We start from the raw sequence: 56,901 nt of genomic DNA on the forward strand, positions 1-56,901 counted from the left end.
AGGGTTTCAAGCTCTACACCGAGCTGTCCAAGGAGCAGGTCAAGGGCCTCGCGGACGCGGTCAACGGCGTCGGCGAGCCGGTCAGCAAGGTCGCGGCGCTCGTCGCCTCGAAGTAGCCCGACTCCAGGAAGGACGAGGCAGATGAGCGTTTCCCGTCGCAAGGTCCTCGGTGCCGCAGGGATCGGCGCCGCCGGAGTGGCCGCGATCAGCGTCGGCGCGCTGGCGCTGTCCGACGACTCCGCCGAGGCGGCCCCGTCGGTGACCCAGCCGGTCGCGTTCCACGGCGAGCACCAGGCCGGGATCGTCACCCCGGCCCCGGACCGGCTGCACTTCGCGTCGTTCGACGTGATCACGAAGAACCGCGCCGACCTGGTGGACATGCTCAAGGCGTGGACGAAGGCGGCCCGGCGGATGACGGCTGGCCAGGACGCCGGCCCGCTCGGCGCGGTCGCCGGCCCCGGGGCCGCCCCGCCGGACGACACCGGCGAGGCCATCGGCCTGCCGGCCGCCGGGCTGACCCTGACGATCGGGTTCGGTGCGACGCTGTTCCGGACCGCCGAGGGCACCGACCGGTTCGGGCTGGCCGACAAGAAGCCGGCCGGGCTCGCGGACCTCCCGCACTTCCCGCGCGACGACATCGACGCGGCCATCTCCGGCGGGGACATCTGCGTGCAGGCCTGCTCGTACGACCCGCAGGTCGCGGTGCACGCCATCCGCAACCTGGTCCGGATCGGCTTCGGCGTGGTCACCGTGCGCTGGTCGCAGCTCGGCTACGGCCGGACCTCCTCCACGAGCACGGCCCAGGCCACGCCCCGCAACATGCTCGGCTTCAAGGACGGCACCCGCAACATGAAGGCCGAGGACGGCCCGAAGGTGCTCAAGGAGCAGCTCTGGGTGCAGCCCGGCGACGGGCCGGACTGGATGACCGGCGGCAGCTACCTCGTCACCCGCAAGATCCGGAACCACATCGAGATCTGGGACCGCACGTCGCTCGACGAGCAGGAGCAGATCATCGGGCGGCACAAGGGCACCGGCGCGCCGATCGGCGAGGCCAAGGAGTTCGACGAGCCGAAGCTCGGCGAGAAGAAGATCGCCGACGACGCGCACATCCGGCTCGCGCACCCGAGCACCCACGGCGGCGCGCACCTGCTCCGCCGGGGCTACAACTTCGTGGATGGCTCCGACGGGCTCGGCAGGCTCAACGCCGGCCTGTTCTTCATGGCCTACCAGCGTGACGCGCACAAGCAGTTCGTGCCGATCCAGCGGATGCTGGCGCAGAAGGACCCGCTGAACGAGTACATCAAGCACACGTCGAGCGGGCTGTTCGCGATCCCGGCCGGCGTGCGCGACGACAACGACTACTGGGGTTCCGCGCTCTTCGGGTAAGGCTCTGGGGTGTCGCCGTTCCCCGACGGCGACACCCCAAAATCATCAGACGGTTACGAGTGGGGCCCGACCAGACAGCGTCGGCTCACCTGCGAGGGCTGAGCCGCGCGGCGGCGAGGAAAGTACGCCAGTCGCCAGTCGCCAGTCGGCAGTCGGCAGTCGGCAGTCGGCACGGCGAGCACCGACCCGGCCGGGTCCTTGCTGTCCCGGACGCCGACCACCCCGTCGGAGACAAAGTCGAAGGTGCACTCGAGTCCCGGCGGGGGCCGGTGACCTGGTAGATGTCGAGGAGGAGTTCGGCGTCCTCCACGGTGATCCCGCACAGGCCCGTCTCGATCCGGCTCACCTTCGAGCCCGAGCAGCTCAGGCGGCGGCCGACCGCGCCGATCGTCAGCCCCGACTCGTCCCGGAGCAACCGCAGGTGCCGGGCGAGCCGGCTACGGAGCGGATACGGCGCGCTACGCCCGTCGCTGACCATGACCGCATTGTCCGCCGTGGATGGTCGGCGCATCCGCCCGCCGCCGCCGCGTGCAAATGTGCAGGCGTCGCGACCCGGGCTCCAGGCTCCTGGCAGGCACCGGGCGCGCGGTGTCCACGGCCCCCACCGGATCGCCGCACGTCACTAGAATCCGGTCCTGTGACCCTCTTCCGGAGCGCCGGCCGCCTCGCAGTCCCCGCCACCCTTGTGCTGCTGGCCGTCGCGCTGCTGCTGGACGCGGCGGCGGCCGTGTTCGCGATGCCGATCACGAAGCACCACCCCGGCTGGGACGGGGACAGCGTCCTGCCGGTCCGGCCGGAGATGTACGAGACGGCGCTGGTCCTGATCGGCCTCGCCGTCATGCTGCTCGGCCTGGCCGTGCCGGTCGCCCGGGGCAGCCGGCTCGCCGGGGCCGGGATATTTCCCGTGCTCGGCCTCTGGGTGCTGTGGTCGATCATCGACTGGACCTCGCCGTGGGCGGCGCGGGGCCGGTGGTCGGACGGCCCGGGAGGTCAGTTCGACTGGAGCGGGGTCGAGGCTGCGACGCGGCACTGGTACCCGCCGGTCAGCCACCTGCTGTTCGGCCTCGAAGTGGCGGCGGCGGTCGCGGCCGTGCTCCTGCTCCTGGCGCGGCTGGGCCGTCGGGCTCCCGCGACCGCCGCCTCCTGAGCGGGGCTCTCAGGTCGAGGGCGCGTACTCCTCGCGGGCGTCCCCGCTGACGTCACCCGTCTCGCCCCGGGCGGCGGCGCGGGAGCCGAGTGCGAACACGTACCCCAGAAAGCTCAGCCAGATCGTCGCGCCGATCGCGATCCGGGCGACGGTCGGCAGCCCCGACGGGGTCACGAACGCCTCGACCCCCGCGCTGACCAGCAGCACGACCACCAGGCCCATCGCGACCGTCATCCCGGCCCTCGCGGTCTGCGCCAGCGACCGGGACCGGGTCAGCCCCGGCCCGGGCGCGATCCACGACCAGCCGATCCGCAGGCCCACCCCGGCGGCCACGAACACGGCGGTCAGCTCCAGGAGGCCGTGCGGGGCGAGGAGGCCGAAGTACAGCTCGCCCCGGTCGTGGCTGACCATCACGCCGCCCACGACGGCCAGGTTCAGCAGGTTCGTCCACAGAACATAGAAGACGGGTACGACCAGCACCCCGGCAGCCAGGCACACCGCGGCGATCCACGCGTTGTTCGTCCACACCTTGAACGCGAAGTCCTGCGCGGCGTGCTCGGAGTAGTAGGACTCGAAGTCGTGGTCGACGAGCTGGCTCATCTTGTCCTCGGACATCAGGGCGCGCTGGGTCTCCGGATGCCCGGCCACGTACGCCGTCAGCAGCAGCCACAGGGCCGTGAACCCCGCCCCGACGCTGATCCACCAGGCCCGGGCCCGGTAGACGGTCACAGGGAACGACACGGTGAAGAACCGGCCCACCTCGGCCCACCGGAACCGGCCGGAGCCCGTGATCGCGGCCCGCGAGGCCAGCACCAGCTGGGACAGCCGGGCGAGCAGCACCGGGTCGGGCGCCCGGCTGCGGACGACCGACAGGTGTGTCGTGGTGCGCTGGTACAGCGCGATCAGCTCGTCCGCCTCCTCGGCGGTCAGCCGGCGCCGCCGGGTCAGGTGCTCCAGCCGCTGCCACTGGCCACGGTGTTCGGCCACGTAGGCATCGAGATCCACCGCGACAGGGTAGCGTGCACCCCGTGCCGGAGAATGCCCATCGCCTCGTCAGCGGCGAGGCCGTGGAGCTTGATGTCCGGATTGCTCGGATTGGTTCGCGGGCGCTGGCGCTGCTGATCGACGTGCTCGTCCAGGCCGCCGCGGCGGGCGTGCTCGCGCTGTTCCTGCTGCCAGCGGCCACGGGTGGCGACGCGGTGCTGGCCGGGGCGTACATCATCGGTCTGGTGCTGGTGCTCGTCGTGCTGCCGGTCGCGATCTCCGGGGCGACCCAGGGCCGGTCCGTCGGCAAACTGGCCCTCGGGCTGCGGGTGGTCCGTGACGACGGCGGCCCGATCACCTTCCGGCACGCGCTGACCCGCACCCTGGTCGCCGTCGCCGCCGAGTGGCCCGGGCTCGCCCTGCCGCCCCTGACCTGGCTGGCCAGCCTGTGGATGATGCTCGTGCACCCGCACGGCAAGCGGATCGGCGACCTGACCGCCGGCACCATCGTCATCCACGACCGGGCCCCGGCCCAGTGGGGCTGGATCCCGGTGCCGCCGGCCGTCCCCGGCCTCGCGGAATGGGCCCGCAACCTGGACCTGTCCGGGCTGCCCGACGACCTGGCGCTCGCGGTGCGGCACTACCTGGCCCGGAACCGGAGCCTGCGGCCCGAGGCGCGGCAACGGCTGGGCTACGCCCTCGCCGCCGAGGTGATGGCGTGTACGACGCCGCCGGCACCGCCGAACACGCCCGGCTGGGCGTACCTGGCCGCCGTGCTCGCCGAACGCAACCGGCGGGCGGCGGGGCGGCTGAGGGCCGCCCGGGCGGCGTCCGCGCAGGTGTGGCCGGATCTGGAGAAGCACATGGCGGTGCCCCGACAGGCGCGGCGTCCGGTGCCGCCGCCCGTGCCCCGGGAGGGGCAGCTGCTGCGGCCGGGAGCACCGCCCGCTTGAGGCCCCACCGGAGTGCCGCCGCGCGCCGGGTGGGGGACGCGGCGTAACCGTCTGAGATGGGGTTGATCGTCGGGTTAAAGCCTGCCCTGGGCCTTCAGGGTCAGGTAGAGATCCGCCACGGCCGGCGCGTACCGGTCCGCCGGCGCGTCCACCACGTGCACCCCGTGCCTGCGGAGCACCGCCACCACCCGCCGCCGCTCGGCCAGCGTCTTCTCGGCGGCGGCCGCCGCGTACAGCGCCTCGGCCGAACCGCGCCCTGCGGCCATCTCGTCCACGACCGGGTCGTGCACGGCCGCCAGGACGACGGTGTGCCGGGCGGTGAGCCGGGACAGCACGGGCATCAGGCCCTCGCCGAGCGCGCCCGGTTCCAGGGCGGTGAACAGCACGACGAGGGCGCGTTTGCGTTCCCGGCGCAGGATCTCGGCGACGACGAGGCCGAAGTCCGTCTCCACCAGCGCCGGCTCGAGCGGGGCCATGGCCTGCACCATCTTGGTCAGCAGGGTGGCCTTGTTGGCGCCCTCGACGGCGGCCCGGACGGCGGTGTCGACGGCGAGCAGGTCGACCCGGTCGTCGGCCCGGGAGGCGAGCGCCGCGAGCAGCAGGCACGCGTCGAGGGCCGCGTCGAGGCGGGGCGCGTCGCCGATCCGGGCGGCGGAGGTGCGTCCGGTGTCCAGCACGCACAGCACCCGCCGGTCGCGCTCGGGCCGCCAGGTGCGGACCACGACGCTCTCCCGACGTGCGGTGGCCCGCCAGTCGATGGACCGGACGTCGTCGCCCACGACGTACTCCCGCAGCGCGTCGAACTCCGTGCCCTGGCCCCGGCCCCGGGTGACCACGTTGCCGTCGAACACCCGGAGCCGGGCGAGGCGTTCGGGCAGGTGGCGGCGGGACGTGAACGGCGGGAGCACCCGCACCGTCCACGGCGCGGCCAGCTTCCTGGACTGCAGGTACGCGAACCGCAGCGGCCCGTAGGAGCGCAGGGTCACCGTGTCGGCCGACCGGTCGCCGCGCCGGGTGGGCCGCAGGTCGAGGTCGATCCGGCAGTGTTCGCCGGGCGGGAGCACGAACTCGTACGGCCGGTCCGGGGTGGCCCCCGCCGACGGCGGCCAGGCGTCGCGGAGTTCGGCGCGCAGGTCGGTGACCCCGTGGTTGGTGACGGTCAGGGTCACCGCGCCGGACTCGCCGAGCCGGAGCTGTCGGACGCCGTCGCGCTCCAGGGCGACCCGGGACAGCCGGACCGCGCCGAACAGGTCGAGGCCGGCGAGGGCGAGGACCGCCACGGTGTACACGGCGAGGCCGAGCCACGGCGCGGGCCACAGCGGCAGGGACAGGGTGGCCAGCGCCAGCAGGGCTGCCGGACGCCAGGTGATCATCGGGGGGTGGGGACCGTGGCCAGCACCGCGTCGAGCACGCCGTCGGGGGTGACGCCCTCGAGCTCGACCTCGGGGCGGACCCGGATCCGGTGCCGCAGGGTCGGTCGGGCCAGCGTCTTGACGTCGTCGGGGGTCACGTAGTCGCGGCCGGACAGCCAGGCCCACGCCTTGGACGTGTTGAGCAGGGCCGTGCTGCCCCGGGGAGACGCGCCCAGCTCCAGGGACGGGGACTGCCGGGTGGCCCGGCACAGGTCCAGGATGTAGCCGAGCACCCCGTCGGCGACCTGGACCTCGCGGACCGCCTGCCGGGCGGCGGCCAGGTCGGCGATCGTGGCCACGGTCTGCACGGAGGACAGGTCGCGCGGGTCGAAGCCCTGGTGGTGGGCCCGCAGGACGGCGAGCTCCGCCTCGCGGCCCGGCAGGGCGACGTTGAGCTTGAGCAGGAACCGGTCGAGCTGAGCCTCGGGGAGGGGGTAGGTGCCCTCGTACTCGATGGGGTTCTGGGTCGCGCAGACCACGAACGGGTCCGGCAGCGCGCGGGGGGACCCGTCCACGGAGACCTGGCGCTCCTCCATGGCCTCCAGCAGCGAGGACTGGGTCTTCGGCGGGGTCCGGTTGATCTCGTCGGCGAGCATCAGGTTCGTGAAGACCGGCCCCTCGCGGAACTCGAACTTCGAGCTCTGCGCGTCGTAGATCAGGGAGCCGGTGACGTCGCCGGGCATCAGGTCGGCGGTGAACTGGACCCGCTTGGTGTCGATGGCCATCGCGGCGGCCAGGGTGCGGACCATCAGGGTCTTCGCGACGCCGGGCACGCCCTCGAGCAGCACGTGTCCCCGGCAGAGCAGGGCGATGAGCAGCCCGGTGACGACGGCGTCCTGGCCGTGGACGACCTTGCCGACCTCGGCCTGGAGGTTGGCGAGCGCCTGGCGGGCGGTCGGCGCCTCCGGGGCCTGGAGCCCCTCGCCGGCCGTCGGCATCTCCGGGGCCTCGAGCGCCTCGCCGGCCTGCTGGTGGTCAGTCACTGCGTGTCTCCCTGGTGGTGTCTTCCACGAGCCGGTCGATGGCGTCGGCCATGCTGGTCAGCTCGGCGTCGGTTTCGGGGATCACCCCGTAGAGCAGTTCCTGCACGGCGTCCTCTGTCCGTCCGGTCCGTGCGGCCACCGCCGCGACGATCTCGCCGGACATCGCTGTGGGACCGAGGGCGAGGGCCGCGACCAGCCGACGCCGGGCCCCGGCGCGGACCGCGTCGAGGGCCGGGAGCCGGGCATGGGCGCGGGCGTAGAGCCGGCCGCGGCCGGTGATGGTCTCCGTGGACCGCACGACGACGGGCAGCCTTTCGGCGACGGGCTGGCCGAGGCGGCGGGCGCGGGCGAGGACGAGCAGCAGCGCCGCGATGGCCAGTCCGACGAGTGCCGCCCAGAACCAGGGCGGGAACGCCGCCCAGAGCGGGTTCGGAGGCTTCTCGCTGCCCTCGTCCGGGTTCGGGTTGGGCTGCCGCTCCGAGCCGCCGCCCCCGCCGCCCCCGCCCCCGCCCCCGGTCCCGCCTCCGCCGTGCCCGGCGATGTAGCAGGTGTACGTGGGCTGCGGCGTCGACGTCGGGCTCGGCACCGTGCACCGGGCCGTCGGCCGGGGCGACTCCGGCGGCAGGGTGACGCACACGACCCCCGGGGCGGCCGGCGTGCCGCACACCTCGGGCACGTGCGGCAGGGTCGGGGTCGGGCTGGGCGACGGCACGACGAGGCTGTGCTGGTCGAGCCACGCGATGTTCGGGTACCGGCCGAGCAGCGCCACCGCGAGCCGCGCGTTGTCGTGCTCGCCGATCCGCTCGTCGCTGAACGGGTCCGCGGCCCCGACGATGACGAAGTTGTCGCTGAGCAGGACGTGGCCGTCGTAGCAGCTCTGGGCGCCGTCGAGCCTGTAGCGGACCCGGCCGACGGCCGCGTCCCCGGCCCCGCCGATGTCGCAGCCGCCGGGGCCGACGACGGCGGTGGCCCACCGCTCGCCGAGCACCCGGGGCGTGCCCCGGAGGGACTCGGCGGCCAGGTCGTCGAGGGCGGCCTGGCCGGGCTGGACGAGCACGATCCGGGTGGTGGCCGGCAGGAAGGTCAGCTGGCGGAAGAAGTCCCGGTTCAGGTATTCGGGGGCTGGCAGGAACAGGGTCGTGTTCCCGGCGATCGCGTCGTTGAGGGCGTCGGCGGGGACGGTGTGCCGGACGACCCGCCGGCCGTCGGCGGTGAGCAGCCGTTCGAGTTCGTGGCCGGAGAACCGGTCGGTGCCGGTGGGGGACAGGTACCCGTCGTCGCCCGTGGACGGCGTGTCCACGGCGTGGAACACCAGGGTGGCCACGACGAGGAGGACGGCGACGAGCAGTGGGGCGAGCGTCTTCAGCCGCGCGGTCACAGGCTCTCCCCGAGGGTGCGCATCCGGGCGTCCATCTCGGCGGTGGCCGGCCGCTCGCCGTACCAGATGTCGGAGAAGATCCGGGTCGCCTCCCGCAGCGGCGCGTCGGCCGTCGGCAGCGCGGCGCCGGCCGCCATGGCGAGTTCGGTGACCGTCGAGCCCGGTTGCGGGCTCAGCACCCCCCGGTCGGCGAGCCGGCGGATCATGACCCGGAGCCGTTCCCGGACCGCCTCGCCGTACCGCCCGGCGGCGGCGTACTGGTCGGCCAACGACAGCAGGACCTCGGCCGGCAGCTCGGGCAGCGCGTCGTCGGGGCCCTCGGGCAGGTCGTCGATGGTGATGGTCTTGGTGACCTTCGCGGGCTTGGGGCGTCGGCGGCCCGGCCGCCAGGCCAGCAGCCGGAGCAGCCACCGGTGCAGGCGGCCCGGGGCGGCCACCAGCCAGGAGCCCAGCCGCAGGGCCGCGGCGAGGGCGCGCCGGGCCGCCGCGAGCCACTGCCGCCACCACCGCAGCGCCGCGATCAGGAACAACGCCCCGAGCAGGAGCGCGGCCATCAGCCCGGCCACCCCGCCGGGGAACCAGTCGGCGACGTCGGCGACCAGTGCCGTCCACCAGCGGGCCACCGCGCTCACCGGCCGGCCCGGAGCACGTCGTCGGCGGGGCGGCCGGTCGCGCGGGCCCGGCCGAGTTCGACGTCGAGGCCCTCGACCCGGATCCGGTTCTCCAGGTGCGCCACGACGTCGAGGCAGGCGAGGGCCGGGTAGGCGATGCCGTTGATCAGGGCCCAGATCGCGGCGACGTAGAGCGGGTCCGTCAGGTCGAACACCTGGTCCAGCAGGGTCTTGGCCGCCAACGCGAAGGCGAGCCGGATGCCCAGCCACGCGCAGTACCCGAGGAGGCGGATCATGCCGGCGCGCAGGCTGCCGGCCAGGACCAGCCGGGCGGACCGGCCGAACGAGTTGCCCGTGCGGTCGATGACGGCGACGGGTACGGCGAAGCCGAGGAGCGCGTAGGCCACGAGCCACGGCACGCCGAAGAGGAGGGACGAGACGGCCGCGGTGACGGCGACGAGCACCGCGGTGAGGACCGGGGCCGCGATGCCGCCGGGGGTTCCGCCGAGGGAGATCCGGGCGGCCCGGCCCGCGTACCCGGCGAGGAGGCCGATCGCCAGGCTCTCGAAGCCGAGCCCGCAGGCCAGCCAGGGCAGGTAGCTGGTCGGGGCTTCCCAGAACGGCTGCCGAGCGGCCCACAGCGGGGCGAGCGCGCCCTGTTCGAGGAGGGCGAGGATCAGCCCGATGCCGATCAGGGGCTTCGCCCGGGTGCGCAGGAGTTCGACGGCGGCGTCGAGGAGCTCGCCCACCGAGAGTGGGCGGTCGGGCAGCGCGACGGAACCCACGGCCACCCCCGTTCACCAGAATTGAGCGGCCCTCATCTTGGCACGGGTCCGCTAATTCCGCCCTACCCCTCCTCGGTCGACGTCTCCTTCAGGAAGCACTGGGCCTCGAACGCCGCGGCGTCCTCGTCCCCGGCGCGGATGGCGTCGACGAGCCGGGTGTGGTCGACGTAGCTGTCGGGGGTGAGTTCCTCACCGACGACGTGGCGCAGGCTGGCGCGCAGGGCGGTGCCGAAGTCGGCATAGAGGTCGGCGAGCACCTTGTTGTGCGCGGTGGCGACGACAACCTCGTGCAGCGCGGAGTCAGCCTCGACGAACCGCGCGGCGTCCCCGGTCCGCCACATCTCCTCCCGCCGGGCCAGAGCGAGATCAAGAGCCTCCAGATCGAGAGGGGTACGCCGCCGCGCCGCCAGCCGCGCCGCCTCCACCTCGAAGGCGCGCCGCACCTCGAGCACGTCGCGGAACTCGGCGTCGGCGATCCGCCGGGCGACGGCGGAGGACAGCTCGCTGGCCGCCAGCACGTACGTCCCGGAGCCCTGGCGGCAGTCGAGCAGCCCGGCGTGCGAGAGCGCCTTCACGGCCTCGCGCAGGGTGTTGCGGCCCACTCCGAGCTGGGCCGCGAGCTCCGGTTCCGGTGGGATCCGGGCGCCGACCGCCCACTCGCCCCGGGTGATCTGCTCACGAAGCTGGCTGATGACCTGGCTGACCAGCGGAGATCGGGCTGTCGTCTCCAGTGGCATCACACACACTCCCTATCATCAAGTCATCCCATGATTCTACGATTACCCGCATGACCACGGTAACCGTAGAGCCCAGCAACCGAAGCTTCGCCATTGAGGGCACGGGTCTGGTGCTCCTCGGGATCGTGCTCGTCGCCCTCAATCTTCGCCCGGCCGTCACCAGTCTGGGAGCGCTCCTCGACGAGGTGCGCGCGGGGCTGCACCTGTCGGGCACCATGGCCGGCCTGATCACCACCCTCCCGGTGCTGTCGTTCGCGGCGTTCGGGTCGATCACGCCCCGGCTGGCCCGCCGGTTCGGGCCGCACCGGGTGCTGTCCTCCGCCGTGGCCCTGCTGTCCCTGGGCCTGCTCGCCCGGGCGCTCACCGACTCGGCCTGGGTCTTCTTCGGCACCAGCGCGCTGGCCCTCGCCGGGATCGCCTCCGCGAACGTCCTGCTGCCCGGCCTGGTCAAGCGGCACTTCCCGACCCGCGTCGGCCTGGTCACCGGCGTGTACACCATGACGCTCACCCTCGGCACCGCCATCGCCGCGGCCACCACGGTGCCGATGGCCAACGCGCTCGGCGGCTGGCACTGGGGCCTGGCGGTCTGGGCGGCCGTCGCGGCCGTGGCCGTCCTGCCGTGGCTGCTCCTCCGCCGGCACGACCGGGGCGATCTGGCCACCACGGTCGCCGCCTCCCCGGTCAAGCCGGCCCGGACCAGGATCGGCTGGGCCCTCGCGGTGTTCTTCGGCGCCCAGTCGCTGAGCGCCTACGTCGTGATGGGCTGGCTGCCCCAGCTCTACCGGGACGTCGGCTTCTCCGCCCAGACGGCCGGCCTGCTCGTCGCCGGGCTGATGGCCGTCGGCGTGCCGCTGGCCCTGTTCATGCCGGCGCTCGCCGCGCGCCGGCCCGACCAGCGCCCCGTCGTGGCCGTGCTCGTGGCGGCCACCGCCCTCGGGTACACCGGACTGATCTTCGCCCCGCACGCCGGCGCGCTGCTGTGGACGGTGCTGCTGGCCGTCGGGCAGAGCGCGTTCCCCCTGACGCTGGCGATGATCGGACTGCGCTCGCGCACCCCCGAGGGGACGGTGGCGTTGTCGGCGTTCGCGCAGAGCGCCGGCTACCTGATGGCCGCCGCCGGACCCATGCTGGTCGGCGCGCTGTACACATCGACGCACAGTTGGTTACTGCCGCTGCTCTTCCTTCTCGGTATCGTGGTCCTCCAGGGCGCTGTCGGAATGGTGGCCGGCCGGCCCCAGTACCTGGAAGATGCCCGTTTGCGGAATTGATGATCTCAAGGTGATCACTGATCCTGACCCGGGTACCCTTGGCCGCCCCGAGTAGATGGAAATATGTAACCCATGAGAGCTCGCGTACTGGTGGTCGACGACGACCCGGCACTGGCCGAAATGCTGGGCATCGTGCTGAGGAGCGAGGGCTTCGCGCCCTCCTTCGTCGCCGACGGCGAACGTGCCCTGCCGGCATTCCGGGAGGCGCGGCCCGACATCGTGCTCCTCGACCTGATGCTGCCCGGCATGAGCGGCATCGACGTATGTCGACTGATCCGCGCCGAGTCCGGCGTGCCGATCGTCATGCTGACCGCGAAGAGCGACACCGTGGACATCGTCCTGGGCCTGGAGTCCGGCGCCGACGACTACGTGGTGAAGCCCTTCAAGCCCAAGGAGCTGGTCGCCCGGGTCCGGGCCCGGCTGCGCCAGGGCGGGGACAACACGCCCGAGGTGCTCACCGTCGGACCGGTCGGTTCCCAGGTGATCATCGACGTGCCCGCACACACCGTGATCCGGGAGGGCGAGGAGGTCAAGCTGACCCCGCTCGAGTTCGACCTGCTGGTCGCGCTGGCCCGCAAGCCGCGCCAGGTGTTCACCCGCGAGGTCCTGCTGGAGCAGGTCTGGGGCTACCGGCACGCCGCCGACACCCGGCTGGTCAACGTGCACGTCCAGCGCCTGCGCGCCAAGATCGAACGCGACCCGGAGCGGCCGGAGATCATCCTGACCGTCCGTGGGGTCGGATACAAGGCCGGCGTCGCATGACATGCGCCTTCTGAGCGTTCTGTACGACAGGGGTGCCGCCCGGCTCGTCCGGGTCTGGCGGCGCTCCCTGCACTTCCGCGTCGTGTCCGTGACCCTGGTGTCCTCGACGCTGCTCGTGGTGACCTTCAGCTGGCTGCTCGCCTCGCAGATCACGGCGTCGCAGGTCGGCTCCAAACTGAACGAGGCCCAGAACCAGCTCGAGCAGGGCAGGGTCTACCTGGAGCCGCAGTTCCGGGACCGGGGCGAGGCGGCAGACCCGGGCGTCAACGGCTTCCTGAGGTACGCGACGGCGCTGCTCGTCCCTCCGACCTCGACCGCCCCCAAGGACGCCGCGCAGAACGACAAGGCCGCCTCCGTTCCGTACTACGTCCTGCTCGAACCGACCAACCCGGACTTCCTCAAGGCCGTCAAGCCGCAGTCCCCGCAGCTCGAGGACACCCGGGCGGTGCAGAAGGCCGTCCCCGACGACCTGCGGCGCACGGTGAAGGAGACGCGGAAGAGCGCGTACCAGTACGTGCGGGCCAACCCCGACAGCCAGGGCGAGCGGCCGTTCATCGTCGTGGGCACCATGGTCAACACGGCGATGGGCGAGTTCTCGCTGTACTACCTGTACCCGCTCGACGAACAGGTCTCCTCCGCCAGCTCCGTGCGGACCACGGTCTTCGTCACCGGCCTTGCCCTCGTGCTGCTCCTCGCGCTGCTGTCCGCGCTGATCACCCATCTGGTGGTCGGCCCGGTCCGGATCGCCGCGCGCACCGCCCAGCGGCTGTCCGCAGGGCTGCTCGACCAGCGGATGGAGGTGCGCGGCGAGGACGACCTCGCGGCGCTGGCCACCAGCTTCAACCAGATGGCCGCCAATCTGCAACGCCAGATCAACCGGTTGGAGGAGATGTCGCGGCTGCAACGCCGGTTCACCTCCGACGTGTCGCACGAGCTGCGCACACCGCTGACCACGGTGCGGATGGCCGCCGACATGCTGTTCGCCAACCGGGAGGACTTCGACCCGCTGGCAGCCCGCAGCGCCGAACTGCTCCAGGCCGAACTCGACCGGTTCGAGGACCTGCTGACCGACCTGCTGGAGATCAGCCGGTACGACGCCGGGTTCGCCGTCCTCGACACCGAAGCCGTCGACCTGGTCCCGATCGTCACCCGGGTGGTGGAGCGGTTGCGGCCGCTCGCCGACCGCGCGCAGGTCGAGCTGCGCACCGTCGTCCCCGACGAGCCGGTGATCGCGGAGGTAGACCCGCGCCGGATCGAGCGGGTGCTGCGCAACCTGGTCGGCAACGCGGTCGAACACGGCGAGGCCCGCCCGGTCGTCGTCACCCTCGCCGACGGGGAGGGCTCGGCGGCCGTCACGGTCCGCGACCACGGCATCGGGCTCAACACCGGCGAGGACAAGCTCGTGTTCAACCGGTTCTGGCGGGCCGACCCGTCCCGGGCCCGGCAGACCGGCGGCACCGGCCTCGGGCTGTCCATCAGCCTGGAGGACGCCCGGCTGCACGGCGGCTGGCTGGAGGCGTGGGGCGCGCCGGGGCTCGGCGCGCAGTTCCGGCTGACCGTGCCGCTGCGGGCCGGCGACCGGCTGTTGTCCTCCCCGCTGCCCCTGGTGCCCGCCGACGCCGAACCGCAGTTGGGACCCATCCCGCCCGACGAGCCCACCCGGGGAGTGCGCCATGCGTCGTAGGTTCCTGGCCGCCGCCGCCGTCGTGACGGGCGTGTTCGCGCTGTCCGTGCTGTCGGCGTGCGGGGTGCCGGACTCGGGCCCCGCCGTCTCGTACGGGCCGGAGCGGACGATCACCGGCATCGACCTCCGGCCGCCGTACAAGGTGGCGGCGCCCGACAACTCGCAGTCCGCCGACCAGACGGTCGCCGGCTACCTCCGGGCGGCCAACGGTCCGCTGGAGAAGATGCGCGAGCAGGTCAAGGTGTTCTTCACCCAGTCGGCCCAGAACACCTGGCAGGCGGGCTCCGGCGGCCTGCTCGTGGTCCGGGGCACGGTGCACCCGCCGACCCAGGTCGCCGGCGCCGGGCAGTTCGACGCGCACGTGCAGGTCACCGGGGACGTGCTCGGCGTGCTCACCAACGGCTGGCTGGACACGAGCCAGGCCCGCGCCGGCTACTCCTACACCTACAACCTGCTCAGCGCCGGGGCCGGCAAGGGCTGGCTGATCGACAACCCGCCGCAAGGCATGCTGCTGAGCATCGAGGCGCTGCAGAACGACTACGACCAGCGCCCGGTCTACTACCCGCCGAACGGCGAGGACCGGGCCCTGGTCGCCGACCTGCGGTACGTGCCCCGCAGCGTCTCCGTCTCCGCCGTCGGCCGCTACCAGCTGCTGATGAGCTGGCTGCTCGCCGGGCCGTCCTCCTACATCGCCGGGGCGGTGAACTCCGCGCTGCCGGCCGGCACCGAGCTGCGCGGCCTGCCCGTCGAAGACAACGCACTCTCCCAGATCACCGTGGACCTGTCCGCGAAGGCGGAGGCCACCGACCGGTGGGAGACGCTGATCGCGCAGATCGCGGTGACGCTGCAGGCGAAGTACCTGGAGATCCGGATCGAGGGTCGCCAGAAGGTCAAGCCGCACGACCAGGACGCGTACTACTACGACGCCTGGAACCCGGCGACCGGCCACATGGCCCACCCCCTGATGGTCGACGGCGGCCTCGTCCGGGCGGTCAGGATCCCCGACCGGGTGGAGGAACAGGTCCCCGCCCTGCTCCGGGGCCGGACGAACGTGAAGTGGGCGACGGGGCTCAACGCCACGGCCGCGTACGTGACCACCGACGACGCCCTGTTCATCGGCCGGGCCAACTCCTCGGACGAGACCCGCTACGTCCAGGTGGAGAAGATGCGGGACGTGGCGTTCACGAGCCCGCCGGCGCTGTACCGGACGCCCGGCGGGCCCAGGGTGCTGATCGGGGCCGGCCCCGGCCTGTACAGCATCGACACGTCGACCCAGACCCCCCAGGCGGTGACCGTCAGCGGGGTCACCGGCGAGGGCGCGGTGACGAGCCTGTCGGTCGCCCCGGGCGGCAAGCGGGTCGCGTTCGTGCGCGGCGGCCGGGCCTACGCCGGCATCTTCACCGACTCCGCGCAGATCAGGGCCTGGCAGGTCGCCTCGCAGCTCACCGGGATCACCTCGGTGTCCTGGTCGTCGGAGGTCGGCTTCCTGGTGTCCGGGCAGGGCCAGCCGGTCAGCCCCAACACGTCGAACTCGGCGTTGTCGCAGGTGACGTTCGACGGGGCGGTGGTGGAGCCGCAGTACCCGTCGCAGACCACCCGCACCGGCCCCGTCGCGGCCTATGTGCCGTCCCCGCGCGGTGGAGCGGTGATGGAGCCTCTGGTGGAGATCGACAACCGGATCTATCTGGTACGCCATCCCGGCGTCCCCGCCAGCGCCGGCACGGCCCCGTTCTACTTCGAGGACTAGCGGACCACCCACCACCGCCCGGGCCCTCCCGCCCGGGCCAGCGCCGGTACCTCGCCGGGTCGCTCCAGCCGGGCTGTGAGCGTGCCTGTCGCCCGTTGTCGGTGAGGACGGCCTCCGCCGGTTGTCCACAGCCTGGGGCGGGTTATCCACAGGTGGGTCGGTCGTCCACAGGCCGGCCCGCCGGAAGCCCGCTCCTGGGCACGCTCGACCGGTGTTGCGTGACCTGATCGACCTCGTGCTCCCCGCTGACTGCCCGTGCGGCGGCCCGGGCCCGTTCTGCCCGGCGTGCCAGGCGGCGCTCGCCGGCCCGCCAGAGCCCGCCGCGCCCACCCCCGCCCCGCCCGGCCTGCCCCCGTGCCTGGCCTTCGGCCCGTACGACGGACCCCTCCAGCGGATCCTCCTCGCCTACAAGGAGCGCGGCCGGCGCGACCTGGCCGCCCCGCTCGGCGACCGCCTGGCAATCGGGGTCGCCCGGCTGTTGGCCAACGGGCCCGCCGTCCTGGTGCCCGTGCCGAGCACGGCTGCCGCCGTCCGGGCCCGGCGCGGCGACCACATGGAGCGACTGGCCCGCCGGGCCGTCGGCACGCTCCGCCGGGACGGCCGCCGCGCGACCCTGCTCCGCGCGCTGGTCGCACGACCCAGGCCCGACTCCGCCGGTCTGAGCGCCGCCGAGCGGGCCGCCGCGGCCGGGGACGCCTTCCGGGTCAGACCGGGGCGCACCGGTCCGCTGCGGGCCGGCCTGGCCGTGGTGTTGGTCGACGACATCCTCACCACCGGGTCCACCCTCGCGGCGGTCGCCGATCAGCTACGGTCTGTAGATATACCGGTTTGTGGGGCGGTGGTGATCGCGGCGACACGACGCAGAAGTTCTCCGACAAAGGCGTGTCGAGACCCGAATCGCCAATACTTGTCGGTAGTTAACTCAAACAGGGGGTGACGAACGGCTGAACACGCGTTAGCGTCGAGGGCCAGAGCACTCTTCACCGAGAGGAGGTCACCGGGTTTCGCAACACCGGCTGACGCTCCGGGGGGAGTGCGTCGAGCCGGCTCCCACCTGGGCAAACGTCCAGGTTACCCCAGATCGTGAAAGTGGGGGAGGTCTGCCGTGGAAATTGTCGTCAAAGGACGTAACGTCGAAGTCCCGGAACACTACCGGGTACATGTGGCCGACAAGCTGGCGAAGATCGAGAAGTACGACCACAAACTCATCCAGGCCACTGTCGAATTGCTTCACGAACCCAATCGTCGTCAGCGCGAGAGCAGTCAACGCGTCGAGATCACGATCGCATCACGAGGGCCCGTCATCCGCTCGGAGGCCTGCGGGAAGGACTTCTACACCGCACTCGACCTCGCGGTGACGAAGCTCGACGCCAGGTTGCGGCGTTCAGCCGACCGGCGTCGCGTCCACCGAGGACACAGCACCCCGATCTCCGTGGCCAGGGCCACCGCCGCTCTGACGGCCAAGCAGATCGAAACCATGTTCGACAAGCCAAGCTTCGCCAAGTCGCAGGAGTCCGACGGCTACGAGCACGAGGAGCACCTGCCCGGCCAGATCGTGCGCGAGAAGACGCACTCGGCCGAGCCGGTCACCATCGATGACGCTCTGTCGCAGATGGAGCTCGTGGGCCACGACTTCTACCTGTTCACGGACAAGGAAACAGGCTGCCCGAGCGTCGTCTACCGGCGCAGGGCGTACGACTACGGCGTGATCCGCCTGTCGTAGCCCGCACAGCGCGACCTGCGGAGGGGCCCCCGAATCCGGGGCGCCCCTCCTGCCTGCGCACGTCGGCGACCCCAAAGCAGAGTTCGCGGATCGGCCACGTGTCGTGACGTCACGCCCGCTCCGGCAGCTCTGTGGCCGCTCGAGGGTACGCGAAGAGAAAGACACCGAAACCTTGCGGCGAGCACGCCGGTCATGAGACCTTCGCCGAGCGCCGAGCGCCGAGCGCCGAGCGCCGAGCGCCGAGCGCCGAGCGCCGAGCGCCGAGCGCCGAGCGCCGAGCGCCGAGCGCCGAGCGCCGAGCGCCGAGCGCCGAGCGCCGAGCGCCGAGCGCCGAGCGCCGAGCGCCGAGCGCCGAGCGCCGAGCGCCGAGCGCCGAGCGCCGAGCGCCGAGCGCCGAGCGCCGAGGCGGCGAACTCCGAGCGCCGAGGCGGCGAACTCCGAGTGCCGAGAGGCCGAACTCCGGGCAGCCGGGACGCCAAGATGCCAGGACCTGCGCCCAGAGCGCCGAGCCCGGGCCCCGAGCCGGACCCCTGGCGCCCCATGCCCCGAAAAGGGCTCGGAAGCGGTGCGCGACCACCTCCCCGGGGAGGTATGGTCGGCCGCGTGATCTCTCTCCGACCGCTCCGTGACGGTGACGCCGAGGACCTCGTCGCCGCGTGCAACGACCCGCTCATCCAGCGGTTCGTGCCCACTCTGCCCGCGCCGTACACCCGCGAGCACGCCCTCTGGTGGATCCGGGACGGCGCGCCGACCGTGGCGGCCAGAGGTGGTCAGATCTGGGCGATCGTCGATCCGTCCGACGACCGGCTGCTCGGTAGTGTCGCCACCCAGCCGGGGACTCTGGGCTACTGGGTCGCGCCATGGGCCCGGCGGCGGGGGGTGGCCACCGAGGCGACGAGGCAGGGCACGGCCTGGGCGTTCGCGCACGGGTACGAGCGGCTCGAGCTCACCACCCATCCCGAGAACGTGATCAGCCAGCGGGTGGCCCTGGCCGCCGGCTTCCGGAGCGAGGGGCTGCGCCGCGCGGCCGAGCAGAGCCGGGGTGGCGGCCGGCACGACATGCTGGTCTGGTCGCGGTTGCCCTCGGATCCGCCGGGGCCGACCCGCCGGCTCATCCCGGACCTGCCGGGCGGCGCCCTGACCGACGGGGTTGTGACGCTGACCCCGGTCGGGCCGGCGGACGCCGGGGAGATGTTCGCGCTGCGCAACCTCCCGGAGGTCGTGGCCAGCAACGTGCCTCCGGTCGAGCTGAGCCGCGCGGAGGTCGAGGAACGCTGCCGGCTCGCGCCCGGTACGTGGCTGACCGGCATCAACGTGGATCTGACCATCCGGGAGGCGGCGACGGGCGCGTTCGTCGGCGAGATCGGTCTTTTCTACCACGAGCCCCCCACCCAGCAGGCCATGATCGGGTATGCGGCGCTGCCGGCCTTCCGCGGCAAGGGCTACACGACCCGCGCCGCGAACCTGATCGCTGACTGGGCGTTCACGCAGGTCGGCGTCATGCGCCTGATCGCGGGCACGGCCCCGGAGAACGCCGGCTCCCAGCGCGTCCTGGAGAAGGCCGGCTTCGTTCGCGAGGGCTACACCCGTTCCCGCCTGCCCGGCCCGGACGGCACCCGGATCGACGACGTCCTCTGGGCCCGCCTGCCCGCCTGACAGATCCCCAAAACCATTTTCTGATCACGGCGACACCTGCCCCGGCACCGTCCAGCGACCCGGCGTCCTCACCACGGGCGTCCCCACCAGCTGGACAGCCGGGCGACTCCCGCCAGCGCTGAACCCGTCATCAAATATTGATCTTGTTTTTCAGCGCGGGTCCGTGGCCAGTTTCGCGCCGACCCACGTGTCGACCCGGGCGCCCCGGTGCACGAGTCGGCCGCGCTGCACGCCCTCGACCGCGAACCCGGCCTTCTCGGCGACCCGGCGGGACCCGTCGTTGCCGACGAGGGCCCGCCACTCGATCCTGGCCAGCCCCAGCTCCTCGAAGCCCCAGCGGGTGATGGCCCGCAGGGCGGCGGTGGCGTGCCCCCTGCCCCAGGCCCCCGGCGAGACCATGAAGCCGACGTCGGCCATCGTGGGGTCGCCGCGGTCGATCCGCAGGTCCATGTTCCCCACCCAGCCGCCGTCCGGGTCACTGATCGCGAAGTAGGCCCCGTCCGCGCGCAGCCACTGTTCAGCCGTGAAGGCCACGAAGCGCTCGGCGTTCCGCCGGGTGTACGGGCTCGGCAACGGCAACCACCGGGTGATCTCCGGATCGGTGCACGCCGCCACCAGCGCGTCGACATCGCCGGACTCCACGGGCCGGAGCAGGACGTCACCGGCGGGGAGCACCGGCTGCGGGGCGCTGAACACCCTGGTCCGCCGGCTGTCCACGGTCGGGAAGCCGAGCCGGCCGTACCGGTCGAGGTCGGCCGGGAGCAGCGCGCCGATCATGCCGTCGACCGGCTCGCCGGCCCTGTCGATCAGCGCCTCGCGTTGCAGCCCCTCCATCACGAACCCGGCGCGCTCGGCCACGAGCCGGGACGGCAGGTTGCCGGCCTTGGCCCGCCACAGCAGCCGCTGCACCCGCAGCGTGTCGAAGACCCACCGGCAGACGAGCTTGAGCGCCTCGGTGGTCACGCCCCGGCCCCGGCCGCCCGGGGCGACCCAGTAGCCGATCTCGGCGACCCGGGCGTCGGCGTCGTGGTCGACCACCCCGATGGAGCCGAGCAGTTCGCCGTCGTGGTCGAAGATCCCGAACTGCCCTTCCGACGCGCCGGTGACGAACCCGACGGCGTGCTCCATGAGGTACGGGACGGGCACCCGGGTCCACCGCTGGATCGCCTGGTCCTGGCAGGCCGCGTAGACCTGGGGGGCGTCGGAGCCGCGCCACGCGCGGAGTACAAATGCATCGGTCCTGAATTCCACCCTCAGATCATGCGTGCCCGGCTCCGCTGTGAGCGAACAGGATTTTTCGGAACACCAGGGTGGGGTCGTCACTGGGGGGATTGCCGCCTACGATGGTCAAGCGAATACCTCCCAGGGAGTGCTGACCCGTGTCGATTTTTGAAAAGCTTCTCCGCGCCGGCGAAGGCCGCATGGTGCGCAGGCTGAAGGCCATCGCCGACGCCGTGAGCTCGATCGAGGACAACTACGTTGACCTCAGTGACGAGGAGCTGCGCGAGCAGACCACCCTCTTCAAGGAGCGGCTCGACGAGGGCGAGACTCTCGACGACCTGCTCCCGGAGGCGTTCGCCGTCGTCCGCGAGGCGACCAAGCGGGTCCTCGGCAAGCGGCACTACGACGTCCAGATCATGGGCGGCGCCGCCCTGCACTTCGGCAACATCGCCGAGATGAAGACCGGTGAGGGCAAGACGCAGACGTGTCTGCTGCCGGTCTACCTCAACGCGCTGGCCGGCAAGGGCGTGCACGTGGTCACGGTCAACGACTACCTCGCCCAGCGCGACGCCGAGTGGATGGGCCGGGTGCACAACTTCCTCGGCCTGACCGTCGGCGCCATCCTGCCGAACCAGTCGTCCGCCGACCACAAGGCCGCCTACGAGTGCGACATCACCTACGGCACGAACAACGAGTTCGGCTTCGACTACCTGCGCGACAACATGGCGTGGTCGAAGGAGGAGATGGTCCAGCGGGGCCACTTCTTCGCCGTGGTCGACGAGGTCGACTCGATCCTGATCGACGAGGCCAGGACCCCGCTGATCATCTCGGGCCCGGCCGAGCAGTCCGCCCGGTGGTATGAGGAGTTCGCCCGCGTCGTCGGTCGGATGACCAAGGGCGAAGAGGGCCACTACGAGGTCGACGAGTCCAAGCGCACCGTCTCCATCTCCGAGTCGGGCATCGCGCGGGTCGAGGACGTCCTCGGCGTCGACAACCTCTACGAGTCGGCCAACACCCCGCTCGTCGGCTACCTGAACAACGCGATCAAGGCCAAGGAGCTCTACAAGAAGGACAAGGACTACATCGTCTCCGACGGTGAGGTCCTGATCGTCGACGAGTTCACGGGCCGCATCCTGCACGGCCGGCGGTACAACGAGGGCATGCACCAGGCCATCGAGGCCAAAGAGGGCGTGGAGATCAAGCAGGAGAACCAGACCCTCGCGACGATCACCCTGCAGAACTACTTCCGGCTGTACGAGAAGCTGGGCGGCATGACCGGTACGGCGCAGACGGAGGCCGCCGAGTTCAACAAGGTCTACAGCGTCGGCGTCGTGTCCATCCCGACCCACCGGCCGATGATCCGCGTGGACCGCGCCGACGTCATCTACAAGACGGAGATCGCCAAGTTCGAGGCCGTCGTCGAGGACATCGTCGAGCGGCACAACCTCGGCCAGCCGGTCCTCGTCGGCACCGTCTCGGTGGAGAACTCCGAGCTGATCTCCAGCCTGCTGAAGAAGCGGGGCATCCCGCATGCGGTCCTCAACGCGAAGTACCACGCGCGGGAGGCCGAGATCGTCGCCCAGGCCGGGCGCAAGGGCGGCGTCACGGTCGCCACGAACATGGCCGGCCGTGGCACGGACATCCTGCTCGGCGGCAACCCGGAGTACACGGCGGCGTCTGAGCTGCGCAACGCCGGCATCGACGAGGAGAACGAGAAGTACGCGGAGCTGTGGGAGGCCGCCCTCGAGCGCGCCGAGGAGTCCTGCGCCGAGGACAACGAGGCCGTCATCGAGGCCGGCGGGCTCTACGTCCTGGGCACCGAGCGGCACGAGTCCCGCCGGATCGACAACCAGCTCCGGGGCCGTTCCGGCCGGCAGGGCGACCCGGGCGAGTCCCGGTTCTACCTGTCCCTGCAGGACGAGCTGATGCGCCGGTTCCGTTCCGGTGCCGTCGAGGCCGTCATGGACCGGTTCAACATCCCCGACGACGTGCCGATCGAGTCGAAGATGGTGTCCCGCCAGATCAAGGGCGCGCAGACCCAGATCGAGGGCCAGAACGCCGAGGTCCGCAAGAACGTCCTCAAGTACGACGAGGTCCTCAACAAGCAGCGCCAGGTCATCTACGCCGAGCGCCGCCGCGTTCTCGACGGCGAGGACCTGCACGAGCAGGTCCGGCACATGATCGACGACACGATCGCCGGTTACGTGCAGGGTGCCACCGCCGACGGCTACGCCGAGGACTGGGACCTCGAGCAGCTCTGGACGGTCATGAAGCAGACCTACCCGGTCGGCGTCACGATCGAGGAGCTCGAGGACGAGGTCAACGGCCGCGACGGCATCGAGTCCGAGTGGCTGCTCGAGCGGCTCAAGGAGGACGCGCACACCGCGTACGACAACCGGGAGACCGAGCTCGGCGAGGCCCCGGTCCGCGAGCTGGAGCGTCAGGTCCTCCTCGCCGTCATCGACCGCAAGTGGCGCGAGCACCTCTACGAGATGGACTACCTCCAGGAGGGCGTCGGCCTGCGGGCGTACGCCCAGCGCGACCCCCTGGTGGAGTACCAGCGCGAGGGCTTCGACATGTTCAACCAGATGCTCGAGGGCGTCAAGGAGGAGACCGTCTCCTACCTGTTCAACCTCGAGGTCAAGGTCGAGGAGCCGGCCCCGGCCCCCGTCGAGCCCGGTGACGTCGTCACCCCGCTCCCGGACTTCAGCGGCGGCGCCGAGCACGAGCACGTCGAGATCCGCGCCAAGGGCCTCGGCGCCCGCGGGCCGCAGCAGTTGCACTACTCGGCCCCCACCATCGACGGCGAGGCCGGCGCCGGCGGCGTCGTGCACCACGAGGAGGCCCCGGCCCTGGGGCTCGGCGTCGGCCCGGCCAGCCCGATGGCTGCCGGAGCCAAGCGGCCGGCGCCCGGGCAGAAGGTCGGCGGGGGGCCCTCGCGGAACTCGCCGTGTCCGTGTGGGTCGGGGAAGAAGTACAAGCGTTGCCATGGGGCTGCTGAAGGCGAGTGACCTGTGCTGATCTGCCCCCGGTGCCTGTGGTGCCGGGGGCAGAACGCTGTCCGGGTGCCGCGTCGGATCTGCCGGCCGCCGCTAGTGGGTGTCCGGCGACGGTGGGCCACCCGGGCGCAGCGACTGGAGGTGGGTGCACAGCCACGCGTCCGCCGGTCGTTCCAGTCGCAGGGTCATCGCCCAGATCCTCGTCGACCGGTGCAGCATCACCACCGCCTCGATCACGGCCGGGGCCGGCGAGGACACCCGCAGGGACGCGATCCGGACCGTTCCCGGAGCGCCCCGCTGCTGCTCGATGTCGAGGACCAGCTGCCGGTGCGCGTCGGGGGCGCAGACCGCGCGCAGCGCCTGGACGGGCCGATGCCCGGTGAGGGCCTCGAGGTAGAGCCGGAGGAAGACCCCGGCAGCCCGGCCGGCCCAGCCGTCCGGTGCCCTGAGCGCGGTCCGGGCGGGGCGCACCCCGGCGGGCCCTGATGGTCCGGTGCCGGCGCGGCCGGCTGTGCCCATGGGGCCGGCTGTCCCCTTCGGGCTGGCTGTTCCCCTCGGACTTGCTCCGCCCCTCGGGCCGACGGCTCCTATGGGGCCGGTAATGCCGGTGGGGCTGGTGGGGCTGGTGGGGCCTGAGGGTCCTGAGGTGCTCCGGCGGGCGGTCGGTTCGGTGCCGGGCGGGGTCGCGCCTGGCGGCGGGGAGGTCCTCGGGCGCCGGGATGCCGCCCATGTGCCGACGGTCCGGGACCCGGGGCCGGATGCTCCTGCCACCGCCTCGGCACCGGGCGTCCCGGACGGAGCCACGTCGTGGCCAACTGTTCGGCGGGCAGCTGCGCTCCCGCCCGGAGTGGCGTCCCGCGCAGTTCCGGCACCACCTGTCCAGGGCGGAGCCGTGCCACCGCCCCCGCCAGGAACGGCACCCCACGCAACCCCGGCACCACCTGTCCAGGGTGGAACAGCGCCCCCACCCGCAGCCGCATCCCGCACCGCCATCCGGGCGGCCTCCCCCCGGGTCAACCCCGGATCATCGAGACACCGCCCACCGCAACAGGACCCGGCGCAGCACGCATCCTCCTCGTACGGCGGCTCGTAGGGTGGGACCGGGCCGATCGTGACATACATGCGAGCCTCCCGAAGCCTACGTTTACCCCCGTTTGCGTTTGGCACGTTCTACTGGGCTTCGGTGGGCGCACGCCAGGCTGGATCGCCTAACCGACACTTTCGTCGGCGATCAGGGGGTTCTCGCGGATCCAGACGGCCGTCTCGGCGTACATCCGCTCGATGTAGAGCTCGACCTCGGCGCGTTCGACCCGCCACTGGCCCCGGCCGCCGATCTTGATGCCGCGCAGCTCACCGCTGCGGACCAGGTGGTACACCTGGGAGGTCGAGACGTTCAGCAGCTCGGCGACATCCGCGAGCTGCAGGAACCGTGGCTCCATGGGGTGGGCCTCCGGGGCGAGGGGTACGGTTTCCTTAGTTTGCCACCGATGGCGTTGAGGAGCAGCACATGCGGGTCTACCTCCCGGCCACGCTTCCCCTGTTGGCCGCCCTGCGCGCCGAGGGTCAGCTGGGCCCCGGCCCGCTCGCCGCGCACGCCGTGACGCCGGGCCTGCGCGAGTGGTATGTGGAGGGTGACGAGGAGGAGCTGGAGTTCGTGGCGTTCACGGCCGCGGCCCAGTCCGCGTTGCAGTTGCTCCGGCACGATCCGGCAGCCCCGCGCCGCCGGGTGGTGATCTCCGCGGACGTGTCCGACGCGCTGGTGAAGCCGGAGCAGGAGCTGGGGTCGAGCCTCGTCGAGCTGAGTTCCCCGGTGAGCCTCAAGGCCGTCGTGTCGCTGCACGTGGACGACGCGGACGCCGAGCGGGACGTCGCTGCGGCGGTCGACGTGGTGCTGGAGGCGCTCGGTGGCGACGAGGACGCCCAGTTCACGGTGGACGGCGCGGAGGACCACGACCTCGCGTGGTACGACGCCTCGGAGCTCGACCAGCTCCTCACCGGCTCATAGACCCACAACCATTAATTGATTACGGTGGGGCCCGACCCGGGTTCCACCGGCCCTGCCCAGCGTGCCCGGCGGCGCCCCGGGCGGGCGGAGTCCCCGGGCCTCCGGTGCCAGCCGCGCGGCCGGCCGAGGACCGCCAGCCGGGAGCCGCCGCTGGAGACCGGGTCAGGTGTCGCCGTAACCGTCTGATCTTTCGGGTTATTCGCTCCGCTGCTCCCGGCCGCCGGCTGCGTCCGCTTTGGGCAGTGGCGTCCCGAACACCGACACCGGCTCCGGCTGGTCGGCGTCGGCGGGGAACACCGCGCGCGCGGGTGCTTCCGCCGATTCCTCGGTCGCGGGCCGCATCGTCCGGCCGACCAGGATCGTGGCCGTGACCGCCCCGGCGAACAGCAGCGCGATCCCGGAGTTCACCCGAGGCCCGATGTCGGTGGCCAGCAGCGCCTCGGTGAACGTGGCGTCGGTGACCGGGGCGACGAGGCGCGGCACGGTCAGCCAGGCGAAGCCCTCGGACAGGATCGCGAGCGCGCCGGCGACCGCACCGGCGGGGAGGTAGCCGGCCCAGTGCTGGGCGGGACCCCGGCGCAGGTACCGGAACGAGACCACCCCGGCCACGATGCCCGACACCACCCCGAAGATGAGCAGCATCCAGTGCGACGTGAAGAAGCTCTTCTCCGGGCCGGCCTCCTGGGTGAACTTCTGCAGGAAGATGCTCAGGATCACCTTGGTCAGGAACGCGGCGTACGTGCCAGCGACGCCGGCCGCGACCACCCGGATCGGGTTGATGGCGGCGAACAGCCCGCCGACGAGCGCCGCCGCGGCCGAGCACACCGCGATGACGGCCGAGCTGCGGGTGTCGCGGATCATGGCGAGGGCGAGGCCGCCGGCGAGTACCCCGAAGAGCAGGCCGGCACCGGCACCCGCCGCGAGCCGCCGCAGCCCGGTGGACGCGAATCGCAGGGTGGCGACGGCCAGCATGCCGGCGGAGGCCCCGGCGGCGAGAATCGCCGTGACCAGGGGGAACAGGTTCTGTGCGGCGCTGATCAGCCCCGAGTCGGCTCCACCGCTCTCGGTGAGAGTGACACGAAGCACCCAGAGCAGGGCGAACAGCCAGGCGAAGCCGATTCCGACCAGGATGGCGGCGCTGCTGGGCTTGAGTGGGGCGGGAGGAGAGTCGGTCATCAGGGGCTCACTCCATCGACGCGGGGGTGACAGCATCCGAGGGTACGTGGCGGGCGGTAGGGCATGCCCTACCGGGCAAACGAGTGTGGTGTCCGTCAGGTGACGACGACCTGCCGAGACGTGGGATGATTGCTCCGCCCGCCAGCGAAGTCGAGCTATCAGGAGTAGCGATGGACGCCCTCTTCACCGTTCCGGACGCGCGCAACGAGCCGGTGCGCTCGTACGCCCCGGGGAGCCCCGAGCGGGCCAGCCTGCAGACCAGGCTCGCCGAGCTGGCCGGCGAGCAGATCCAGCTCACCTCCACGATCGGCGGCGAGCAGCGGATGGCCGGCGGCGAGGAGCTGCCCGTCGTCCAGCCGCACAAGCACGCGCATGTGCTCGGTGTCACAGCCAACGCGACCACCGCCGACGCGCGGGCCGCCGTGCAAGCCGCCAAGGACGCCGCGCCGATGTGGCGGGCGCTGCCGTACAGCGAGCGGGCCGCGATCTTCCTCCGCGCCGCCGACCTGCTGGCCGGCCCGTGGCGGGACACGCTCAACGGCGCGACGATGCTCGGCCAGTCCAAGACCGTCCAGCAGGCCGAGATCGACGCGGCGTGTGAGCTGATCGACTTCCTGCGGTACAACGTGGCGTTCGGCTCCCAGCTGCTCGCCGACCAGCCGAAGTCCTCCGACGGGATCTGGAACCGGTTCGACCACCGGCCGCTCGAGGGCTTCGTGCTCGCGATCACGCCGTTCAACTTCACCGCGATCGGCGCGAACCTGCCGATGGCCCCGGCCCTGATGGGCAACACGGTCGTGTGGAAGCCGTCGGTGACCCAGCAGTTCGCCGCGCACTTCACGATGCGGCTGTTCGAGGCGGCCGGCCTGCCGCCCGGCGTGATCAACATGGTGACCGGCGACGGCCTCGCGGTCTCCGAGGTGGCCCTGGCCGACCCGGACTTCGCCGGCCTGCACTTCACCGGCTCCACGCCGACGTTCCAGAAGCTGTGGACGACGATCGGCAACAACATCTCGAACTACCGGGGCTACCCGCGCATCGTCGGCGAGACCGGCGGCAAGGACTTCATCATCGCGCACCCGTCGGCCAACGCCGCCGCGGTGAGCACGGCGATCATCCGGGGCGCGTTCGAGTACCAGGGCCAGAAGTGCTCGGCGGCGTCGCGCTCCTACCTGCCGCGCTCGATCTGGAACGCGATCAAGGACGACCTGGTCGCCACCACCGAGGGCCTGACCTACGGTGACGTCGCCGACTTCTCCAACTTCGGCGGCGCGGTGATCGACCGGCGCGCGTTCGACAAGCACGCGGCGGTGTTCGACCGGGTGCGCGGCGCGTCCGGCGTGGACATCCTCGCCGGCGGCACCGTCGACGACTCGGTGGGCTTCTTCGTCCGCCCGACCCTGATCGAGTCCACGGACCCGACGCACGAGATCTTCACGACCGAGTACTTCGGCCCGATCATGGGCGTGCACGTCTTCGACGACGCGGACTTCGAGAAGGTCGTCAAGCAGGCCGAGAACGCGTCGCCGTACGCCCTGACCGGCTCGATCTTCGCCGACGACCGCCGGGTGGTGGACTGGGCGGCGAGCGAGCTGCGGTTCTCGGCCGGCAACTTCTACATCAACGACAAGCCGACCGGGGCGGTCGTCGGGCAGCAGCCGTTCGGCGGGGCGCGCGCGTCGGGCACCAACGACAAGGCCGGCTCGTGGCACAACCTGCTGCGCTGGATGTCGCCGCGCACGATCAAGGAGACCTTCGTGCCCCCGACGGACCACCGCTACCCGCACATGGGCTAGTTTTCGGGTACTGACACGGCCGGGTTCCCCGCAGGGGAGCCCGGCCGTTTCCGTTGTCCGGGGTGGACCGCGAGGGTCAGTCAAGGGTGTCTATGGCCGGATCAAGGGCCGTATTGGTGATCAACTATTGACCGGGTGGGGTGACCCGGCTAACGTCATCGAATAATTTAGGAAACATTCCTAAGAGTTGTTCCGTCTCCTCACCCCTCGGGAGTCGAAGTTGTCCAGACGAGTCCTGCCGGCCATAGTCGCCGCTGTCGCGGCCCTGGCCGCAGCCGTGTTCACCTTCAACATCGGTCCGTCCTACGCCGCCCCCAACGAGGACTGTCGCCCGGACGGCCTGGCCCGCACCGCCGGCGTCGACACCCCCTACTGCGCGGCGTACGACACGAACGGCCGCGAGAAGATGGGCGCCGGAGTCAGCCGTCGTGTGATCGGCTACTTCACCAACTGGCGCACCGGGGTCAAGGGCGACCCGGCCTACCTGGTGAACAACATCCCGTGGAACAAGGTCACCCACCTCAACTACGCGTTCGCGCACGTCGACGGCCAGAACAAGCTGTCGGTGGGCGGCGGCGGGGCGACCAACGCCTCGACCGGGATGACCTGGCCGGGCGTGCCGGGGGCCGAGATGGACCCGAGCTTTCCGTACCAGGGGCACTTCAACCTGCTGAACAAGTTCAAGAAGCAGTACCCGAACGTGAAGACCCTGGTCTCCGTCGGGGGCTGGGCCGAGACCGGCGGCTACTTCGACGACAACGGCAACCGGGTCGCGTCCGGCGGCTTCTACACCATGACCGAGTCCCAGGCGAAGATCGACACCTTCGCGGACTCGGCGGTCGCGTTCATCCGGCAGTACGGGTTCAACGGGGTGGACGTCGACTACGAGTACCCGACGTCGAACAAGGACGCCGGCAACCCGCTGGACTTCACGGTCGCCAACGCCAAGCGGGCCCAGCTGATGGCCGGCTACGTGAACCTGATGCGCACCCTGAAGCAGAAGCTGGACGCCGCGAGCGCCGCTGACGGGAAGTACTACATGCTCACCGCCGCCGTCCCCGCCTCGGGCTGGCTGCTGCGCGGGATGGACGTCTTCCAGGTCACGCAGTACCTCGACTACGTGAACGTGATGACCTACGACCTGCACGGCGCGTGGAACGAGTACGTCGGCCCGAACGCCGCGCTGTTCGACAACGCGCAGGACTCCGAGATGATCGCCGGCAGCGTGTACAGCTCGTACGGCAACATCGGCTACCTCAACGGGGACTGGGCGCTGCACTACTTCCGGGGCAGCATGCCCCCGGGCCGGATCAACCTGGGCCTGCCCTACTACACCCGGGGCTGGGAGAAGGTGACCGGCGGGACGAACGGCCTGTGGGGCGACTCGAAGGGCTCACCCTGCCCGGCGGGCACCACGGTCTGCGGGGCCGGCGCGATCGGCATCGACAACCTCTGGCACGACCTGAACGCCAGCGGTCAGGAGGAGCCGGCCGGCTCGAACCCGATGTGGCACGCCAAGAACCTCCAGCAGGGCGTCCCCGGCGACTACCTGGCCAGCTACGGGCTCGACCCGAACCTGCCGAAGAACAAGCTGACGGGTACGTACGTCCGCAACTACAACTCGACCATGGTCACCCCGTGGCTGTGGAACGACCAGAAGAAGGTCTTCCTGTCCACCGAGGACGACGTGTCGGTGAACACGAAGGCGCAGTACATCGCGGACAACGGCTACGGCGGCGCGATGATGTGGGAGCTGGCCGGCGACTACCAGTGGGACGCGGCCAAGGGTCAGTACGGCATGGGCTCGACCCTGACCACGGCGCTGTACGACAAGCTCCAGACGTCCGCCCCCTACGGCGCGTCCAAGTCGACGAAGACGATGCCGACCGCGACGATGGACGTCGGGATCGACGTGGGCGGCTTCCCGGTCGGCGACTCCAACTACCCGATCACCGGCAAGATGAAGGTCACGAACCGGTCGGCGACCGACATCCCCGGTGGCGCGAAGCTGGAGTTCGACATGCCGGTCAGCACGACGGCGGAGATCGGCCAGCAGACCGGCTGGACGCTGACCGTCACACCGGGCCGCAGCGGCTCCAACTCCGGCGGGCTGAAGGCGGACTTCCACCACGTCACGATGACCCTGCCGAGCTGGCAGACCATCCCGAAGAGCGGGGGCTCGGCGGAGGTCACCATGACCTGGAAGCTGCCGGTGTCCGGGCCGTCGAACTACGTCCTCACGTTCGGGGGCACGTCGTACCGGCTGAGCGCCGACAACCCGCGCGGCGGCACCACCAACCCGACGACGGCCCCGCCGACCACCGCTCCGCCGACCACGGCCCCGCCCACGACGGCCCCGCCGACCACCGCCCCGCCCACGAGCAGGCCGCCGACGAGTGCCCCGCCGACCACCCAGCCCCCGACCACCCAGCCCCCGACCTGCTCGGTGGCGGCGTGGAACGCCGCGACCGTCTACAACGGCGGCCAGACAGCCTCCTACGTGGGCCGGATCTGGAAGGCGAAGTGGTGGACACAGGGCGAGACGCCGGGCGTGGCGGCGGTCTGGGAGGACACGGGAGCGTGCGGTCCGCAGACGACCGCGCCGCCCGGCACGTGCACGGCGGCGGCCTGGAACTCGGCCACGGCCTACTCGGGCGGGGCGCTGGTGTCCTACACCGGCAAGAAGTACCGCGCGAAGTGGTGGACGCAGGGCGAGACGCCCGGTACCGCCGCGGTCTGGGAAGACCTGGGCACCTGTAACAGCTAGGTGATCGAGTACCGCCCCCGGCCCGCGCCGGGGGCGGTACTAAATTCTGAGCCATGACTCCGAACGCCGCCTGCGGTCTGCTGGCCGAGCCGGACCGCCTGCGGGTGTACGCGGCCGTGGTCCTCGGCGCCGGCCTGCCCAGCGAGATCGCCGACCGGGCCGGCACCGACGTGGACACCGCGATCAGGGCGCTCCGCCGGCTGCACCGGGGTGGCCTGCTCTCCCTCGTGGACGGCCGCTACGCCGCCGACGCCGCCCCCTTCAAGGAGGCGGTCCGGGTGGCCGCCGCCACCGAGCCGCCCGTGGCCCCGCTGGACCCGGATCCCCGCCGGGACGCCGTGCTGCGCGCGTTCATCCGCGACGGCCGCCTGGTGCACATGCCGGTCGCCCGCGCGAAGCTCCGGATGGTCCTGGAACACATCGTGGCCGGCTTCGAGCCCGGGGTGCGCTACCCGGAGCGCGAGGTGAACACGATCCTGCGCGCCTGGACCGAGGACTACGTCACCCTGCGCCGCAACCTGATCGACACGGTCCTGCTGGACCGCGCCGACGGCTACTACTGGCGCTCGGGCGGACCGGTGGAGGTCTGAGTCCCCGACCTTCATGATCAACTACACGTTCTTGCGGTACGCGCGGCCCGAAAAGCAGCAACTACGTGTAGTTGATCACCGGGATCGGGTCAGCGGGTGCGGAGGGAGGCCAGTGGTCGATAGCTCAGGCCCAGGCGGCGGAACAGCCGGATCGCCCCGCAGTTCCACCCGTCGACCAGCAGCCCGACCCGGCCGTACTCGCTGAGCATCTGGTCCAGCAGGAACCCGCAGGTGGCCACGGAGTGCCCACGGCCCCGGGTCTGCGGGTGCGTCGCGGCCCCGGACAGGAAACCGACGGTCGGCGCGCTCCACGCGTCGGCGGCGACGGCGGCGAGCCGGCCGCCGCAGTCCCGCAGCCCGGCCCAGCGCCGCACGCCGGCGACCCTCGGGCGGGCCTTCGCCGACGGCCAGGCGGCGTCGAGGAGCTTGCCGATGTCCCGGTCGTCATCAGTGGTCAGCCAGCCGGCGGAGCTGGGCGTCACGGCCGGTCGCCGGGACGTCTCCATCCAGCCGAACGTGTCGACCAGGGTCACGCCGGGGATCCGTTTGGCCAGGTCGCGGATCAGGTCCGCGTCGCCGATCGTCCGGTAGCTGGGGCCCACCTCGGCCAGGACCTTGGGGACCAGGATCGCGAGATCGTCGGCGGAGCCGGTGACCACGAGGCGGTCGCGCTGGTAGAGCGAGGGGGACGCCACGGCGAGGGCATCACCGTGGGAGTAGGCCTGGGACTGCCCCTGGGCCGCCCATGCGAGTAAGGGATCCTCGTCGCCGGGCTCGTTGGTTTCCTGCACGGGTCCAGCGTGCATCCGCTGGCGGGAAAAGGGGGGACGCCGGTACCTGAATGTGATTTACGACTCTGAATCTGGCCTGGTTGCAACCGTGGGGGCCGGCGACGCAGCGCGAGGTGGCGTGCACCGTGGGCCAAAATGCCCCGAACGGCTCAGCTAGGCTGGCCGTCACGGACCGTGATCCTGGGAGCCCCCGTGCCCTCCGGCCGATATCGCGGTACGGTGACGGTCGTGACCGATGAGACATGCCCACTGTTCGGCGAGCAGGGCGGGAAGCTGACCTACGGCAGCTACCTCCGCGTCCCGGAGCTGCTCGAGCTGCAGATCCCCGAGTCCTCGCCGCCCGCGCACGACGAGCTGCTGTTCATCACCATCCACCAGGTGTACGAGCTGTGGTTCAAGCTGATCCTGCACGAGCTGACCGACGCGCGGAACCGGATGCTGACCGGCGAGGCCTACGCGCCCCGGGTCCGCCTCGAGCGCAGCCAGGCCATCATGCGGGTGCTGGTCAGCCAGGTGGACGTGATCGACACCATGACGCCGCAGGACTTCCTCGCGTTCCGGGAGAAGCTCGCGCCGGCCTCCGGGTTCCAGTCCGTGCAGTTCCGTGAGGTCGAGTTCCTCTCGAACCTGAAGGACCCCACCTACCTCGACCGGTTCAGGGGGCTCACCGAGGCCGAGGAGGCCCGGCTGCGCGAGCGGCTGGTCGAGCCGAGCCTGTGGGACGGCTACGTCACGCTGCTCGCCCACAACGGCTTCCCGGTGGCCACCGAGGAGGAGCGCGAGGTCGCGCTGAAGCAGATCGCGCACGACCGCGAGAAGTACGGCCAGCTGTGGGACCTCGCCGAGGCGCTGATCGCCCACGACCAGTCCCTGGCCCTGTGGCGCTCGCGGCACGTGCTGATGGCCGAGCGCCAGATCGGCACGAAGGCCGGCACCGGCGGCAGCGCGGGCGGTGCGTACCTGCGCTCGCGCCTCCCGCTGCGCTGCTACCCGGAGCTGTGGTCGCTGCGCTCGGCGCTTTAGTGGGTGGGACCCGCTGAGGGCGACGATGCGTGCGTTGTCGGGAACCCCGCATACAACACCGGTATGCGGGAACCCCTCCGCCTTCGCCTCCTCGCCCTCAGCGGGCCAAGGCGTTGAGATCAATTGCCAGATCAACACCATTTTTCGGTTACGCCGCGTTCCTCACCCGGCGCGCGGCGGCGACAGGGCGGCGCGCAGCAGCGCGTGTGACTCGACCGATGCGCCCAGCCCGTCCAGGGCCAGCAGCGCCGCCCCGAGCACCGGGGGAGACGTCACCACCACCGGCTCGGCCGCCGGCACCAGGCGGGACCTGATCCCGGCCAGGAGCAGAGGCTGTTCGGACTGCAGGACGCCGCCGCCCAGTACCACCGCGTGCGGCTTGTCCAACAGATCCAGCCGGCGGGCTGCCACGGTCGCCTGCGCGACGATCTCCTCCGCCTGCTGCTCGATCACGGCCAGCGCGACGGCGTCCCCGGTCTCGGCGACCGTGAACAGCAGCGGCGACAGCTCCGGCACCTGGTCGATGGAGATCTCCCCGAGGTGCAGGGCGACCCCGACGGCCTCCGCGCCGTCCCGGCCGAAGTGCGCCGCCACGGCCGCCGTGAGCGCCGTCGCCGGGCCCCGGCCGTCCTCGCCGCGCACCGCGTGCCACAGGGCGAGCCGGGCCAGGTGGTGCCCGCCGCCCCAGTCGCCCGTGATCTCGCCGAGCGCCGGGAACCGGGCGGTGCGTCCGTCGGCGGCCCGCCCCACGCAGTTCGTGCCGGCGCCGCACACCACGGCGATCGCGTCCGGCGCGTCCGTACCGGCCCGCAGCAGCGCGAACGTGTCGTTGTCGACCAGGTGGACCGCCGCCCAGTCCGCGCCCTCCGCGCCGGCCTGCAACGCCGCGACCTCGTGCGGCAGGTCCGCCCCGGCCAGGTACAGCTCGGCCCGGTCGAGTGGCACCCCGCCGGCCTGGGCCTGCGCGTCGGCGATCAACTTGTCGAGCAGCGCGATCGTGCCGTCGAACCCGAGGTGGAACGGCGAGGAGCCGCCGCCGCGCACCCGGGCCAGGATGTGACCGGTGGAGTCGCCGATCAGCACGTCGGTCTTGGAGTTGCCGCCGTCGACGGCGACGTAGTACCCCGTTACCACTTCAGGTGCCGATCGCGGACCATCGTCGCCGCCAGCTGCTCGGCCAGGTCGTGCTGGCCGACGAGCGGGTGGGCGAGCAGCGCCTTGTAGACCCGGTCGGCCCCGCCGTGCACCGCCGCCTGGACGGCCAGCTCCTCGTACCCGCTGACGTGCGCCACGAGGCCCGCCAGTTCCGGGGCCAGCGGCGTGATCGGCCGGGGCACCGCGCCGGCCTCGGACACGTCGCACATCACCTCGATGACCGCGTCGTCGGACAGGAACGGCAGCGCGCCGTTGTTGCGCACGTTCGCCGGGTGGATGCCCGGGGTCAGGCCGGTCAGCGAGTTGATCAGGCCGACGGCCGCCTCGGAGTAGAACGCCCCGCCGCGCTTCGACAGAAGTTCGGGTTTCACATCGAGCTTGGGATCTGCATACATCTTCAGCAGCTCCGCCTCCATCGCCGCGACCTTCTCGCCCCGGGTCTCCGCGCCCAGCTCCTCCTGGACCACGGCGTCGTGCGCGTAGAAGTACCGCAGGTAGTAGGACGGCACGTTGCCGAGCTGGGTGAGCACCTTCCCCGGCAGCAGCAGGTCGCCGGCCAGGTCGTCGAGGTGGTCGGTCAGCAGCTCCGGCAGCCGGTCGACCCCGTCGACGTACGCCGCCCGCTCCCAGGTGAGGTGGTTGAGCCCCACGTGGTCGAGCAGCACCGCCTCGGGCGCGACCCCGAGCAGCTTGGCGAACCGGCGCTGGAAGCCGATCGCCACGTTGCACAGCCCGACGGCGTTGTGCCCGGCGTCGAGCAGCGCCCGGGTCACGATGCCGGTCGGGTTGGTGAAGTCGACGATCCACGCGCCCGGGTTGGCCAGCTGGCGGGCCCGCTCGGCGACCTCGAGGACGACCGGCACGGTGCGCAGCGCCTTGGCGAGCCCGCCGGCCCCGGTGGTCTCCTGGCCGACGCAGCCGCACTCGAGCGGGAACGTCTCGTCCCCGATCCGGGCGTCCTGGCCGCCGACCCGCAGCTGGATGATCACCACGTCGGCGCCGTCGAGCCCCTTGTCGAGGTCCGAGGTCCACGTGACCTGGCCGGCGTGCCCGTATCTGGCGAAGATCCGGGCGCCGAACGGCCCGATCATCTCCAGCCGGTCGGCGGCCGGGTCGATCAGCGCCAACTCGGTCACCGGTGAGCCGAGCCGGGCGAACCCGTCGATGAGCTCCGGACTGTACGTCGAACCGCCGCCGACGACCGCGACCTTCATGACATGTCTCCTTGGATCAGTCTTCTTTGTACGGTTGCCAGGCCGGCGCGCAGCGCGCCGACGAGCACGGGGTCCCCGTCGACCTTGGTGAGTTCGATCGGCACGCTGAACGGCTTGGTCGCCATCACCTTCTCGACGGCCTCGCGCAGCGCCTCGCCGCCGCCCCGGGCGACGCCGCCGGCGAGCACGATCCGGGGCGGGTCGAGCACGGCGATGATGGCGACGAGGGGCACGGCGAGCCGCTCGGCGACCTCGTCGAGGGTCAGGCCGTCGAGGTTGGGCGCGCCGATCAGGCTCTGCAGGTCCCCGCCACCGGCGCCCGGCACGGGCAGGTAACCGATCTCGCCGGCCCCGCCGGACGCGCCGCGCAGCAGCTGTCCACCCAGGTCGATGGCCAACCCGAGGCCCTCGTCGACCCACAACAGAGTGAACGGCCCATTTTGGAACTGCCGCTCGGCGACCGCGACGAGGTTCACGTCGTTGTCGACGTCGAGGGAACAGTCCACTCGGGTCCGCAGCTCGCCGATCAGCCCCGGCCGGTCCCAGCCCGGGGTGTCGATGTGCCGGATGGTGTCGGTCGCCGGGTCGTACGAGCCGGGCACGGCGAGCTGGATGTGGGCCGGTCGACGGGTCCCGGAGGCCAGCCAGTCGAGGGCTTCGGTGATGTCCCGGGCCTGGAACTCGGCCTGGACCCCGCCAACAAGATCACAAATTGCTACGGAGAGTGACTTTACCCTGAGTGATATCGCGGCGACATGTGCCGCTTCGGGGTGTGGAGCGTAGATCTCCGCGTTGGGGCCGGGCCGGCCGGTGACGTGTCCGGTGACGACCGCGAGACCGGTCTCCACGAGGCGGCGCAGCAGCTCCGAGGCGGTCGGTTTCGACAGCCCGGTGAGCTCGCGCAGCTCGCCCCTGGTGAGGCTGCCCCTGGCCAGCAACTGCTCAAGAGCTGCGCCTTCGTTCAGTGCGCGCAGGTGTCGGGAGGTCGCCACGCCCGTCCTCCAATCGTTAGTAAGACTGACTGACAATAACATGCGTAGGGTACCCCGGTCGATGTCGCGTCCCCTGCGACCGGCTGCCCAAAATGTCCAATATGAAGGGGCCGTTACAACAAGATCACTCGATCGCTATCAGAATGTGATCATGCCCTCTTCCGATTTGGACCCACAATGTCTTCACTGTCTGTAATGGAACCTGCGCGTTCGCTGGATTTTCGCAGCTCAGAGTGGCACCGTTATAGGTATGGCAGATACTGGCCTTAATGCGACAGCGGCAGCCCTATTGGGACTGCTACACGATGGACCGATGACCGGCGGCCAGCTCATGGCCGAAGCGGAGCGGCGCCTGGGTGCCTACTGGACGATGACTCGTTCCCAGGTGTACCGGGAGCTTCCCGTGCTCGCCGAGCGTGGATATCTGCGCCTCGGCAAGCCGGGGCCACGCTCCAGTCAGCCCTATTCGGTCACGGCGTCCGGCAAGCGAGCCTTCGGCAAGTGGCTCGCGGAACCGGCGGGGAAGGACCAGGTCAGGAACCCGGTCGTTCTGCGTACGGCGTTCAGCAGCCTCATGCCCAAGGGCGAGAAGAAGGACATGTACGAGGAGGCGGTGTCCTACCACACCAACTCTCTCGCGGAGGTCCGGGAACAGGCTAAGAACGCCAAGAAGGAGGGGGACGAGGCCGGCGCCACGGCGCTGGACTTCGCGGTCGGCTACCACAAGGCTGTGTTGGCCTGGCTGAAGACGGCAAAGTAGCTCAATCGCCCGGCAGGTCCTGGCCGGGCGCCTGAGTCTCCTCAGCCGCCGAAACACCCACAACCACCAGACGGGGACGGCGGGCTGGCCGAAAGGTCAGCCCGCGTACCCTGGGACGGTGACCACCACGCTCGAACTCGCCGAAGCCATCCGTGGACTCGATGCCACCCTGCACAACATCGAAGTCGTCCTCGACGTCGCCAAGCTCCGCAAGGACAAGGCGGACCTCGAGGCGGAGGCGTCAGCCCCCGACCTCTGGGACGACCAGACGAAGGCGCAGGCGGTGACGTCCCGGCTGAGCTACGTGAACATGGAGATCAACAGGGTCGAGGGCCTCCGGTCCCGGATCGACGACGCGGGCATCATGTTGGAGATGGCCGAGTCGGAGGACGATCCGGGGGTCCTCGAGGAAGTGGTCGAGGAGCTCGCGAAGCTCCGCAAGTCGATCGACGAGCTCGAGGTCCGCACCCTGCTCTCCGGCCCGTACGACGTCCGCGAGGCCCTGGTCTCGATCCGCTCCGGCGCGGGCGGCGTGGACGCGGCGGACTTCGCCGAGATGCTCATGCGGATGTACCTGCGGTGGGCCGAGCGGCACGGCTACCCGACAGAGGTCTACGACACCAGCTACGCCGAGGAGGCCGGGCTCAAGTCCGCCACCTTCGCCGTCAAGGTGCCCTACGCGTACGGCACGCTGTCCGTGGAGGCCGGAACCCACCGGTTGGTCCGGATCAGCCCGTTCGACAACCAGGGTCGCCGGCAGACCAGCTTCGCCGCCGTCGAGGTCGTGCCCGTGGTCGAGCAGACCGACGACATCGAGATCCCCGACGAGGAGATCCGGGTGGACGTCTACCGGGCCTCGGGCCCCGGTGGTCAGGGCGTCAACACCACCGACTCGGCCGTCCGGCTGACCCACATTCCGACGAACATCGTCGTGAGCTGCCAGAACGAGCGGTCCCAGCTGCAGAACAAGGCCACGGCGATGGTCGTCCTCAAGGCCAAGCTGCTCGCCCGCAAGCAGGCCGAGGAAGCCGCGAAGATCGACGCGCTGCGCGGGGACGTGGCCGGCTCGTGGGGCGATCAGATGCGCAACTACGTGCTCAATCCGTACCAGATGGTGAAGGATCTTCGCTCTGAATTCGAGACCGGGAACCCCTCGGCGGTGCTCGACGGGGAGATCGACGGGTTCATCGAGGCCGGAATCCGGTGGCGCAAACAGCGCGAGCGGGCCGCCGGGAAGTAGACGTTCCGTTGAAACGTGCCACCCGAGCGCAGGCGCGCGGGTGGACGTCTCAACTTCCTGACGTAGACTGCCCACCGTGATCCGGCTCGAGCACGTTACCAAGACGTACCCGAAGGCAAGCAGGCCCTCGATCGAGGACGCAACGGTCTCGATCGAGAAGGGCGAGTTCGTCTTCTTCATCGGCCCCACCGGCTCCGGCAAGTCCACGATCGTCAAGCTGATGCTGCGTGAGATCACCCCGACCAAGGGGAAGGTCTACGTCAACGGCAAGGACATCACGAGCATGCACAGCTGGAAGGTGGCGAACTTCCGCCGCTCGATCGGCTGCGTGTTCCAGGACTTCCGCCTGCTGCCGAACCGCACGGCCTTCGAGAACGTCGCGTTCGCCCTCGAGGTGATCGGGAAGACGAAGTCGGTGGCCCGGCGGGTGGTGCCGGAGGTGTTGGAGCTCGTGGGGCTCGGTGGCAAGGAGCACCGGTTCCCGCACGAGCTGTCCGGCGGTGAGCAGCAGCGCGTCGCGGTGGCCAGGGCCTTCGTGAACCGCCCGCTGATCCTGCTGGCCGACGAGCCCACGGGAAACCTCGACCCGGACACGTCCATCGAGATCATGCGGCTGCTCGACCGGATCAACCGGACCGGTACGACGATCGTGATGGTCACCCACGACTCGAACATCGTCAACCAGATGCGACGACGGGTGATCGAAGTCGACGGCGGACGCATCGTCCGTGACCAGGCTCGCGGCGTCTACGGCTAGGCGGAGGATCTGATGCGCGCCAAATACGTACTCGCCGAGGTCATGGTTGGCCTCTGGCGGAACGTGACGATGACCATCGCCATGATCATGACGATGGCGGTCTCGCTGTCCCTGCTCGGGGCGAGCCTTCTGATGTTCTGGCAGGTCCAGGACATGAAGGACTACTTCAACTACAAGGTCGAGGTCTCGATCTTCCTGGAGAAGGCCACCGCTGAACAGCGCGACGCCCTCCAGGAGGAGCTGCGGACCGACCCGCTGGTGAAGTCGGCCTACCACGAGAGCCAGGAAGAGGCGTACAAGAAGTTCAAGGAGCAGTTCAAGGACGCTCCCGAGCTGGTCAACGCCACCCAGATGGACGCGCTGCCCGAGTCGTTCCGGGTCAAGCTCCAGGATCCGACGAAGGTCGACGAGATCCGGGCGAAGTACAACGGCAAGCCGGGCGTCGGCCAGATCATCGACCAGAGACAGCTGCTGGACAAGATCTTCTCGATCCTCGGGTCGCTGCAGAAGCTCGCTCTGATCATCGCCATCGTGCAGGGCGTGGCGGCGTTGCTGCTGGTCGGGAACACGATCCAGGTCGCCGCGTACAGCAAGCGGCGCGAGGTCTCGATCATGCGCCTGGTGGGCGCGTCGAACTGGTTCATCCAGGCGCCGTTCGTCATGGAGGCGGCGTTCGCCGGCATCATCGGCGCTGTCCTGGCCTACATCGTGCTGGTCCTGGCCCGGTGGCTGCTGCTCGGCGGCGCGCTGAAACCGCTGATGAACGCCACGATCATCACCCCGATCCCGTGGGAGAACATCCACCTGATGCTCCCGCTGCTCGCGGTGGTCGCAGGCGTGATCAACGCGCTAGTCGGCTGGATCACGCTGCGGTTCTACATCAAGGTCTGACCTCGCGGTCGATCCTCGTTTCGAGGCGCTGTCCCGGCGTGTTTGTCCGGGATAGCGCCTCGATCCATGTCCATCTTGGTTAATCTGTCCCCACGCTACGAAATGGGGCGGATATGTACCGATGGACACTGCTTGCTGTGTTTCTATTGGCTCTCACCGTTCTGTCGGCTCCCGCGCACGCCGATCCCGAAGCCGACAAGCAGCGCGTCGACGCCCAGCTAGCCGAGACGAACTCGCTGCTGGAGGGCGCGACGGAGAAGGCCCGCGCCGCGGCGTTGTCCTACGCGACGGCCACCGCGGCCCTGCCCAACGCCACTGCCGCCGCCGCCACCGCCCGGGGGGTCGCCGCCGCCAGGTCCGCCGTCGCCGACCAGGCCCGGGCGGAGGCGGACAAGGCGCGCGGGGCGTTCGCGGTGGCCAGTGGCGAGTACACGGCGGCGGCCGGCCGGGTCGAGGAGGCCCGGGAGCTCAACGCCCGGTTCGCGGCCGGCGCGTACGAGGGGGCCGGCCTGATGCAGATGAACGTCGTCCTCGCCTCGAAGTCGCCGACCGACCTCGCCGACAAGCTGACCTACCTGGACCAGGTGTCCCAGCACCGCGCCCGGAGCCTGGAGGACTACACCGCGGCGCGGCTGGCGTCGAAGGTGCTCCAGAACCGGGCCGACACGGCACGGGAGACCGCGGAGGGCACCGAGCGGGTGGCCAACGCGGCGCTGGAGGCCGCCCGGCAGGCCGAGGCCGAGGCCGTCGCCCTGGTCGCCGCCACGGTCCGGCTCGCCGAGCAGCAGAAGCAGGCGCTCGCGGCGGCGGAGGTCGAGAAGACCGAGACCCTGGCCCGGTACGCGGAGCTGGAGGCCGAGAGCGCCCGGATCGGGGCGGCCCTCCGCGCGATCCCGGCCCAGGCCCCCGAGCAGCCGGTGCTGTCCGGCTACCACGGCGGCTACTTCCCGATGCCGGTGCACGGCGCGTACAAGTCCTCCGACTTCGGCAGTCGGTACGACCCGTACTACCACGTGTGGCAGCTGCACGCCGGGGTCGACCTGGCCGCCGACGGGGGCACCCCGATCTACGCCGTGGCTGACGGCCGGGTCGCTCAGGCCGGCTGGAACGGCGGCTACGGCAACTACACGTGCATCAACCACGGCCAGTACAACGGCGAGAGCATCGCCACCTGCTACGCCCACCAGTCGTCGATCGCCGTGGAGGCCGGCGACTACGTCCGGGCCGGCCAGATGATCGGCCGGATCGGGACCACGGGCGCGTCGACCGGCAACCACCTGCACTTCGAGGTCCGGCTGAACGGCACCCCGGTGCAGCCGCTGGACTTCCTGCCCGGCTGCCTCTGCTGATATCCGGTCGGCTCCCGGTCACCCAACGGCTACCATTGCTCGTCCGGGTCGCGCGGACCCGGCTCACGGCCGGACGCGCGCGCCGGTCCGGGGAGCCCCCGGGTCGGGGCGAATGGAGAGGTGGAGTTGTGCCGAGGGAGCAGGGCCGCAAGGTCGTCTCGACGAATCGCAAGGCCCGGCACGACTACACGATCATCGAGACGTTCGAAGCCGGGATGGCCCTGATGGGCACCGAGGTCAAGTCGCTGCGCCTGGGCCGTGCCTCGCTGGTCGACGCCTTCGCGCACTTCAACGGGCACGAGCTCTACCTGCACGGCCTGCACATCCCGGAGTATGTGATGGGCACGTGGACCAACCACACCCCCCGGCGGACCCGCAAGCTCCTCCTGCACAAGGCCGAGCTGCTCAAGCTGGAGCAGAAGAGCCGCGAGGGCGGCTTCACCATGGTGCCGCTGTCCCTGTTCTTCGAGAACGGCTGGTGCAAGCTCGAGCTGGCCCTGGCCAAGGGCAAGAAGTCCTACGACAAGCGCCAGGACATCGCCACCCGCGACGCCAACCGGGAGATCGCCCGCGTGATGGGCCGCAAGAACAAGGGCATGGACGATTAGGGCCTGTCTCGAGGATCTTCGCCGGCCTGCGGCGGGCCCAGAGCCCGACCTGCGGCGCCGATGATGGGTCCGAATACAACACCGGTATTCGGACCCATCATCGGCTTGCATCTCGACCTCTGGACTCCGCCTCGGCTCGACGAGACCCGCGAGACAGGCCCTCAATAGTAGGGATCGTGGTGCACCTGGCCGGGCGGGACGTCGAGTTCCGCCAGCCGGGTCAGCACCGCCCGGGTCATCTCCGGAGGTCCTGCCACGTAGATCTCGTGCCCGGCCAGGTCAGGGACCTGGTCGAGCAGCGCATCGGGTTCGCCGTCCACCACGGGCCGGATGTCGACGTGCCGGTGCCGGGCCGCGAGGTCGCCGAGCGCGTCCAGGTCGTAGAGGTCGTCGCGGTCCCGGCCGGCGAGCAGCAGCCGGATCACGGTGATCCCGGGCGTGCGGATCGCCTCCTGCAGCAGCGCCTTGATCGGTGCGAGCCCGGTGCCGCCGGCCACCAGCAGCAGCTTCGCGCGCGGATCCGCCGGCAGGGTCAGGTCGCCGAGCGGCGGGCCGAGGCGGAGGGTGTCGCCAACGGCCGTGCGGTGCACCAGCACCTCGCTCAGGCCGCCCGGTTCCAGCGCCCGGACGTGCAGCTCCAGCAGGTTGCCGGCCCCGGGCCGGGTGGCCAGGGAGTACGGCTTCCACAGCCGGGCCAGCCGCGAGGACTCGACCGTGGTGTACTGCCCCGCCGTGTACCGGTACGGCGCGGCCGGCCGGAGCCCGAGCACCGCGAGATCGGGCCGGCGCAGCTCGTGCGCGACGACCGTGGCGTACCAGTAGGGCGGCTCGTCGTCCGCGGAGTCCGCCGCCTCGGTCATCACCGTCATCGCGTACGTGTACAGCCGCAGCCACGCCGCCTCGGTCGCCGCGTCCCACCCGGTACCGGAGAAGTGCGCGAGCGCGGCGATCAGCGTCTCGCCGACCCCGGCGTAGTGCGCCGTCCGCACCCCGTACTTGCGATGGTCCCGGCCGAGCCGGGTCAGCCGGGGGCCGAGGATGTCCGGCCGGTCGCAGTCGGCGACGAGGCCGAGCAGGGCGGCCAGCAGCCGGTCGTGCTGGTCGGCCATGTCGGCGGGGAACAGCCCGCGCAGGTAGGGCCGGGTGGCGAACAGCCGGGTGTAGAACCAGGCGACGAGTTCGGCGGCGCGCGGCGCGACCCTGGCCACGCTGGCCTCCAGCAGCGCCCGTTGTCCGCTGTCGACGGCTCCGGCAAGCGTCCCTGCACCGGTCGCGGCCCCCGACGCGGCCCCTGACCGGGCCCTGGAACCGAAACCGGAACCGATCCCGGTCGCGAGCTGACCGGCGAGCCCCCGGCGCACGTGCACCGCGTTCCGCAGGACCAGCAGCTGGTCGTATTCCTCCATGCCCGCACCTCCCCGGGCCGGAACACTAGGGATCGCGCGCGCCGCAGGGCCAGCCGGAAACCGACACCGTGTCGACTGTCACGTGAATGTAAGCGTCCGGTCAGGACAAGACCGGCAAGTCCGTCGCTCGCACACCTGGCCGGCGGGACCTTGACGGGACCGTTAGGTTCCTTGCGTGGGTCGTCACATCCGCCACTCAGGGCGGTCCCGTCTGATGGGCGCGCTCGTCACCGCCACCGGTGTGCTCAGCGTGATCGCGCTCGTCTTCCTCGGCGTGCGCGCCGACCCCGCCCCCGGTGGCCTCGCGCCGACCGCGACCGCGAGTGCGGCTCCGGAGGCCAGCGACGTCGCGGAGCTCGGCACTCAGCCGGTCGGCGTGCTGAGCGCCAAGCCCAAGGCCTCGCCGACGCCCACGTCCCCGGTGGCGCCACCGTCCGCGAGCCCGTCCAGGACGCCGGAGCGGGTGACGGTGCTGGTCGCGGTCTACCGGGAGGAGACCAGGTGGACCGGCGGCTACTCCGGGACCGTGACGATCACGAACAGAGGTACGGCGACGATCGCGGGCTGGCGGCTGGTGCTCACCGTGCCGGCCGGTCACGACGTCTGGGACGTGTCGGGCGCGGTGGCGGACACCAGGGGCCGGACCGTGACACTGACCCCGGAATCGTGGACGTCGAAGATCAACGCGGGCAAGTCGGTGTCGGTCCGGTTGACCGTGCGGGGCGGGTCCGGCGCGCCGTCGGTAACCGAGGTGACAGCGGGTTGATCGCCGCGCTAGGCTGGTGGCACAACACCATAAGGGGATGACTGGTTTCGACTTCGTTCGTTGAGTCAGGGGAAGCGAGTCGAGATAGCCGACGTCAGCTCGTTAATCGTCGTCGGAAAACAATAAGCGCCAACAACATGCGCTCGAACTACGCTCTCGCTGCCTAAGCGTTAGCTAGTTCTGTCAGCCCGGGTTCGCCTTCGGCCCGGTTCCTGGCATCAGCTAGAAGGCTTACCAACCGAGCCCGGTGACGGGGCTCATGCGGGAAATCAAACAGTTACTGGGCCTGTCGTACCAACTCGCTCACGAGATTGGTAGGGCCAAGTAGGGACACAGTGAGCTGCACTCGGAGAAGCCCTGGTTATACGACGGAGGACCCGGGTTCGATTCCCGGCATCTCCACGAGACCGCTTCGGCGGCCTGAAAAAGCGCGGCGCGCACCCCTCTTAAGGGCTGCAGCCGCGCTTTTCGTGCTCTTGATCCCATATGCGTAGTTAAGTGTCAGACTTCGATGGATTCTGGACACTGGGCGATCGTTCCGTCACTCTTGGTGAATGCTTTCGTCGCGAGGAGGTGTGCGATGGCCGTAATCACACGTGATACGGGGGTGCTGGAGACTGCTCAGGCGCTGGAGGGGGCCGTCGTCGGCCGCGCGCCCGTCGAGCAGCTGCACCAGATTCTCAGCCACCTGCGCGTGACCCTGGCCGCGCACCCGGACTCCTCCGAGACCGGCCCGTACGCGGAGATCCTCACGGCCGCCCCGCACCTCACCCGCCGGGTCCGGGTGCTCGTCGGTGAGCACGACCGGCTCGCCCTCGCGATCGACGGCCTGTTCGAGCGGCTGGAGGCCGGCCCCGGGCGCCGGTTCGCCAAGGAGGTCGCCGAGCTGCTCCGGCTCCTGCGCGCGCACCAGCGGCGCGGCGCGCAACTGCTGCACGAGGCGTACACAGTAGATCTTGGTGGCGAGACCTAGCGTCGGGCATCCGCCCGAAGAGCCCGACATCCACCCATTGTTGGCGACTGTTACGGTCCACGAACGCCGTCGGCGAAACTGCCGGGGACGAAATAGGCTGGGACGATGAGAGTGCTCGTCGTCGACGACGACCCGACGGTCAGCGACGTCGTCCGCCGGTATCTGGAACGCGCCGGCATCGAGGTCACCCTGGCCCCCGACGGGTCCACCGGGCTCGCGGCGGCGAAGCGGATCCGCCCCGACCTGGTCGTCCTCGACCTGATGCTGCCCGGGATGGACGGCATCGAGGTGGCCCGCCGGCTCCGGCGCGACGGCGACGTGCCCATCGTGATGCTCACGGCCCTCGGTGAGGAGTCCGACCGGATCCTCGGCCTGACCACCGGCGCCGACGACTACGTGACCAAGCCGTTCTCGCCCCGTGAGCTGGTCCTGCGGGTCCAGTCGGTGCTCCGGCGGACCTCGCCCACCGAGGTGCTGCCCGAGACCCTCACCCACGACACGCTCGTGGTGGACGTGGCGGGGCGCGAGGCCCGGCTCGACGGCAAGGAGCTGCCGCTGACAGTGCGGGAGTTCGACCTGCTGGTGTTCCTGATGCGCAACCCCGGGCGGGCGTACCGGCGGTCGGAGCTGCTCGAGAGCGTGTGGGGCTGGACGTTCGGGGACCAGTCGACGGTGACGGTGCACGTCCGGCGGCTCCGGGAGAAGATCGAGTACGACGCGGCCGAGCCGGTCCTGATCCAGACCGTGTGGGGCGTCGGGTACCGCTGGGGGCCGGCCAATGGGTGACATCCTCGGGGTCATGGCGCTCGCGCTCGGCTGCTCGCTCGCCGTCGCGGTGCCGGGCGCGTACGTGCTCAGCAGGCTGCGCCGCCGGGCCATCGCCCTGCACGTCGGGGCGCTGGTCGGGGTGGCCGTCGCCGCCGTCGCCGTGGGGATCGTGGGCGCGGCGCTGGCCATGTTCATCAGTACCCACGACCTGACGGTGCTGCTCGTCGTCGTCGCCACGTCCGGGCTGGTCAGCGTGGGCGTGGCCCTGTGGCTCGGCCGGCGGTTCGCCGCCGACGCGATGTGGGCAGCCGAGGCGGAGAGCACCCGGCGCGAGCTCGTCGCGTGGGTCAGCCACGACCTGCGTACCCCGCTCGCCGGGCTGCGGGCCATGGCCGAGGCGTTGGAGGACGGGGTGGTGGACGATCCGGAGACGGTCGCGGAGTACCACTCTCGGATCCGGGTCGAGACCGACCGGATGACCGGCCTCGTCGACGACCTGTTCGAGCTGTCCCGGATCAACGCCGGAGCGCTCCGGCTGACCCTGGCCAGCGTGGCGCTCGGCGACGTGGTGTCCGACGCGCTCGCCGGGGCCGCGCCGATCGCCGGCGCGCGGCACGTCCGGCTCGTCGCGACCGACGGGGACTGGCCGGCCGTGCTCGGCAGCGAACCGGAACTGTCCCGGGTGGTGGGGAATCTGCTGGTCAACGCGATCCGGCACACGCCGGCCGACGGCTCGGTGACCGTGACCGGCGGGCGGGACGCCGAGGGGGCGTGGCTGGCGGTGACCGACTGCTGCGGCGGGATCCCGGTGGACGATCTGCCCCGGGTGTTCGACGTGGCGTTCCGGGGGGAGCCGGCCCGGACGCCGGCCGCGGCGGGGCCCGGGTTGGGGAGTTCGGCGGGGCTGGGGTTGGCGATCGTGCGGGGGCTGGTGGAGGCCCAGCACGGTCGGGTCGAGGTGGAGAACGTGTCCGGCGGGTGCCGGTTCGAGGTCCGCCTCGCCGCGTCCTGACGCCGCCCTCGTTCAGGCGCAGGAGTGCTCCGGAGGGAGCGCCGCCACGGTCCGCAGGACCAGGGACTTCATCCGTTCCGTGTTCTCCGCGAACACCCGGAACACCTCCTCCATCGTCACGGCCTCGCCCGCCACCACCCCCGCGTCGTGGTCGGTGACCAGCGCGATCGAGGTGTAGCACAGCCCCAGCTCCCGGGCCAGGATCGCCTCGGGCATGCCGGTCATGTTGATGATGGAGGCGCCCTGGGCCGCGTACCACTGGGACTCCGCGCGGGTGGAGAACCGGGGCCCCTCGATCACGACCATCGTGCCGCCGTCGACGATGTCCACCTCGGCGGAGTCGAGGACGGCTCTGCGGCCGGCCGGGCAGTACGGGTCGCCGAAGCTGGTGTGGTGCGCGCCCTCGTCGAAGAAGGTGCCCACTCGGCTTGTCGTGCGGTCGACCACCTGGTCGGGCAGGACGAACGTGCCCGGCCCGTGGTCCGGGCGCAGGCCGCCGACGGCGCACGGGGCGAGGATCTGGCGGACGCCCAGCTCGCGGAGGGCCCACAGGTTCGCCCGGTACGGGATCTTGTGCGGCGGGTACCGGTGATCCGTGCCGTGCCGGGGCAGGAACGCGACGGTCCGGCCGGCGACCTTCCCGACGACGATCGGGTCGGACGGCGTGCCGTAGGGGGTGTCGAGGTCGTGCGGCGCGCCCTCGCCCTCGATGAGGGAGTACAGGCCGGAGCCGCCGATGACGGCGATGTCTGCGATCACCGCCCCAATCTAGAGCAGTCGGCACGGGGCCCGAACTCCCCGTGCCGACTGCTGACCGCCCACGGCCATGGGCGGGTGACTCCGCTGGCGTACCCGTCTAGAAGGCCGCGATGACGGAACCCTGGTACTTGTCCTCGATGAACTTGCGCACCTCGGGCGAGTTGAGCAGCTTCGCGAGCTTCTGGATCTTCGGGTCGTTCTCCTTGCCGGCCTTGGCGACCAGCAGGTTCGCGTACGGGTTGTCCTTGCCCGACTCCAGCGCCAGCGCGTCCTTCGACGGCTTGAGCTTGGCCTCGATGGCGTAGTTGCCGTTGATCACCGCGAGGGACACGTCGTCGAGCGCGCGGGGCAGCTGGGCGGCTTCCAACGCCTTGAACCTGAGCTTCTTCGGGTTGGACGTGATGTCCTTCTCCGTGCTCGCGTCCGGCTTGACCTCGATCAGCCCGTTGGCGGCGAGCAGCTTGAGGGCCCGGCCGCCGTTCGTGTTGTCGCTGGGGATGGCCACCTCGGCGCCGTCGGGAAGATCCTTCAGAGCCTTGACCTTCTTCGAGTACGCGCCCAGCGGCTCGATGTGCACCGCGGTCACCGGGGTGAGCTTCACGCCCTTCTTGGCGGAGAAGTCGTCCAGGTACGGCTTGTGCTGGAAGAAGTTGGCGTCGATGTCGCCGGCGTCGAGGGCCACGTTCGGCTGGACGTAGTCGGTGAACTCCTTGACGGTGAGCTTCAGGCCCTCCTTGGGCGCGAGCTCCTTGGCGACGTAGTTCAGGATCTCCGCGTGCGGCACCGGGGAGGCGCCGACGACGAGCTCGTCCTTGGTGTCACCGGAGGAGCAAGCTGCGAGCCCGACGGTCGCGAGGGTGGCGGCGAGGATGCCGGTGATGATGCGACGGGACATTGCGTTCTCTCCTTGGTTGTTACTGGTGCTGACCGGTGAGGACCGGCAGCGGATCGCGGGCGGACCCGCGACGTCTCAGGGGCGCTCAGCGCCGGTCGAGGCGCTTGGCGAGCAGGTCGCCGCCCGACTGGATGCCCTGCACGAGGACGATGAGGACGGCCGCCGTGGCGAGCAGCACGTCGGTCCGGAACCGCTCGTGGCCCCACCGGATGGCCAGGTCGCCCAGGCCGCCGCCGCCGACGACGCCGGCCATGGCGGAGTACCCGACGATCGCCACGACCGTGACCGTGACGCCCCGGACGAGGCTGGGCAGCGCCTCCGGGAGCAGCACCTTGGTGACGAGGGTCCACGACCGCATGCCGAGCGAACGGCCGGCCTCGACCAGGCCCGGGTCGATCTCGCGGATCGAGTTCTCGACCAGCCGGGCGAAGAACGGGATCGCGCCGATCGACAGCGGCACCATCGCCGCCTCCGCGCCGATGCCCTTGCCGGTGACGGCGCGGGTGACCGGGTCGAGCAGGAGAAGCAGAATGATGAACGGCAGCGAACGGGTGGCGTTGCCGACCAGGCTGACCGGGGTGTACACGGGCTTGGGGGCGCGGGCGAGCAGGACACCCAGCGGGATGCCGCCGAGGACGGCGACGACGGAGGCCACCGAGACCATGTAGAGGGTTTCGAGGGTGGCGGGCCACAGCAGCTCGATCACGACAGGACCTCTCTGTTCCCGAATTCGGCCGTCGTCTCCGTCGACACGATCCGGCCGGCCTCGATCACCGACACCCGGTCGGCGACCTGGCGGATCACCTGATGCTCGTGCGTGATCAGCAGGATCGTGAGGTTGAGTTCGCGGTTCAGGTCGCGCAGCAGCCCGAGGATCGAGGTCGTGGTCTGCGGGTCGAGCGCGCTGGTCGCCTCGTCCGAGAGCAGCACGTGCGGCTCGGCGGCCAGGGCACGGGCGATCGCGACCCGCTGCCGCTGCCCGCCGGACAGCTGCGCCGGGTACGCGCCGGCCTTGTCGGCCAGGCCGACCCGGTCGAGCAGTTCGGCCACCCGCCGCCGCTGGTCACCCTTGGTCCGCCCGGCGAGCTCGAGAGGAAGGGCGACGTTCGCCGCGACGGTACGCCGCTGGAGCAGGTGGTACTGCTGGAAGATCATGCCGATCCGCCGCCGCGCCCTGGCCAGCTCGCGCTCGCCCAGCCCGGTGAGTTCCTGCCCGAAAACGGTGACCGTGCCCGAATCGGGGCGTTCGAGAACGTTCACGGTGCGTAACAGGGTCGACTTGCCGGCGCCGGAGCGGCCGAGGATGCCGTACACCTCGCCGGGCGCGACGTCGAGGTCCACGCCGTCGAGGGCGGCGTGCGAGCCGTACCTCTTGGTGATGTTCCTGATCTTGATCATGGGGTTTCCTGAAATGACGGACATCGAAGGACGAGACCTTCGGTCAGGCAGGGGAAGACACGCCTCAGCGGCGCGGGAGAATCACAGACAGTGCAGGCGGGGCGCGACTAGAGTCGGCAGCTACACATTCGACAGGCGCGCGGCGTCATCACACCGACGACCATACGGTCGAGGTGCGGCAGAGCGCGCTGGGCTGTCATAGCCACGAGTCTAGGCAGCCGAACCGGACTCATGTAACTCATCGTGAGCGGCCTCACGAAAGCCGGCGGGGCGTGCCACCGCCTGAGGCATGGCGGCGCGCCCTCCTGGCGCAGGCGTCCTGTGGCCGGTGGCCCCGGCCTCCGAAGAGGAGTTCGCCGGCCCTCAGGTAAGCATCTTGTGCGGGATGTCGCCGACCCAGCCGCGCGCCGCGGGGCGCTCGAGGAGCAGGCCCGGCGGCCACGCGGACCGCACCCGTCCCCGCAATTCCCGACGGCACACCGAATCGGGCCGCCCCGCCCTCCCTCGAGCCCCATTCGCGGGAGCGGCGGGCGTCGATGTCAGGCCCCGGGGGTGACACATCTCGGCCCCGTTTTCTGTCGCAGAATCTCCGAAGACCCTCTCCCGTTTGGCCGGCTCGAACGCTAGGTTCGCTGTATGCGGCACGAACCGGACATGACCGGAGGGATGGCGGTGGAGTTGCTGGCTGGCCGGCTGCTCGTCGCGTCCCCGATGCTGCGCGACCCGAACTTCGAGCGCACCGTCGTCCTCCTCGTGAGCCACGACGAGACCGGCGCGCTCGGCGTCGTCCTGAACCGGGCCACCGAGGTCCGCGTCCTGGAGGTCCTGCCGGCCTGGGGCCGCCTCGCCGGCGAGCCGGGCGTCCTCTTCGAGGGCGGCCCCGTCCAGCCCGAGGCCGCCATCTGCCTGGCCCGCACCCGCCCCGACGCCAAGGAACTCCCCGGCTTCCTGCCCATCCACGCCGGCGTCGGCACCGTCGACCTGTCCGGCGACCCCGACGGCCTCGGCGAGCAACTCCTGGGCCTGCGCGTCTTCGCCGGGTACGCGGGCTGGGGCGCCGGCCAGGTCGAGAGCGAGATCGCCGAGGGCTCCTGGTTCGTGTACGACGCGCTCCCCGGGGACCCGTTCATGCCCCGGCCGGATGACCTGTGGGGGATGGTGCTGCGCCGGCAGGGCGGGCTGACGGCGGCTCTGGCGCAGTACCCGGCGGATCCGACGTTGAACTGAGGTTTTGTCCTGATGTGGGGTGGGGGTCGCCCCGAATTCGCGCGCGGGTGGGTGGCTGTGTAATATTGCCCAGGCGAACGCGGGAGCGGACGTGGCAAGGGGCTGTGGCGCAGCTGGTAGCGCACCACACTGGCAGTGTGGGGGTCAGGGGTTCGAGTCCCCTCAGCTCCACCCTTTGAGCAGGTAAAACGTCGTGATCACATCGATTGTGATCACGACGTTTTTGCTTGGGAACACCATGGGGACACGGCACCCTTGGAATCAGGGCAAACCACCCCTGTTTCACCTCTGAAACACCCTCGCCAGCCCGTGTGATCCCTGACACACAGCGTCCAATCTGGTGTGTCTCCGGTCACAGTGCTGCCCAAGCGAGAGGGGGCGGATGTGGCTCCCGTCACAGAGAAGGCGGAGGGTGTCCGTCGCCTCGGGGGGTGGCTGGACCGAGCGTTTATAGGCGGGCGGCGTTTGTTGGCGGACGTATTGGAGGAGGCCGCACGGCCGCATTCCGCGCTTTCGAGCCTCCTTGTACGGGAGCCGCGCCTTGCTGTTCTCTGCGTGTTCCCATCCCCATTTCGAGAACACAGACCAACGTGCGGATTCACTCTTGGAGGAGTCTCAAAGGGACACGTTGGCGCTCAGAATTTCGACGGAGTGTGACTGACCGGCGAGGGGCCACGAGGTGTTCACGGGCCAACGTCGGGCGGATGCGCATCCAGTGCCGGTAGATCAGACCAAGAGTTAGGTCAAGGCGGCGCTCAGCCCACCCCGACAGCACCGGATCCCGTCGGGCTGATGGAGGCAGGTGGCCGCCGGCCACTGCCGCGCACAGTTCCACGACCAGGTCTAGGCGGACTTCGACGTCGTGGCGAGTGCCCGCATCGGGTACGGGATGCCCGATGAGGCGTTCGGTGCCGGCCTCTGCGACCAACTCCCACAGCACCCCTCGCCCAGCGGGGTGTGGAAGGCGAATCATGCCCGCGGGTGGGGCCGGGACGGCTCCGATGGTGAAGATCGGCGCGCCCGGCAGAACGATGCTCTGTCGCCGGGTGGCCGCGAGGTGTTCGGCACGGTGAATGGCCGCGATTGTGGGCGGGGTGGTGTGGGCGAGGGTGGCGGTAACACCGGGGATCCGGGCCAGACTCCAAGCCAGTCCGATCCTGGTGTCCGGGTCGGTGCTGGCGGGCGTTGTCCACCAGCGACCGGCAGCGCGAGCAGTTCCGGCTACTAGCTGGTCGTCGTTGACCAGGGCCAGCACCGCCGGGCAGGCTGGCAGATTCGGTTGCAGGCTAAGCAACGTCACTGCGTCCTGCCCGGCGTCGGTGCCGTCACCATTGTCTCCCGAGTGGGGCGGCATGTTCGGTCATCCGCTTGTCCCGCAGAACTCCGTGACGGGCTGGCTGAGGGCGTGGAGTTGGGCGAGGCGTTGGTGGATCGCATGGTCGGCGTCCACGCCACGGTCGAGGGTGCCGCCGTTGGCGTCGTGCCAGTGCAGGACGGGGCCGATGTCGGCGTGGTAGATGCCAAATCCGCCGAGTAGGCCCGGATGTGTTCGGGCCGTGATGGGGACGATCCTAATCCGGGCGCGGCCGGTGTCGTGCAGGCGCAGTAGGTGCTGGCGTTGGATTTCGTCGGCGCGGTAGACGGTTGTCTCGTCGGCGAGCACGTCCAGGCGCAGGCCCCGCTTGGCGGCTTGGTGTTGGCGGTAGGCGAGCAGGTCCCACCAGCGGTCGGGGTCGGTGTGGGTGCTGGTGGCGGTGGCGTATTCGCGGGCCTGCACCAGTTCAGGGAGGAGCCCGAGAGCCCATACCGTGATGCGCGTCGCGGTGGTCTCGGCGGTGATGACGTCGCGGTGGACGGAGCGGAGCGAAGCGTACACGTCGCTCCACGGGTCGGCGTGGCGGTCGGCGGCGTCGATGAGGTCGAGGAGTTCGCGGCGGTCAGGGTCGGGCACGCCGAGCACGCGGGCGAGGACGTCGGTGTCCGCCCACGTCAGGCGCGTGTGGCCGTTTTCGATCCGATCTTGTTTGGAGGTCGACCAGCGGCAGCGTGTCGCCGTCTGTGCCTGCGTGAGTCCGGCGGCCTCGCGGGCGGCGCGCAGCCGGGTCCTGACCTTCCACCGCAGGGCGCCGCCGTCGAGGTCGGCGAGGGCGCTTGTGGGTGTGGTGGTGGGCTGGCTGGTCACGGGGCGGGCTGGGGCTGGTGCAGGCATGGGGTGTCGGCTTCCAGGCGCAGGAGGTTCTTGTGCCGTTCATCGACGGTGGCGGTTGCGGTGGTTCCGCCTTCCATGTAGGCGGTCAGGCGGGGCAGACCGGCGTTGAGTGCGGAGAGGTCGACGTGCAGGCCCTGGCGGCTCCAGTAGTCGGCGAGGTCGGGGAGTAGAGATTCGGCTTGGGCGTCTTCTGTCACCTGTACGAGGGCGGCGAACACGCTGATCCAGGTGGAGCCGTCCTGGTGTCCGCAGACCGTGGGCTCGGTGACTTGCGGGTCGGGCAGGTCGCGGTGCAGGTGGTTGCGGGTCGTGGATTCGAGCAGGTCACGGCCCAGGTCGGTGGCCTGTTGCAGGTCGCGGGCGGTTCGGTTGCGAAACGGTCCGTCGGCGGCGGCCTTGAGCTTGTCGGCTTCTCTGCGCTCGTTCAGGCCGCGCGGGCGGGGTCCGAACGCTGCTTGGAGTTGTTCGGGTGTCCATGCTCCGTCGAATTTGCGGCCGGCGCTGTCCGTCACGTGCACGGCCAGCCAGTCCATCGGGGTCTGCACGGTCCGCCACGCGATCTTGGCGATCTGTCGGCCGTACCGGTTGTTGGCCCGTGGCTCATCGAGGGGTGCGGCGGTGGCGGCCTGGATCGTGACCGTGAAGTCCGCGGCGGTGTGCACCGTCAGCGCGGTCAGGTGGGCGGTCTCCCACGGCGAGTTCGTCGGGACCGCTGACGGCCGGGGGCGCGGGGCGGCCACCGTCTTGCCGGCGCGGGCCGGTCTCGGGGTGTTCGAAGGCCGGGCGGCGGCGAGGACACCGCCGACCAGAGCGACGACCAGCACGACGGCCGTGCCCAGTATCCAGGCACGCCGTCGCCGACCTGGCACCCAGCGGGGCAGGCGGGGCAGGCGCAGGCGGCGGAAGGCGTTCATGACGGGGTGGTCCCTTCGAAGAGGCAGCGGCAGGGGTCGCCGGGGTGGGAGTACTGCGTGCGCGGGTCAGCGCGGTGATCGGGTGCTAGCGGTCGCCGTGCGGGAGCTTGCTGGCGGGGACGGCGGAGGAGCGGCCGGTGGTGTGGCGGCGCAGCAGCGCGTCCACGACCCGGGCGTGCCGGTCGTGAACGGCGCCGAGGAGGTGCACGCCGGTGCCGGTGCCGTGCAGGTCGTCCAGGACCGCGTCCAGCCACCGCGGATCCCGATCGTCGGCCACAGGCGCGGGCCGGTGCCGCAGCGCGCCAGTCCCGTCGACGGCTGCGACCTCGCCGCCCTGCCACCGGTACGCGACGCCGGTCGCCGCCGTCACCGTCCACCGCCCGGCGGGACCGGTCAGGCCCCGAGTGCCCGCCGGTACCGCCCCGGCCCGTACCGTCACCGCGACGCCATCGGCGACGGTCGACAGCACCGGCACCCGGTACAGCGAGCGACCGGCGTGCGGGGCGTGCGGGCTCAGGTTGTCGGCCAGCACCGCCGTGATCTGCACTCCGGCAAGGTCGGCGGCGCGCACAAGCAGGGCGGCGGCCGTGTCGAGATCGTAGGGGCTCGGCGCGTCGGCGAGGGTGTAGAGCAGGTCGGCCTGCACTGCCCACGGCAGCCGGCGCTCCGGTGTGTCGCAGGCGACGGCGGCGCGCAGCACCTCCAGGCCCGGATCCGCGCGCCGGGCGGGCACCACGACCCGCCGGCCGTTCTTGCGGGCCAGGTCGAGGAAGCCGGGAACCTGGCTGGCCCGGTGGGCGATCGGGAGGTCTGCGATGACGTGCGCTCCGGCGCGGAGACCGTCGCGGATCACCTCCGGGGTGCTCATCGCCTCTAGGACCAGCAGCACGTCCGGCGCGAGCCGCAGCGCGGCGCGGTGGTGCAGCGTCACCAGCTCGGCGAGGTGCGCGGGGACGGCCGGTTCATGGCGGTCGGAGGGGCCGGTGACCGCGACGATCCGGTACGCGGGGTCCGGGTCCAGGCGGACGAGCCACTGTGAGAGGTGTCGGCCGCCGCCGACGATCGCCACCGTGGTCACTGCGACTCCGCTGGTGCGGATTGCAGCAGCAGGATGCCACCGGCGCGAGTCAGCTCGACCGCTGCCTCCACGGTGCGAGCCACCGAGTCAGCCAGCCGATACTTGTACCCCTCTAAGAACGCCGCCCGCAGGTCGCGCCGGTCCTCCCAGACCCCGACAGCCAGCGGCAGCAGGCTTAAGGCGGGGTAGCGGGCCGACAAGCCGCGCAGCCCGATCAACGACACGTGCGACCCGTTCCACATCCAGTGTTCGGGGAGGAAGTGGCCGTGCCCAAGGACGACCTGCGGCCCGCTCCAATGCTCCAGTCGCTCGATCATGGCGGCGAACTGCTCGGCCTGCTCGACCGTCACGACCGCGTCGCGGCGCCACTGCCGCAGCCGTGCCCGCGCCGCCGCGGCCGGCAGCATCGCCCCCTCCAAACCAGTGAGGTGCACGGAGGCGTGCAGGGTGGCCAGGGTCTGCCCGGCCGCGCGGTGGGCGGCGGTCTCCTCCTGCCCGGTCAGCTCGCACTCCGACACCGGCCTGCCCGGTACCGCCGATAGGAGCAGCGTTCGCTCAACGTGCGCGGTGCGCAGCACCGCCGGCACCAGGCCCCCGAGCGCCGTCAGTTGCCGCTCCCACGCCCGGTAAGCCGTGGCCTCGCGTAGAAACGTCGTGTCCTCCCGGTGGCGCTTAACGATGAGGGGCCCGTCCGCGCTGTCGACGCGCAGCACCCAGCCGGTGACCGAGGCGGTCACCTCCCCGGGCTGCGCGTCGGGCCGGTGCTGGCGTGCCAGGTCCAGCATCTGGTCGAGATACGGGCACGGGACGCCGGCGGCGGGGTTGTCAGGGAGGGCGGTCACGCGCTGGTCCTTCCGGCGGCCGACGGGGCGGTGCCCGCCGGGCCGCTGTGGTGTTCGGGGGTGGTGGGCCGGCTGGTCGGCGTCTGACCTGGGGAGGATTCAGG

At 71.0% G+C, this 56,901-nt stretch carries 53 protein-coding genes, 1 tRNA gene and 1 other RNA gene (1 of these 55 cut by a window edge); 30 read left to right on the top strand and 25 right to left on the bottom strand.

The features are described 5' to 3' along the window. On the top strand, positions 1-116 hold the end of the coding sequence (efeO, locus tag IW245_RS32515) for an iron uptake system protein EfeO (RefSeq protein WP_307788930.1). It extends 1,012 nt beyond the left edge of the window; only the last 116 of its 1,128 coding nucleotides appear in the window; the start codon falls outside the window, past its left edge; it ends in the stop codon at positions 114-116. A 25-nt stretch (positions 117-141) separates the two neighbouring features. Further along, positions 142-1,386: an iron uptake transporter deferrochelatase/peroxidase subunit gene (efeB, locus tag IW245_RS32520; protein ID WP_197006935.1), complete on the top strand. Its 1,245-nt coding sequence runs from the start codon at positions 142-144 to the stop codon at positions 1,384-1,386. Between the two features lie 85 nt (positions 1,387-1,471). On the opposite strand, the gene IW245_RS32525 is transcribed toward efeB, so the two are convergent. Then, entirely contained in the window at positions 1,472-1,864 is a 393-nt protein-coding gene (locus tag IW245_RS32525) for a helix-turn-helix domain-containing protein (protein WP_197006936.1), read from the bottom strand. 159 nt (positions 1,865-2,023) lie between these two features. Here IW245_RS32525 and IW245_RS32530 point away from each other — a divergent pair, with 159 nt between their 5' ends. Next, complete coding sequence (locus tag IW245_RS32530) at positions 2,024-2,533, top strand: hypothetical protein (protein WP_197006937.1); 510 nt, start codon at positions 2,024-2,026, stop codon at positions 2,531-2,533. A gap of 9 nt (positions 2,534-2,542) precedes the next feature. On the opposite strand, the gene IW245_RS32535 is transcribed toward IW245_RS32530, so the two are convergent. After that, a complete protein-coding gene (locus tag IW245_RS32535; protein WP_197006938.1) occupies positions 2,543-3,538 on the bottom strand; it encodes a stage II sporulation protein M in 996 nt (331 codons plus the stop codon). Positions 3,539-3,561: 23 nt separating this feature from the next. Here IW245_RS32535 and IW245_RS32540 point away from each other — a divergent pair, with 23 nt between their 5' ends. Next, positions 3,562-4,470, top strand: a complete 909-nt coding sequence (locus tag IW245_RS32540; RefSeq protein ID WP_197006939.1) for an RDD family protein — start codon at positions 3,562-3,564, stop codon at positions 4,468-4,470. Positions 4,471-4,544: 74 nt separating this feature from the next. On the opposite strand, the gene IW245_RS32545 is transcribed toward IW245_RS32540, so the two are convergent. From IW245_RS32545 to IW245_RS32570, 6 genes are all read right to left on the bottom strand, one after another. Next, on the bottom strand, positions 4,545-5,843 hold the full coding sequence (locus IW245_RS32545) for a DUF58 domain-containing protein (protein WP_197006940.1): 1,299 nt from the start codon (positions 5,841-5,843) through the stop codon (positions 4,545-4,547). Then, entirely contained in the window at positions 5,840-6,820 is a 981-nt protein-coding gene (locus IW245_RS32550) for an AAA family ATPase (protein WP_197008796.1), read from the bottom strand. The genes IW245_RS32545 and IW245_RS32550 overlap by 4 nt, the downstream gene beginning before the upstream one ends. Before the next feature lie 37 nt (positions 6,821-6,857). Beyond that, positions 6,858-8,243, bottom strand: coding sequence for a DUF4350 domain-containing protein (locus IW245_RS32555; RefSeq protein WP_197006941.1), 1,386 nt, complete (start codon positions 8,241-8,243; stop codon positions 6,858-6,860). Continuing rightward, complete coding sequence (locus IW245_RS42450; protein WP_197006942.1) at positions 8,240-8,866, bottom strand: DUF4129 domain-containing protein; 627 nt, start codon at positions 8,864-8,866, stop codon at positions 8,240-8,242. The genes IW245_RS32555 and IW245_RS42450 overlap by 4 nt, the downstream gene beginning before the upstream one ends. Before the next feature lie 5 nt (positions 8,867-8,871). Further along, the gene (locus IW245_RS32565) at positions 8,872-9,639 is read right to left on the bottom strand and encodes a hypothetical protein (RefSeq protein ID WP_197006943.1); all 768 of its coding nucleotides are present in this window, start codon (positions 9,637-9,639) and stop codon (positions 8,872-8,874) included. Between the two features lie 62 nt (positions 9,640-9,701). Beyond that, positions 9,702-10,376, bottom strand: a complete 675-nt coding sequence (locus tag IW245_RS32570; protein WP_197008797.1) for a FadR/GntR family transcriptional regulator — start codon at positions 10,374-10,376, stop codon at positions 9,702-9,704. Positions 10,377-10,426: 50 nt separating this feature from the next. On the opposite strand from IW245_RS32570, the gene IW245_RS32575 reads away from it, so the two are divergent. From IW245_RS32575 to IW245_RS32605, 7 genes are all read left to right on the top strand, one after another. After that, positions 10,427-11,644: a CynX/NimT family MFS transporter gene (locus IW245_RS32575; RefSeq protein WP_197006944.1), complete on the top strand. Its 1,218-nt coding sequence runs from the start codon at positions 10,427-10,429 to the stop codon at positions 11,642-11,644. Positions 11,645-11,716: 72 nt separating this feature from the next. After that, entirely contained in the window at positions 11,717-12,406 is a 690-nt protein-coding gene (mtrA, locus tag IW245_RS32580; RefSeq protein ID WP_197006945.1) for an MtrAB system response regulator MtrA, read from the top strand. 1 nt (position 12,407) lies between these two features. After that, on the top strand, positions 12,408-14,090 hold the full coding sequence (gene mtrB / locus IW245_RS32585) for an MtrAB system histidine kinase MtrB (RefSeq protein WP_197006946.1): 1,683 nt from the start codon (positions 12,408-12,410) through the stop codon (positions 14,088-14,090). Further along, positions 14,080-15,837 (top strand): GerMN domain-containing protein, encoded by a 1,758-nt coding sequence (locus tag IW245_RS32590; protein ID WP_197006947.1) that lies wholly within the window; start codon positions 14,080-14,082, stop codon positions 15,835-15,837. The genes mtrB and IW245_RS32590 overlap by 11 nt, the downstream gene beginning before the upstream one ends. Positions 15,838-16,048: 211 nt before the next feature. Continuing rightward, on the top strand, positions 16,049-16,774 hold the full coding sequence (locus IW245_RS32595; RefSeq protein ID WP_197006948.1) for a ComF family protein: 726 nt from the start codon (positions 16,049-16,051) through the stop codon (positions 16,772-16,774). 168 nt (positions 16,775-16,942) lie between these two features. Beyond that, entirely contained in the window at positions 16,943-17,560 is a 618-nt protein-coding gene (gene hpf, locus IW245_RS32600; protein WP_197006949.1) for a ribosome hibernation-promoting factor, HPF/YfiA family, read from the top strand. A 603-nt stretch (positions 17,561-18,163) separates the two neighbouring features. After that, the gene (locus IW245_RS32605) at positions 18,164-19,216 is read left to right on the top strand and encodes a GNAT family N-acetyltransferase (protein ID WP_233472712.1); all 1,053 of its coding nucleotides are present in this window, start codon (positions 18,164-18,166) and stop codon (positions 19,214-19,216) included. 150 nt (positions 19,217-19,366) lie between these two features. On the opposite strand, the gene IW245_RS32610 is transcribed toward IW245_RS32605, so the two are convergent. Further along, a complete protein-coding gene (locus IW245_RS32610) occupies positions 19,367-20,467 on the bottom strand; it encodes a GNAT family N-acetyltransferase (RefSeq protein ID WP_197006951.1) in 1,101 nt (366 codons plus the stop codon). 128 nt (positions 20,468-20,595) lie between these two features. On the opposite strand from IW245_RS32610, the gene secA reads away from it, so the two are divergent. Continuing rightward, positions 20,596-23,448 carry a preprotein translocase subunit SecA gene (secA, locus tag IW245_RS32615; protein WP_197006952.1) on the top strand — a complete coding sequence of 951 codons (2,853 nt, stop codon included), beginning with the start codon at positions 20,596-20,598 and terminating at the stop codon, positions 23,446-23,448. A gap of 81 nt (positions 23,449-23,529) precedes the next feature. Here the strand turns inward: secA and IW245_RS32620 are convergent, their stop codons facing one another. Next, positions 23,530-23,955 carry an Rv3235 family protein gene (locus IW245_RS32620; protein ID WP_197006953.1) on the bottom strand — a complete coding sequence of 142 codons (426 nt, stop codon included), beginning with the start codon at positions 23,953-23,955 and terminating at the stop codon, positions 23,530-23,532. Between the two features lie 689 nt (positions 23,956-24,644). Further along, positions 24,645-24,875 carry a helix-turn-helix transcriptional regulator gene (locus tag IW245_RS32625; RefSeq protein ID WP_197006954.1) on the bottom strand — a complete coding sequence of 77 codons (231 nt, stop codon included), beginning with the start codon at positions 24,873-24,875 and terminating at the stop codon, positions 24,645-24,647. A 68-nt stretch (positions 24,876-24,943) separates the two neighbouring features. Here IW245_RS32625 and IW245_RS32630 point away from each other — a divergent pair, with 68 nt between their 5' ends. Continuing rightward, positions 24,944-25,441, top strand: coding sequence for a DUF6912 family protein (locus IW245_RS32630; protein ID WP_197006955.1), 498 nt, complete (start codon positions 24,944-24,946; stop codon positions 25,439-25,441). Positions 25,442-25,636: 195 nt separating this feature from the next. Here the strand turns inward: IW245_RS32630 and IW245_RS32635 are convergent, their stop codons facing one another. Continuing rightward, a complete protein-coding gene (locus tag IW245_RS32635) occupies positions 25,637-26,617 on the bottom strand; it encodes a hypothetical protein (RefSeq protein WP_197006956.1) in 981 nt (326 codons plus the stop codon). Between the two features lie 170 nt (positions 26,618-26,787). Here IW245_RS32635 and pruA point away from each other — a divergent pair, with 170 nt between their 5' ends. From pruA to IW245_RS32650, 3 genes are all read left to right on the top strand, one after another. Further along, positions 26,788-28,413 (top strand): L-glutamate gamma-semialdehyde dehydrogenase, encoded by a 1,626-nt coding sequence (gene pruA, locus IW245_RS32640; protein WP_197006957.1) that lies wholly within the window; start codon positions 26,788-26,790, stop codon positions 28,411-28,413. Between the two features lie 220 nt (positions 28,414-28,633). Further along, complete coding sequence (locus IW245_RS32645) at positions 28,634-31,180, top strand: glycosyl hydrolase family 18 protein (protein WP_197006958.1); 2,547 nt, start codon at positions 28,634-28,636, stop codon at positions 31,178-31,180. A 53-nt stretch (positions 31,181-31,233) separates the two neighbouring features. Next, positions 31,234-31,770, top strand: coding sequence for a DUF2087 domain-containing protein (locus IW245_RS32650; protein ID WP_197006959.1), 537 nt, complete (start codon positions 31,234-31,236; stop codon positions 31,768-31,770). A gap of 89 nt (positions 31,771-31,859) precedes the next feature. On the opposite strand, the gene IW245_RS32655 is transcribed toward IW245_RS32650, so the two are convergent. Next, positions 31,860-32,561 (bottom strand): GNAT family N-acetyltransferase, encoded by a 702-nt coding sequence (locus tag IW245_RS32655; RefSeq protein WP_197006960.1) that lies wholly within the window; start codon positions 32,559-32,561, stop codon positions 31,860-31,862. 228 nt (positions 32,562-32,789) lie between these two features. On the opposite strand from IW245_RS32655, the gene IW245_RS32660 reads away from it, so the two are divergent. Next, positions 32,790-33,584 carry a tryptophan 2,3-dioxygenase gene (locus tag IW245_RS32660; RefSeq protein ID WP_233472710.1) on the top strand — a complete coding sequence of 265 codons (795 nt, stop codon included), beginning with the start codon at positions 32,790-32,792 and terminating at the stop codon, positions 33,582-33,584. Positions 33,585-33,746: 162 nt separating this feature from the next. Here the strand turns inward: IW245_RS32660 and IW245_RS32665 are convergent, their stop codons facing one another. The 3 genes from IW245_RS32665 to IW245_RS32675 are packed head-to-tail and all read right to left on the bottom strand — an operon-like array spanning position 33,747 to position 36,945. Next, on the bottom strand, positions 33,747-34,718 hold the full coding sequence (locus IW245_RS32665; RefSeq protein ID WP_197006962.1) for an N-acetylglucosamine kinase: 972 nt from the start codon (positions 34,716-34,718) through the stop codon (positions 33,747-33,749). Then, entirely contained in the window at positions 34,712-35,953 is a 1,242-nt protein-coding gene (locus IW245_RS32670) for a 6-phospho-beta-glucosidase (protein WP_197006963.1), read from the bottom strand. Before IW245_RS32670 ends, IW245_RS32665 begins: the two co-directional genes overlap by 7 nt. Further along, a complete protein-coding gene (locus IW245_RS32675; protein ID WP_233472702.1) occupies positions 35,950-36,945 on the bottom strand; it encodes an ROK family transcriptional regulator in 996 nt (331 codons plus the stop codon). Before IW245_RS32675 ends, IW245_RS32670 begins: the two co-directional genes overlap by 4 nt. Positions 36,946-37,195: 250 nt before the next feature. Between IW245_RS32675 and IW245_RS32680 the strand changes: the two genes are divergently transcribed. From IW245_RS32680 to smpB, 6 genes are all read left to right on the top strand, one after another. Continuing rightward, the gene (locus IW245_RS32680) at positions 37,196-37,705 is read left to right on the top strand and encodes a PadR family transcriptional regulator (RefSeq protein ID WP_197006965.1); all 510 of its coding nucleotides are present in this window, start codon (positions 37,196-37,198) and stop codon (positions 37,703-37,705) included. 118 nt (positions 37,706-37,823) lie between these two features. Further along, positions 37,824-38,945: a peptide chain release factor 2 gene (gene prfB, locus IW245_RS32685; protein WP_197006966.1), complete on the top strand. Its 1,122-nt coding sequence runs from the start codon at positions 37,824-37,826 to the stop codon at positions 38,943-38,945. A 76-nt stretch (positions 38,946-39,021) separates the two neighbouring features. Then, entirely contained in the window at positions 39,022-39,702 is a 681-nt protein-coding gene (gene ftsE / locus IW245_RS32690) for a cell division ATP-binding protein FtsE (protein WP_197006967.1), read from the top strand. 12 nt (positions 39,703-39,714) lie between these two features. Continuing rightward, positions 39,715-40,593, top strand: coding sequence for a permease-like cell division protein FtsX (gene ftsX, locus IW245_RS32695; RefSeq protein WP_197006968.1), 879 nt, complete (start codon positions 39,715-39,717; stop codon positions 40,591-40,593). Positions 40,594-40,730: 137 nt separating this feature from the next. Then, complete coding sequence (locus tag IW245_RS32700) at positions 40,731-41,942, top strand: M23 family metallopeptidase (protein WP_233472700.1); 1,212 nt, start codon at positions 40,731-40,733, stop codon at positions 41,940-41,942. A 128-nt stretch (positions 41,943-42,070) separates the two neighbouring features. Then, complete coding sequence (smpB, locus tag IW245_RS32705; protein ID WP_197006969.1) at positions 42,071-42,550, top strand: SsrA-binding protein SmpB; 480 nt, start codon at positions 42,071-42,073, stop codon at positions 42,548-42,550. A 161-nt stretch (positions 42,551-42,711) separates the two neighbouring features. Here the strand turns inward: smpB and IW245_RS32710 are convergent, their stop codons facing one another. Continuing rightward, complete coding sequence (locus IW245_RS32710) at positions 42,712-43,956, bottom strand: globin domain-containing protein (protein ID WP_197006970.1); 1,245 nt, start codon at positions 43,954-43,956, stop codon at positions 42,712-42,714. Between the two features lie 175 nt (positions 43,957-44,131). On the opposite strand from IW245_RS32710, the gene IW245_RS32715 reads away from it, so the two are divergent. The 5 genes from IW245_RS32715 to IW245_RS32735 all read left to right on the top strand — a co-directional run bounded on the left by IW245_RS32715 (position 44,132) and on the right by IW245_RS32735 (position 47,475). Further along, the gene (locus tag IW245_RS32715; protein ID WP_197006971.1) at positions 44,132-44,722 is read left to right on the top strand and encodes a cellulose binding domain-containing protein; all 591 of its coding nucleotides are present in this window, start codon (positions 44,132-44,134) and stop codon (positions 44,720-44,722) included. 33 nt (positions 44,723-44,755) lie between these two features. Then, positions 44,756-45,127: a transfer-messenger RNA gene (ssrA, locus tag IW245_RS32720) on the top strand. A 202-nt stretch (positions 45,128-45,329) separates the two neighbouring features. After that, positions 45,330-45,695: a hemerythrin domain-containing protein gene (locus tag IW245_RS32725; RefSeq protein ID WP_197006972.1), complete on the top strand. Its 366-nt coding sequence runs from the start codon at positions 45,330-45,332 to the stop codon at positions 45,693-45,695. Between the two features lie 105 nt (positions 45,696-45,800). Further along, the gene (locus IW245_RS32730; protein WP_197006973.1) at positions 45,801-46,481 is read left to right on the top strand and encodes a response regulator transcription factor; all 681 of its coding nucleotides are present in this window, start codon (positions 45,801-45,803) and stop codon (positions 46,479-46,481) included. After that, positions 46,474-47,475, top strand: coding sequence for a sensor histidine kinase (locus tag IW245_RS32735; RefSeq protein WP_197006974.1), 1,002 nt, complete (start codon positions 46,474-46,476; stop codon positions 47,473-47,475). Before IW245_RS32730 ends, IW245_RS32735 begins: the two co-directional genes overlap by 8 nt. Before the next feature lie 12 nt (positions 47,476-47,487). On the opposite strand, the gene IW245_RS32740 is transcribed toward IW245_RS32735, so the two are convergent. From IW245_RS32740 to IW245_RS32755, 4 genes are all read right to left on the bottom strand, one after another. Beyond that, positions 47,488-48,234: an S-methyl-5'-thioadenosine phosphorylase gene (locus IW245_RS32740; RefSeq protein WP_197006975.1), complete on the bottom strand. Its 747-nt coding sequence runs from the start codon at positions 48,232-48,234 to the stop codon at positions 47,488-47,490. Positions 48,235-48,331: 97 nt separating this feature from the next. Then, complete coding sequence (locus IW245_RS32745; RefSeq protein WP_197006976.1) at positions 48,332-49,129, bottom strand: MetQ/NlpA family ABC transporter substrate-binding protein; 798 nt, start codon at positions 49,127-49,129, stop codon at positions 48,332-48,334. 85 nt (positions 49,130-49,214) lie between these two features. Further along, on the bottom strand, positions 49,215-49,835 hold the full coding sequence (locus IW245_RS32750) for a methionine ABC transporter permease (RefSeq protein WP_233472698.1): 621 nt from the start codon (positions 49,833-49,835) through the stop codon (positions 49,215-49,217). Continuing rightward, positions 49,832-50,527 carry a methionine ABC transporter ATP-binding protein gene (locus IW245_RS32755; protein WP_197006977.1) on the bottom strand — a complete coding sequence of 232 codons (696 nt, stop codon included), beginning with the start codon at positions 50,525-50,527 and terminating at the stop codon, positions 49,832-49,834. Before IW245_RS32755 ends, IW245_RS32750 begins: the two co-directional genes overlap by 4 nt. 636 nt (positions 50,528-51,163) lie before the next feature. Here IW245_RS32755 and IW245_RS32760 point away from each other — a divergent pair. Both IW245_RS32760 and IW245_RS32765 read left to right on the top strand, forming a co-directional pair. Next, complete coding sequence (locus IW245_RS32760; RefSeq protein ID WP_197006978.1) at positions 51,164-51,754, top strand: YqgE/AlgH family protein; 591 nt, start codon at positions 51,164-51,166, stop codon at positions 51,752-51,754. Positions 51,755-51,852: 98 nt separating this feature from the next. After that, positions 51,853-51,925, top strand: a tRNA-Ala gene (locus tag IW245_RS32765). A gap of 1,189 nt (positions 51,926-53,114) precedes the next feature. Here the strand turns inward: IW245_RS32765 and IW245_RS32770 are convergent. From IW245_RS32770 to IW245_RS32785, 4 genes are all read right to left on the bottom strand, one after another. Continuing rightward, complete coding sequence (locus IW245_RS32770; RefSeq protein WP_197006979.1) at positions 53,115-53,963, bottom strand: Scr1 family TA system antitoxin-like transcriptional regulator; 849 nt, start codon at positions 53,961-53,963, stop codon at positions 53,115-53,117. Continuing rightward, positions 53,933-54,877 carry a hypothetical protein gene (locus IW245_RS32775; protein ID WP_197006980.1) on the bottom strand — a complete coding sequence of 315 codons (945 nt, stop codon included), beginning with the start codon at positions 54,875-54,877 and terminating at the stop codon, positions 53,933-53,935. The genes IW245_RS32770 and IW245_RS32775 overlap by 31 nt, the downstream gene beginning before the upstream one ends. Positions 54,878-54,962: 85 nt before the next feature. Then, positions 54,963-55,955, bottom strand: a complete 993-nt coding sequence (locus IW245_RS32780; RefSeq protein WP_197006981.1) for a Gfo/Idh/MocA family oxidoreductase — start codon at positions 55,953-55,955, stop codon at positions 54,963-54,965. Continuing rightward, on the bottom strand, positions 55,952-56,797 hold the full coding sequence (locus IW245_RS32785; protein WP_197006982.1) for a phosphotransferase: 846 nt from the start codon (positions 56,795-56,797) through the stop codon (positions 55,952-55,954). Before IW245_RS32785 ends, IW245_RS32780 begins: the two co-directional genes overlap by 4 nt. Positions 56,798-56,901 lie beyond the last annotated feature (104 nt).

The sequence above is a fragment of the Longispora fulva genome, from assembly GCF_015751905.1.
GTDB lineage: Bacteria > Actinomycetota > Actinomycetes > Mycobacteriales > Micromonosporaceae > Longispora > Longispora fulva.

What these genes read in the sequence shown, in the direction of transcription:
- efeB (WP_197006935.1), top strand. Translation starts at nt 142, where the DNA reads ATGAGCGTTTCCCGTCGCAAGGTCCTCGGTGCCGCAGGGATCGGCGCC.
- IW245_RS32525 (WP_197006936.1), bottom strand. Translation starts at nt 1,864, where the DNA reads ATGGTCAGCGACGGGCGTAGCGCGCCGTATCCGCTCCGTAGCCGGCTC.
- IW245_RS32545 (WP_197006940.1), bottom strand. Translation starts at nt 5,843, where the DNA reads ATGATCACCTGGCGTCCGGCAGCCCTGCTGGCGCTGGCCACCCTGTCC.
- IW245_RS32550 (WP_197008796.1), bottom strand. Translation starts at nt 6,820, where the DNA reads ATGCCGACGGCCGGCGAGGGGCTCCAGGCCCCGGAGGCGCCGACCGCC.
- IW245_RS32570 (WP_197008797.1), bottom strand. Translation starts at nt 10,376, where the DNA reads ATGCCACTGGAGACGACAGCCCGATCTCCGCTGGTCAGCCAGGTCATC.
- IW245_RS32575 (WP_197006944.1), top strand. Translation starts at nt 10,427, where the DNA reads ATGACCACGGTAACCGTAGAGCCCAGCAACCGAAGCTTCGCCATTGAG.
- mtrA (WP_197006945.1), top strand. Translation starts at nt 11,717, where the DNA reads ATGAGAGCTCGCGTACTGGTGGTCGACGACGACCCGGCACTGGCCGAA.
- mtrB (WP_197006946.1), top strand. Translation starts at nt 12,408, where the DNA reads ATGCGCCTTCTGAGCGTTCTGTACGACAGGGGTGCCGCCCGGCTCGTC.
- IW245_RS32590 (WP_197006947.1), top strand. Translation starts at nt 14,080, where the DNA reads ATGCGTCGTAGGTTCCTGGCCGCCGCCGCCGTCGTGACGGGCGTGTTC.
- IW245_RS32620 (WP_197006953.1), bottom strand. Translation starts at nt 23,955, where the DNA reads ATGGGCACAGCCGGCCGCGCCGGCACCGGACCATCAGGGCCCGCCGGG.
- IW245_RS32625 (WP_197006954.1), bottom strand. Translation starts at nt 24,875, where the DNA reads ATGGAGCCACGGTTCCTGCAGCTCGCGGATGTCGCCGAGCTGCTGAAC.
- IW245_RS32630 (WP_197006955.1), top strand. Translation starts at nt 24,944, where the DNA reads ATGCGGGTCTACCTCCCGGCCACGCTTCCCCTGTTGGCCGCCCTGCGC.
- IW245_RS32635 (WP_197006956.1), bottom strand. Translation starts at nt 26,617, where the DNA reads ATGACCGACTCTCCTCCCGCCCCACTCAAGCCCAGCAGCGCCGCCATC.
- pruA (WP_197006957.1), top strand. Translation starts at nt 26,788, where the DNA reads ATGGACGCCCTCTTCACCGTTCCGGACGCGCGCAACGAGCCGGTGCGC.
- IW245_RS32650 (WP_197006959.1), top strand. Translation starts at nt 31,234, where the DNA reads ATGACTCCGAACGCCGCCTGCGGTCTGCTGGCCGAGCCGGACCGCCTG.
- IW245_RS32670 (WP_197006963.1), bottom strand. Translation starts at nt 35,953, where the DNA reads ATGAAGGTCGCGGTCGTCGGCGGCGGTTCGACGTACAGTCCGGAGCTC.
- IW245_RS32680 (WP_197006965.1), top strand. Translation starts at nt 37,196, where the DNA reads ATGGCAGATACTGGCCTTAATGCGACAGCGGCAGCCCTATTGGGACTG.
- ftsX (WP_197006968.1), top strand. Translation starts at nt 39,715, where the DNA reads ATGCGCGCCAAATACGTACTCGCCGAGGTCATGGTTGGCCTCTGGCGG.
- IW245_RS32710 (WP_197006970.1), bottom strand. Translation starts at nt 43,956, where the DNA reads ATGGAGGAATACGACCAGCTGCTGGTCCTGCGGAACGCGGTGCACGTG.
- IW245_RS32730 (WP_197006973.1), top strand. Translation starts at nt 45,801, where the DNA reads ATGAGAGTGCTCGTCGTCGACGACGACCCGACGGTCAGCGACGTCGTC.
- IW245_RS32735 (WP_197006974.1), top strand. Translation starts at nt 46,474, where the DNA reads ATGGGTGACATCCTCGGGGTCATGGCGCTCGCGCTCGGCTGCTCGCTC.
- IW245_RS32745 (WP_197006976.1), bottom strand. Translation starts at nt 49,129, where the DNA reads ATGTCCCGTCGCATCATCACCGGCATCCTCGCCGCCACCCTCGCGACC.
- IW245_RS32755 (WP_197006977.1), bottom strand. Translation starts at nt 50,527, where the DNA reads ATGATCAAGATCAGGAACATCACCAAGAGGTACGGCTCGCACGCCGCC.
- IW245_RS32760 (WP_197006978.1), top strand. Translation starts at nt 51,164, where the DNA reads ATGCGGCACGAACCGGACATGACCGGAGGGATGGCGGTGGAGTTGCTG.
- IW245_RS32770 (WP_197006979.1), bottom strand. Translation starts at nt 53,963, where the DNA reads ATGCCTGCACCAGCCCCAGCCCGCCCCGTGACCAGCCAGCCCACCACC.
- IW245_RS32775 (WP_197006980.1), bottom strand. Translation starts at nt 54,877, where the DNA reads ATGAACGCCTTCCGCCGCCTGCGCCTGCCCCGCCTGCCCCGCTGGGTG.